Below are 53,225 nucleotides of genomic sequence, written 5' to 3' on the forward strand. Positions count from 1 at the left end.
CGCCACCGAAACGCTCCGCGCCGATCTTCGTCAGCGCCGCCGTCAGCGTCGTCTTGCCGTGGTCAACGTGACCAATCGTGCCCACGTTCACGTGGGGCTTGGTGCGTTCGAACTTACCCTTTGCCATGGCTGCTGGTTCTCGAGTGGATCAAATGGATGGAAGTGGTGCTCACGAAAGGAATCGAACCTTCGACCTCCTCCTTACCAAGGAGGTGCTCTACCGACTGAGCTACGTGAGCGTGAAACCGGTTGTGTTGCCTGGATTGCCGCTGGTCCTGCGCGGTGTTCAGTGGAGCGGGAGACGGGAATCGAACCCGCACTAGTAGCTTGGAAGGCTACAGTTCTACCATTGAACTACTCCCGCACCGGGAGACCACTACAACGCGAAACAACAACAAAAACTGGTGGAGGGAGGTGGATTCGAACCACCGAAGGCGTAAGCCAGCAGATTTACAGTCTGCCCCCGTTGGCCGCTTGGGTATCCCTCCGGGATCACCGGACTGACTGGGCCAAGGGCCAAATCAAACCAGGGTGAAACAGCCCGAGATTTTGGCGTGTGCCGGCACGTCTGTCAACGCGTCCGCGACACTTTTTTCTCAGACGTTGAACCGGAAATGCAGGACGTCGCCTTCCTGCACGCGATATTCCTTGCCTTCCAGCCGCAGGCGGCCCGCGTCGCGGGCACCGGCTTCGCCCTTGTACTTGAGGAAGTCGTCGAACGCGATGGTCTCGGCGCGGATGAAGCCCTTCTCGAAATCGGTATGGATCACGGCTGCGGCCTGGGGAGCGGTGGAGCCCGCCCGCACCGTCCAGGCGCGGACTTCCTTCACGCCGGCGGTGAAGTAGGTCTGCAGACCCAGCAGGGTGTAGGCGGCGCGGATCACCCGGTTCAGCCCCGGCTCGTCCAGACCCAGGTCGGTCAGGAAGGCGTCGCGATCGGCATCGTCGAGCTGGGACAGCTCTTCCTCGATGGCGGCCGACACCGGCACCACCTGCGCGCCCTCGGTGGCGGCACGGGCCCGCACGGCCTCCAGGTGCGGATTGTTCTCGAACCCGTCCTCCAGCACGTTGGCCACGTACATCACCGGCTTCAGCGTCAGCAGGAACAGGTCGCGGACCAGCGCCTTTTCCTCGTCGTCCAGGCCCAGCGCGCGGCCCGGCTTGCCGTCGTTGAGGCCGGCCTGCAGCTTCTGCAGTACGGGCTTGCGGGCGATGGCGTCCTTCTCGCCCGCCTTGGCCGAACGCTCGGCGCGGTTCAGCGCCTTCTCGACACTCTCCAGATCGGCCAGCGCCAGTTCGGTATCGATGGTGTCGATATCCGACAGCGGATCGATGCGGTTGTTGACGTGGATGACGTCGTCGTTCTCGAAGCAGCGCACCACGTGGGTGATCGCGTCCACCTCGCGGATATGCGCCAGGAACTTGTTGCCGAGGCCTTCGCCGCTGGCGGCGCCCGCCACCAGGCCGGCGATGTCGACGAATTCCACCGCCGTCGGGATCACCTTCTGCGGCTTGACGATCTCGGCCAGCTGGTTGAGGCGCAGGTCCGGCACCGGCACGACGCCCACGTTCGGCTCGATGGTGCAGAACGGGAAGTTGGCCGCGGCGATACCCGCCTTGGTCAGCGCATTGAACAGGGTGGACTTGCCAACGTTCGGCAGGCCCACGATGCCGCATTTGATGCCCATATCTGGTTCCGGGAATGGAGAATCGGGAATGGGGAATGGAAAAGCCGCGCTTTCCCGATTCCCCATTCCCCATTCCCTATTCCCGCTTCGTGTGCAACCGCGTCATCGCATCCATGAAGTTGCCGGCCACCGCCAGCGGCAGCACGTCCATCGCGTCGTCGATCGCCCGCGCGATCAGGATTTCGTCGTCCTTGCCCGGCTTGCCCAGCACCCACCCCGTCACCCGGTCCTTGTGGCCGGGATGGCCGATGCCGATGCGCAGGCGATGGAACTTGCCGTGCCCGAGGTGCTGAATGGTGTCGCGCAGGCCGTTCTGGCCGCCGTGCCCACCATCGAACTTCAATCGCGCGGCGCCCGGCGGGAGGTCGAGCTCATCGTGCGCCAGCAGCGCCTCTTCCGGCGCGATCTTCCAGAAGCGTAGCGCCGCCGCAACCGACTTGCCGCTGAGGTTCATGTACGTGGCCGGCTTCAACAGCCACACCGGCTGGCCGGCGACCACGACCTTCGCGGTCTCGCCGAACAGCTTGCTGTCCAGGCCGAACCGCTCACCCTGCCGTTCCGCCAGGGCGTCGACAAAATGGAACCCGGCGTTGTGCCGGGTTCGGGCATGTTCGGCACCGGGATTGCCCAGTCCGACGATGAGGCGCAAGCCTGCCATGGGGACGCATCGCACACCCTCGCCCGCCGGAGCGGGCGAGGGTTCACGCGATTACTTGTCGTCCTTCTTGGCGACCTTGGAGGCCGGCACTTCGGCCGTCTCGGCCGGCGCTTCCTCGACCTCTTCCTTGCCGTGCTTGGCGATCACGACGGCGACGTCGTGTTCCTTGCCCAGCTTCAGCTCGGGGATGACCACGCCGGCCGGCAGCTTGACGTCGGACAGGTGGACCACCGCGCCGATGGCCAGGTCGGCCAGGTCGATCTCGATGAATTCCGGCAGGTCCTTCGGCAGGCACTCGACGACGACTTCGTTCAGTTCGTGGGTGACCACGACCTCGGCGGACTTGCCGGCCGGCGACTTGTCTTCGTTGAGGAAGTGCAGCGGCACCGCGGTGCGCAGCGTCTCGTTCTCGTTCACGCGCTGGAAGTCCAGGTGCATGATCTGCTGCTTGAACGGGTGGCGCTGCATGTCGCGCAGCAGCACCTTCTGGATGTCGCCGTTGAGGCTCAGGTCCAGGATCGACGAGTAGAACCAGTCGTGCTGGGAGGCCAGCCAGACTTCGTTGTGGTTCAGCTGGATGCTGACCGGCTTCAGTTCGCCACCGTAAACGATGGCAGGCACGGTGCCCGCGTGACGGAGGCGGCGGCTCGCACCCTTACCCTCGTCTGCGCGGCGCTCGACCTTGATTTCATGCGTCTTAGCCATGTTGATTCACTACCTAGGTTGTTGGACCGCCTCATGGCGATCTGATGAAAGGTTCACCCGCGACCAGATGAACCCGGAAAGCCACGCCCCGGCGAACCGGCGCGCAGCGGAGACTCAATCCACGTACAGCGAACTGACCGACTCGCCGAAGGCGATGCGGCGGATCGTTTCCGCCAGCAGTTCCGCCACCGACAGCTGGCGGATCTTGCTGCAGCCCTGCGCCTGCGGCGAGAGCGGGATGGTGTCGGTGACGACGAGTTCGTCGAGCACCGAGTTGTTCAAGTTGTCCACCGCCGGGCCCGAGAGAACGGGGTGGGTGCAGTACGCCGCCACCTTGTTGGCGCCGTGCTGCTTCAGCGCGGCCGCGGCAGCGCAGAGCGTGCCGGCGGTATCGACGATATCGTCCACCAGCACGCAGTCCTTGCCTTCCACGTCGCCGATGATGTTCATCACCGTGGCCACGTTGGCGCGCGGACGGCGCTTGTCGATGATCGCCAGGTCGGCGTCGTCGAGGCGCTTGGCGACCGCACGGGCGCGCACCACACCACCCACGTCCGGCGACACCACCAGCAGGTTCTCCGTGCCGTAGGCGCGCCAGATGTCGGCCAGCAACAGCGGAGAGGCATACACGTTGTCGACCGGGATATCGAAGAAGCCCTGGATCTGGTCGGCGTGCAGGTCGACCGTCAACACGCGATCCGCATTGACGGCGCCGAACATCTTCGCCGCCACCTTGGCCGTGATCGGCACGCGCGAGGAGCGCATGCGGCGATCCTGGCGGGCGTAGCCGAAGTACGGCACCACCGCGGTGACGCTGCTGGCCGATGCGCGCTTCAGCGCGTCGATCAGGACCAGCAGCTCCACCAGGTTCTCGGCGCTCGGCGCGCAGGTCGGCTGCACGACGAACACTTCCTGACGGCGCACGTTCTCCTGGATCTCGACCTGGACTTCGCCGTCGGAGAAGCGGGAGACCAGCGCCTTGCCCGGCCGCACGCCCAGCTCGCGGCAGATGCTGTTCGCCAATGGCTTGTTGGCGTTGCCGGAGAACACGAGCAGGTTACGTTCGTCTTGCATGGTGTCGTCTCGGCGGATGCGGCTGGACTGGATTGGCAGGGGCGGAAGGATTCGAACCTACGAATGCCGGGATCAAAACCCGGTGCCTTAACCACTTGGCGACGCCCCTAGGCGTTTTTCTCCGTCCCGCGAGCCTGCGCCAGCGCATCCAGCAGCGGCGAGCGCGCCGCGCCCTCCACCGCCCAGGCACGAAGCCCGGCAGGCAGTGACGCCAGCGCATCCTCGGCAGAGGTCCGGTCGGCGAACTCCACGAAGCAGCCGCCGCCGGAACCGGTCAAACGTGGCGTACCGATGTGCGACAGGGCCTGGAAGACCGCCTCGATGGCAGGCTCCCGGCGACGCACCACCGGCTCGAACGCGTTGCCGAGCAGTGATCCCGAAACGAAGTCCGATATTTTCGCGGGTGCAGCATCACGCGTCAAATCCGGTGACGCGAAAAGGGCCGCCGTCGGCACATGGATGCCCGGATCGACCAGCAGATACCAAGCGGGCGGCAGGGTCAGCGGCGCCAGAATCTCGCCCACGCCTTCAGCCCACGCATTCTCGCCACGGACAAAGACCGGCACGTCCGCCCCTAGCTGCAACCCCAGCGACACTAGCCGGTCCGGCGTCAGACCGCAGCCCCACATCTGATCAAGGGCGACCAGCACGGTCGCGGCATCCGACGATCCGCCACCGAAGCCACCGCCGGCCGGAATGCGTTTTTCAACGCCAATGTCGACACCTTTGCCGATATTGGCTTCTTTTTTCAGCAGCTTGGCAGCACGGACAACCAGATCCTCGGCCTCCGGGACGCCCGGAACGGACTCTCCTACCCGCCGGATCTCGCCATCTGCCCGGACCCGCAGGTGGATCGTGTCCCCCCAGTCCAGCAGCCGGAAGACGGTCTGCAGCAGGTGATAGCCATCGGCACGACGTCCGACGATCTGCAGGGTCAGGTTGAGCTTGGCCGGCGCCGGCCAGGCCGACCAGCCGTCCGCCGCGGGGAACGCACTCACTGCGGCGCCAGTTGCCACTGGTCGACGGCGACCTTGACCGTCGCGCCCTGCCGGCGCGCCTCCATGCGGCGCGGCATGACCGGCTGGGCGCCCTCGGCCGGGAACCAGTCCAGATAGTCCACCCGCCAGCCCTGCTGGGTCAGGGTCCGCAGGCGGCCATCGGTGTCGTATTCCACACCGTCGACGGAAGCGGAAGGATCAGCCACGCCACGGGCCCAGTGCACCATCGACGCGACCGGGATGTCCCAGCCGGTCGCCTCGCGCAGCAGGCGATCCGCATCGGCGCCCTCGCGTGGCCCACCTTCCAGCCCGTCCAGCCGTGCGGCCCGGGTCTGCAGGTCGCCGCCCAGGCGCCAACTCTGGCGGGTGACCGGCGCGCTCAGCGCGACCTGGTAACCCGTGCCCGTCTGCTGCCAGTCGATCCGGCCACTGCCGCCCTTCCCGTTCGCATTGACCGCCACCCGGCCGGCGAACGACCAGTCCGGCCGCGACGCCAGCCAGGCCGCGCGGGTGGCCTGCGCCGCCTGTGCCGCCGCCAGCGCCTCCGGGTCGCTCAGCGCCGGCGAATCCACGGCCGGACCGCGCGTGGCGCAGCCCGCCATCGACAGGGCCGCCAGCCCCGCCAGCAGGAATCCTGGAACCTTCATGCGCCTGTCTTCTCCAGCGCCCGCAGCAGCGAGCGGTTGTCGGGGTCGAGCTTGCGCGCCTCGTCGAAGTAGCGGCGCGCCTCGTCCTTCTGTCCCATCACCCACAGCACCTCGGCCACGTGGGCGGCGATCTCGGGGTCCTTCTGCAGCGTGAACGCGCGCCGCAGCTCGACCAGCGCTTCCGCATTGCGGCCGAGCCGGTACAGCACCCAGCCATAGCTGTCGATGATGGCCGCGTCGTCCGGTACCGCGGTGCGCGCACGATCGATCAGTTCCAGCGCCTCCTGGTAGCGCGTGGTGCGATCGGCCAGCGTGTAACCGAGCGCATTGAGCGCGGCCACGTTGTCGGGCTCGATGACCAGGATGCGGCGGAAATCGGCCTCCGCATGGTCGATGCGGTCGCGCCGCTCCCACGCCAGCCCGCGCGAATACAGCAGCGCCAGATCGTCAGGGTAGGCGGCCAGTCCGCGCGCGAAGACTTCCAGTTCGCCCTCGTCCTGCTCATCCTGCTGACGCAGTTCGGCCTCCATCAGATAGGCGTCGCGTCGCGTGCCGTCCTCGACACTGGCGTCGCCCTGCAGCGCGCGCGCTTCGGCGAAGGCTTCGTCCCTGCGCCCCAGGTCGAACAGCGTCTTCAGCGCGCGCAGGCGCGCGTCGGCGCGCTGGTCGCCAGCGGGCACGCTGCGATACCAGGTGAGCGCCTCGTCGCGCTTTTCCAGGAACTCGGCCATCTGGCCCAGCAGCAGGCGGCGGTCCGGACTGTATTCGGTCGGCTGGTCCGTGCCGGCCGTTTTCAGTTCCTGGTACAGCGCGTCCAGCGCGGTCTTGTCATCGGCCCTGGCCAGCAACTGCGCACGCAATCCGTAGGTCAGCGTGTCCTGGGGACCCTGCCCCATGGCGCGCGCGGCCGCGGCGGGATCGCCCAGCCGGTCGTATTCCTCGGCCAGCTTGAGCCGCAGCGCCGGATCGGTGGCCGCCTTGGGCAACAGGCCATCCAGCACCGCGCGCGCTTCCTGCTTGCGGTCTGCCTGCAGCAACTGGCTGGCCTGCAGCAGCGCCACCGCCGGTTCGCCCGAGAAGCGCTTCATCACGTCGGCGACCATGCGTTCGGCCAGCGCCGGCTGGTCCAGCTGCTGCGCCAGGCCCGTGAACGCAAGCCAGGGCTGCAGCTTGTCGGGAATCGCCCGCTCGTCCACCAGTTCCTTCAGCAGCCGCGGCGCCAGCGCCGGGTCCTTGCTGCCGCTCCCCAGTGCCGTCAGCGCATAGCGCCAACCCAGGTCGTCGGCATCCTTCATCAGCGCGGCCAGTTCCCGTCGCGCAACCCGCGCCTGGCCCTGGCGCATCGCCAGCGTCGCTTCGGCGCCGCGGAGGGCCAGCGTCCGCGGCGACCGTGCCTTCCAAAGCTTCAGCGCTTCAGCGGCACGGGCATCGTCCTTGGCCAGCAGGGCGATGCGGGTGGCGCGCTCGGCCAACCCGGCATCGTCGCCCCGCTTCGCCGCGTCGAGGTACCAGCGCGCCGCATCCGGCAACTGGCCGGCCTGCAGGGCGAATTCACCCGCCATGACCGTGGTCAGTGCATCGTCCCGCGCGGTGCCCGGCGGTGCAGCGGGTGCCGCATTCGCGGACGGCATGGCGACCGCGAGGACCAGCGCGGCGATCCCAGTACGAATCATTTCGGGCATGAACGTCACGTCGGCCGTAAAATGGCGGCCCTGATATGAGCCAGCAGCTTACTGCAAGCGCCTGAACGATGACGTTGTGGGTCCTCGGATTGAACCACCAGACCGCGCCGGTCGACCTGCGCGAACGGGTGGCATTCGACGCCGGCACGGTGCCGCACGCGTTGTCGTCGCTGCGGGCGCTGCCCGACGTGGTCGAAGCCGCCCTGCTCTCCACCTGCAACCGCACCGAGCTGTACGCGGTGGCCGAAAACGGCGACGTGCTGGCGAGCTGGCTGGCGACCCACGCCGAAGGGCTTGAAGGCTATCTCTATCGGCACCGCGACGCCGACGCCGTCCGCCACCTGTTCCGCGTCGCGACCGGGCTGGATTCGATGGTGCTCGGCGAGCCGCAGATCCTCGGCCAGGTGAAGGACGCCTGGGCCACGGCGCGGGAACACGGCGCGCTCGGCAACCGCCTCGACCGCCTGTTCCAGCAGACCTTCGCCGTGGCCAAGCGCGCGCGCACCGACACCCGCGTCGGCGCCAACCCGGTCTCGGTCGCCTCCACCGCCGTGCGCCTGGCGCAGAACTCCTTCGCCCGCCTCAGCGAGTCCACGGTGCTGCTGGTCGGCGCCGGCGAAACCATCGAACTGGCGGCCAAGCACTTGAGCGAAGGCAAGGTGCGCCGGCTGCTGGTCGCCAACCGCACCTTGGCGCACGCGCAGGAACTGGCCACCCGCCACGGCGGCTACGCCCTGCCCTTGACCGAACTGGAACGCCACCTGGCCGAAGCCGACGTGGTGTTCTCCGCCACCGCCGCGCGCGAGCCGGTGGTGCTGCAGGCGCAAGTGGCCGCCGCACTGGCCAAGCGCAAGCACAAGCCGATGCTGCTGTTCGACCTGGCCGTGCCGCGCGACATCGAGGCCTCGGTCGCCGAACTGCGCGATGCCTACCTCTACACCGTCGACGACCTGGAACGTGCGGTCGAAGACAACCGGCGTGGTCGCCGCGAGGCGGCAGACGCTGCCGAAGCGATCATCGACGTGCAGGTCGGCCGTTTCATGGAGCACCTGCACGCCGGTTCGCGCCAGGAACCGCTCAAGCGCCTGCGCGCACTGGGCGAATCCACCCGCGAGGACGTGCTGGCGAAGGCCCGCCAGCAACTCGCCAACGGCCGCGAGCCTGCGCAGGTCCTCGAATTCCTCGCCCACACGCTGACCAACCGCCTGCTGCATCCGCCGACCGCGGCACTGCGCGAAGCCGCCATGAGCGGCGATGCCGAACTCGCGCGCGCCGCCGATCGCCTGTTTCCCGCGCAGCCGCCCTATTCCCACCTGAAGAAAGACGATGACGCCGACGCTGCGCCGTAAGCTCGAAGCGCTGGCCGAACGCCGGGAAGAACTGGAACGCCTGCTCGCCGACCCCGGCGTGATCGGCGACAGCGAGCGCTTCCGCAATTTCTCGCGCGAGTTTTCCCAGTTGGAGCCACTCGCCACCGCGATGGCGGAAGAAAAGCGCGCGCAGGCCGACCTGGCCGCCGCGCAGGCCATGCGCGACGATCCGGAACTGGCCGAGCTGGCGGACGAGGAGATCGCCGCCGCCCAGCAGCGACTGATGCAGCTCGACGACGAACTGATGCTGTTGCTGCTGCCCAAGGACACCCGCGACGACGGCAACCTGTTCCTCGAAGTCCGCGCGGGCACTGGCGGCGACGAAGCCGCGATCTTCGCCGGCGACCTGTTCCGCATGTATGCGCGCTATGCCGAACGCCAGGGCTGGAAGGTCGAGATCGAATCCGACAGCCCCGGCGAACATGGCGGCTACAAGGAAATCGTCGCGCGCGTCGTCGGCCGCGGCGCGTATTCCAAGCTCAAGTTCGAATCCGGCACCCACCGCGTGCAGCGCGTGCCGGAGACCGAATCGCAGGGCCGCATCCACACGTCGGCCGCAACCGTGGCGATCATCCCGGACGTGGACGAAGTCGACGACATCGTCATCAATCCGGCCGACCTGAAGGTCGACACCTTCCGCTCCTCCGGCGCCGGTGGCCAGCACGTCAACAAGACCGAGTCGGCGATCCGCATCACCCACGTGCCGAGCGGCGTGGTGGTGGAATGCCAGACCGAGCGCAGCCAGCACGCCAACCGCGACAAGGCGATGAAGCGGCTGAAGGCGCAGCTGCTCGACGCCGAACGCAGCAAGCAGCAGGCCGCGCAGGCGGAGACACGCAAGCTGCAGGTCGGCAGCGGCGACCGCAGCCAGCGCATCCGCACCTACAACTTCCCGCAGGGCCGCATCACCGACCACCGCGTCGAAGGCCTCACGCTGTACGACCTGCCCAACATCATCCAGGGCGACCTGGACGAGCTGATCGACCGCCTGGGCCGCGAGCACCTGGCCGACGAACTGGCGCGGCTGACGGAAGCGGCTTGAGTCGGAAACCGGGGCGACGCACCCCAAGGAACCCACGATGAGCCTCCTGATCACCCGCGCCACCGCCGATGATGTCGACACCATCGCGCCGCTGTTCGACCTGTACCGCGTCTTCTACGGCAAGCCGTCGGACCCGGCGCTGGCACGGGACTTCATCCGGGCCCGCATGACGCGTGGCGAGTCGGTGATCCTGCTGGCGTCCGTCGACGGCGCAGCCGTGGGCTTCACCCAGCTCTATCCTGCGTTCTCCTCGGTCAGTGCCGCGCACGTCTGGATCCTCAACGACCTGCTGGTGCTGCCGGACGCGCGCCGCAACGGCGTGGCCCGCGCCCTGCTGTCGGCGGCCGCGGACTTCGCCCGCGCCGATGGCGCGTTGCGGCTGGAACTGGAAACCGACCACGACAACGTCACCGCACAGGCGCTGTACCGCGCGATGGGCTGGACACCGTACGACGGTACCCTGCGCTTCCGCCTGTCGCTCCAGCCAACGGCTTGCGCCGGTTCTCCCGATGTGGGAGCGACGTCAGTCGCGATCTCGGCGCCTGTTCGCGACTGACGTCGCTCCCACACCTGTCGCTGCATCAGGCTTGTTTCGCACAGTCGCCAGTCGCTAGGCTGCCACCCATGATGGTCGACGCGCCTTCCACCGCCAAATGCATGCGTGAACCGCGCGATCGCGATGACCGCTGACGATCCGCGCAACGAGCGCACGCGACTGCGGCTGCACGTGCAGCAGCAGCCGCAGGACTTCATCGCCTGGGTGATGCTGTCGGACGCGGAACTCGATCACGGCGACGCCGACGCCGGACGCCGCGCCGCCGAGCGCGCACTGGATCTCCGCCCGCGCCATCCGGAAGCGCTCGCACGACTCGGCCGCAGCCACTGGCTGTCGGGCCGCCACGTGCAGGCCGCGCAGGCGTTGAGCGATGCCGCCGCACAGGCACCGCAGCATCCCGGCATCGCGCTGTGGCTGGGCCATGCACTGGAAGACGCCGGTGAAGCGGAAGCCGCCGCGCAGGCCTACGAGCATGCGTACAGGCTGGTGCCGGGCGAGCCGGTGTTCGCCGCCCATCTGTTGAACTGGCGCCGCAAGCTCTGCGACTGGCGCGACCTGGACCTGCTGTCGGCGCAGGTGCGCCGCGCGGTGCGCGACGGGAGCGGTGTCGTCGAGCCGTTCGCGTTCCTGAGCGAAGACGCCACCGCGGAGGAGCAGCTCGCCTGCGCCCGTCAGCGCGCGCACGCGCTGGCGTCGGTCATCCGCCCATTGCCGCCTGCACCGCGCTCGCCGGAAGACGCACCGCTGCGTCTCGGCTTCCTGTCCAACGGCTTCGGCGCGCATCCCACCGGCCTGCTGACCGTGGCGTTCTTCGAAGCGTTGCAGGCACAGGGCATGGTGGCGCACCTGTTCGCCCTCACGCCGGACGACGGCAGCCCGATCCGGCAACGGCTGGCGGCGGCGACGCAGGTGCATGACGTCGCCGGACAACCGCATGCGCGCATCGCGCAGGCGATCCGCGACCAGCGCATCGACGTGCTGTACGACCTGCGCGGCTGGGGCGGCGGCGGCACGCCGGAAGTACTGGCGATGCGACCTGCGCCAGTGCAGGTGAACTGGCTGGCCTATCCCGGCACCTCCGGCGCGCCCTGGATCGATTACGTGCTGGCCGATCGCTTCGCCCTGCCCGATGGACTCGTACCGTCGTACAGCGAAACCGTCGCCTGGCTGCCCGATGCTTTCCAGCCCTCGGACACGCGTCGCGCGGTCGACACGCCGCCCTCGCGTGCCGAATGCGGGCTCCCCGACGGCGGCGTGGTGTATGCCTGTTTCAACAACAGCTACAAGTTGAATCCGCGCAGCATGGCGCGGATGTTCGACGTCCTCGCCCAGGTCGACGGCAGCGTGCTGTGGCTGCTGTCCGGACCGGGTCGCGCCGACGACCGCCTGCGCACAGCGGCGCAGGCACGTGGCGTGGATCCGGTGCGCCTGGTGTTCATGCGCAAGCTGCCGCATGCGGAGTACCTGGCGCGCTACCGGCACGTCGACCTGTTCCTCGATACGCATCCCTACAACGCGCACACCACCGCGTCCGACGCGCTGTGGGCGGGCTGCCCCGTGCTCACCTGCCCGGGTACGACGTTCGCCGCGCGCGTCGCCGGCAGCCTCAACCACCATCTCGGCCTGCACGACATGAACGTGGCCGACGACACTGCCTTTGTCGCCACCGCCGTCCGGCTGGGCCACGATGCCGCTGCCCGTGGCGACCTGCGCACCCGCTTGCGGAACGCCATCGCGGACTCCCCGCTGTTCGACATGCCGCGGTTCGCGGACGGCTTCATCGACGTCGCCCGCCGCATGGCTGACCGGCACCGCAAGGGCCTGCCTCCCGCATCGCTCGACTGACCCGCGAGTGCGCTACCCTGCCGGCATGAGCCATGCCGATGCCTTGATCCCCCTGCACCTCTGCGTGCTGACCGTGTCCGACAGCCGCACGCTCGCCGAGGACCGCTCCGGCGACTACCTCGTCGAGGCGCTCACGCAGGAAGGCCACCAGCTGCATGACCGCGCCCTGCTGCCCGACGACCGCTACCGCCTGCGCGCACAGGTTTCGCAATGGATCGCCGATCCCGCCGTCGACGGCATCCTGGTGACCGGCGGCACCGGCTTCACCGGCCGCGACTCCACGCCCGAAGCGCTGCTGCCGCTGCTCGACAAGGAGATGCCGGGCTTCGGCGAACTGTTCCGCCATGTCAGCGTGGAGGAAGTCGGCACCTCATCGCTGCAGTCGCGCGCGTTCGCCGGCCTGGCCAACCAGACCTTCCTCTTCTGCCTGCCCGGCTCCACCTCGGCCTGCCGCACGGCGTGGGAGAAGATCATCCGCGCCCAGCTCGATGCCCGCACCCGCCCGTGCAACCTGGCGACGCTGCGTCCCCGTTTGAAGGAATGAGCAAGGAGCGCCCGCCATGTCCCTCGATGCCACCCTGCGCCTGCTCACCAAGGCCAGCGGCCTGACCGCCGCCGACCTCGCCGCCGCCATCCCGCGTGCCGGCGTGGCCACGGTGAAATCCTGGCTCGCCGGCGAGAAGATGCCCGGCGGCGACCAGCTCGCCGCACTGGCGCGCGCGTTCGGCGTCCCGGCCGGCGCGCTGCTGTCGGAACTGGCAACGACGCTGGACCCCGCCCGCACGCAGGGCGAACACGACCTGCTCGCCGCCTATCGCGCGCTCACCACGCGCCAGCAGGGCGCGCTGCTGGAAGTCGCCCGCGGCATGGCCGGACACAAGGCCCGTCGCAAACGCTGATCCCCCATCACCGCACAGGACACCGCGATGAAACCGCTGAAGCGCAAGGACTACGAAGCCCGGCTCAAGCCGCTGCAACTGGAACTGGCGGCGATGGCGCGCTGGGCGTCGCACTGCGGCGCCCGCATCGTGGTGGTGATGGAGGGCCGCGACACCGCCGGCAAGGGCGGCGCGATCGGCGCGATCACCGAACACCTCAATCCGCGCCAGTGCCGCGTGGTGGCGCTGCCCAAGCCCAGCGAGCGCGAAGCCACGCAATGGTATTTCCAGCGCTACATCTCGCATCTTCCCGCCGCCGGCGAGATCGTCCTGTTCGACCGCAGCTGGTACAACCGCGCCGGCGTCGAGAAGGTCATGGGCTACTGCAGCGACGAGCAGCACGCGCGCTTCCTGCAGCAGGCGCCGGTATTCGAACGCGGCATCACCGACGACGGCATCCTGCTGTTCAAGTACTGGCTGTGCGTGGACCAGGCACAGCAGGAAGAACGCTTCGCCGAGCGCGCCGAAGAACCGCTGAAAAGCTGGAAGCTGTCGCCGATCGACCTGAAGGCGCGCGAGCGCTACGCCGACTACACCGCCGCGCGCGAGACCATGCTCGAGGCCACGCACACGAAGCATGCGCCGTGGACCTTGGTCGACTTCAACGACCAGCGCACCGGGCGGCTGACCCTGATCCGCGACCTGCTCGACCGCCTGCCCGACACGCAGGTGCCGCTGGAGCCGCTCGGCCTGCCGCCGCTGAAGGGCAAGCTGCACAAGGAACGCTACGGCGTGCTGAAACCGATCAAGCCGCAGCGCGGCGGCTGACCGGTGCGGCGGTCATGGATGGCCACGCTGTGGCTGCTGGCTGCACCGGCGATGGCGCAGGACGCGGCCACGCCCGCTGAGGATCCGCAGGCCACGACGCTGGAGACGATGGTCGTCCGGCCGGAACCGGAGGAAGTGGTGGACCTCTACCGCTTCAGGAATCCCGTCGAGGTCGAATCCGGCGCGCTCGGCCGCAGCTGGAAGGAACCCACCAGCCTGGAGCAGCTGGGCAAGAACGGCGGCATCGTGCCGGTCCTCGTCGGGTTGGCGGCACGCCAGGTGCAGAAGGGCGCGCGCAAGATCCCGGGCTGGAAGGAACCGGAACAGCCCGCCGTCGCGCGCCCGCCACCGCTGGACGACGCACAGGCCGCCCGCGCACTGCGCCTCTACGAATCAAACGAGCCGTCACGGTGACAGCGGCATAGCCGGCAAACCGGCGCGCATCCCCCGCGCGTGTCGTGCGCCGTGCGCCACAGCGACACCCCGTCAGCCGGTGACGAAGCCTTCGTTCACCGGCCCGGACCATGCCTCGCGCACGACCGATTCGACGCGTGCGGCAGGCGGCCCCTGGTGCAGCCACGCCTCCAGCGCATCCAGCGCATCCAGTGCGCCAGCGTCTCCCTCGGCGATCACTTCCACACGGCCATCCGGCAGGTTGGTCGCACGACCGCTCAAACCGAGATCGAGCGCGCGCTCGCGCGTCGATGCACGGAAGAACACGCCCTGCACCTTGCCGCTGACGAGGAAGCGCGCCGCCGCCATCATGCGTTCGCGGCGGGACCGCCCGCGGCGGCGATGGCGGCTTCGATCTCCTTGCCGGTCACCGGACCGAGGAATTGCTTGGCGACCTTGCCGTCCGGCGCGATCAGGTAGGTCAGCGGCAGGCCGCGCGGCGTAGCGAAGTCGGCCGGCGGGTTGTACACGTCGAGGATGGCGACCGGATAGACGACCGGCCGTTCGGCGAGGAACGCCTTCAGTTCGTCCGCCTCGATCTCTTCGTACGCCAGCCCGATCACTTCGATGTGGTCGTTGTCCTTGTCCAGCGCGGACAGGTCGGGCATTTCCTTCAGGCAGGGCGCGCACCAGGTCGCCCAGAAGTTCACCACCACCCACTTGCCGCGGTGCGCCGCCAGCGTGTAATCGGCGCCGTCCAGCGTCGTCACCTGCAGCGTGGGCAGCTCGGCGGTGCGGTCGGCGGCCTTCTGCGTCGCGGGGTCCACCGCCTGCACGTGCGCCTCGATCGCGGGCGACGACGCTTCCGAAGGCGCCGAACCGGCATTGCAGGCCGCCAGCGTCAGCACGACGGCGAGCGACAGGGAAGACACGGACTTCATGCAGGCTCCTGGCAGGGTTCGGTGAACAGGTCGCTGACGCGCTTCTTCAGCAGTTCGCGCAAGGGCATGCGCAGGTCGTCCAGCGCGCGGCGCGCGGAGCAGCCCAGCGCATCGTCATGGAACGGCAGGTGGGCCTCGGCGACCGGGATGCGCAACTGGCAGGCTTCGTACAGGTCGCACAGCGTCAGGTCGTCCAGGTCGCGCGCCAGCAGCCATTCGCCTTCCTCGTCGCGGCGCAGCAGGTTGATCTCGGCCAACTGGCCCAGCATCTGCTGGATCAGCGAGTCGGTCAGCATCGGCTCCATCGCCAGGATCTGGTCGCTGTGCAGCCCCTTGCCCGTTTCACGCGCCTGCGCGAAGCGCCCCAGCATGCGCAGCAGGCCATAGATCTCGTAACCCAGCGGCAGCCGCAGCGCCACCGGCTGATAGCGGAAGGCCGCCATGCCGGAGGCCAGCGAGGCGCCCAGCAGCACCGCCACCCAGCACAGGAAGATCCACAGCAGCAGGATGGGTGCGGCGGCGACCGCGCCGTAGATCTTCTGGTAGGTGTTGAAGCTGCCCAGGTACACGCCCAGGCCCCACTTCGCCAGTTCCAGCAGCACGGTGGCCAGCAGCGCGCCGGCCACGGCGTAACGCCACTTGATGGTCCGGTGCGGCACCACGCGGTAGATCACCACGATCGCGGCCAGTTCGATCAGCACCGGCGCCACGCTCAGCGACAGCGTCTGCAGCCAGCGGCCGCCGTCGGTGGAGAACACCGGCAGTGCATAGAAGCGGGCCGACAGCGCCAGCGAGGCCGCAGCCATCAGCGCACCCAGCGTCAGCACGGTCCAGTACACCAGGAAGCGCGACAGCTTCGGGCGTGCGCTGTGCACGCGCCAGATGCGGTTGAACGTGGCCTCGATGCTGTTGAGGGTGATCAGCAGCGAGACCACCAGCGCGATCACGCCCACCGCCGTCAGCTTGCCGGTGTTGGCCAGGAAGCCGTCCAGCTTCGCCTTCAGCCCGGCCGCCGCGCCCGGCAGGAAGTTGGCGAAGATGTAGTCGCGCAACGACGCGCTCCATTCCTGGAACACGGGGAATGCGGACAGCACGCCGAACACCACCATCGCCAGCGGCACCAGCGCGAACAGGGTGGTGTAGGCCAGCGAGCCCGCGGCCTGGAACAGGCGGTCGTCGAGGAAACGCTTGGCCAGGAAGCGGAAGAACGTGCCCATGCGCGCGCGGTCGCGCACGCGGTCGGTCCAGCGGTTCAACGAATCCAGGGGCTCCATGGCGGAAGGGTAACCGATGCGTCATGGAGGCGACATCGCCGATACTGGGCGCCTTCCACGCAATGAAGATGGTCCGATGCCCGAGATCCTGGTGCTCTACTACAGCCGCGGCGGGTCCGTGGCGCGGCTGGCGCGGCAGATCGCACGCGGCGTGGGCGAAGTGGACGGCATGTCCGCGCGCCTGCGCACGGTGCCGCCGGTGGCGGCGGTGACGCAGCAGGCCGCGCCGCCGGTGCCCGAGGACGGCGCACCCTACGTGGACCGGCAGGACCTGGCCGACTGCAGCGGCCTGATCCTCGGCAGCCCCACCCGCTTCGGCAACATGGCCGCACCGGTCAAGCACTTCATCGACGGCCTGGGTGCGGAATGGGCCAGCGGCACGCTGGTCGGCAAGCCGGCGGCGGTATTCACCTCCACCGCCACCCAGCACGGCGGGCAGGAATCCACGTTGCTGTCGATGCAGGTACCGTTGCTGCACCACGGCTGCGTGATCGTCGGCATTCCCTTCACCGAGCCGCAGCTCAGCAGCACGCGCACCGGCGGCACGCCGTACGGCGCCAGCCATGTCGCCGGCGGCGAGGACGATCCGCAGCCCAGCGAGGAGGAAGCCGCCCTCGCACGCGCCCTCGGCCGTCGCGTGGCCGACATCGCCCGCCGGCTGGAGGCGCGCTGATGGAACGCTCGCGCCTGGTCCTCGCCGGCCTGCTGCAGTTGCTGGCCATCCTGTACGCGCTGTGGTTCTGGGGCGACCGCCAGTACACGCTCGCGCTGCTGGTCTTCAGCCTGCCGCCCATCGTGCTGATGATCGGCGTGATGACGCGCCGGCGCACGGCGGCGTTCTGGGCCGGGGTGCTGGCGCTGTTCTGGTTCTCGCACGCGGTGATGGTGGCCTGGGCCGATCCGGTGAAGGCGAAGTTCGCGTGGGTGGGCATCGTGCTGTCCATCGGCATCGTGCTGGCGACCAGCTGGCCCGCGTTCGCCAAGCGGTTCGGCAGGAAGGGATGACGCGCCTCGCACTTGCGCTGCTGCTGGGCCTGCTGGCGCCGTGCGCGTGGGCGCAGGACGAGGTCTGCGAACCTGCCGATGCCGGGCGCGCGGAGAACCGCGACGGAACCGTGCTGACCGCAATGACCGAGTGCGTCCCGCCCGGGCTGCGCCGCCATGTCGCCACGCTCACCTGCGAGGCGGGACGCGTCTGCGACCGGCTGGAGCTCACGCAGGAGGTGGCCTACAACCGCATGGGCCACGTCGACCTGGTGGACCTGGACCAGGACGGGATGTACGAGGTCGAGGTCCGTGGCATGTGCGGCGCCGGGCCGAACTGCGAAGGCGATGTCTACCGGATCGATCCGGCCACGCGGACGCTGCAGCACTTCTTCAGCGGCGGCTACTACGAGCTGCAGGTCATCGACGGCTGGCTGGTGGAAGCCGGGCGCAGCAGTTGCTGCAGCTGGGAATTCCATCTGTGGCAGCTGGATGCACCGCACGACCTGCCGCTCGAGTACGACACCATGGACCTGATGGTGCAGGTGGATGCCAGCGGGGACGACGACGGCACCGTCACCGGGGTGACCTGCACGTTCACCCGGCAAAGCGGCGATAATTCGCAGGTGGTGGCCCCGCCCTCGCGCGCGCTGGAACGGATCTGCGAGCACTACGGCGAGCCCTACGAACTGACTTCCCCGGATACAACGCCAGGCGCGCCGTGAGCGCCGGCAGGAGCCTTGAGATGGACGAGCTGCTGATCGTCACCACCGGTGGCACGATCGACAAGATCTACTTCGATGACAAGTCCGACTACCAGATCGGCGATCCGCAGATCGGCATGATCCTGCGCGAGCTGGGGGTGACGTTCCGCTTCACGGTCATCCCGATCCTGCGCAAGGATTCGCTGCACATCACCGACGAGGACCGCGAGCTGGTCCGCGCGACCATCGCGGCGCAGCCGACGAAGCACGTGCTGGTGACGCACGGCACCGACAGCATGGTGCAGACGGGCCATGTGCTGGCCACCATCCCGGACAAGACCATCGTGATGACCGGCGCCCTCAGCCCGGCCCGCTTCCGCGGCTCGGACGCGGAGTTCAACATCGGCTGCGCCATCGGCGCGGTGCAGTCGCTGCCGACGGGCGTGTACATCGCCATGAACGGGCGGATCTGGGATCCGGCGAAGGTCAGGAAGAACGTGGCGGCGAACCGGTTCGAGGCGGTCTGAGCCGCACGCATCCACGCTCCAGCAACGACAAGGCCCGCTGATGCGGGCCTTGTGCGTTACGGAAGAAGGAATGCTTCTCCGATCTCAACTCTAGAATCGTAAAGCCTGCTACGACACGGGGCTCCCGGGCCTACGGCGGCGAGATGACATAGGCGCAGAGGTCTGCCGAGGTCGGGACGGCCTTTGCCCCCATGGCCTCGTAGAGCGAGATTGCGCGGTGATTGCTTGCGCGCACATTGTTGACCACCAGCTCCCGGCACCCCTTGTCGCGTGCCTTCTTCCGCAAGCGCTCGATCACCATGCTGCCGTAGCCCCGCGAGCGCTGCCTGGAATCGATCTCGATCTTTTCCAGCACAAAGCTCGCCCCGGGCTCGAACCAGCCATGGGCACGCCCTACCCGGCGGCCGGCGAGCCACGGCTCGACGACATAGTGCCGCCGCTGCTCGCTCTCTTCGAAGCGCCAGTCTGTTTTCAATTGGAGTTGGTTTGCTTTCAATGATGGCCTATTGGGCTACGGTGGCCGCACGCCTGACTCAGGCCGGACCGCTTCGCGGGAACGGCCAAGGGAAACAGGGGTCGGAGAACGGGGGCGCAGAGTACCTTGTCCAAGCTGATCCGCGCGTGTATCGCGGGGCAGCCAAAGAGGTACGTGCTGGTGACGCATGGCTCGGACAGCACGCGGACCGGCCATGTGCTGGCGTCCATCGCGGCTCGGGCGCGGCGTTCAACATCGGCGCGGTGCAGTCGCTGCCCACGGACGTGTACATCGCCATGAACGGATGGATCCGGGATCCGTCGAAGACGAGGAAGAACGTGACGGCCAATCGGTTCGAGGCGCTTTGACGGCGCGGCGCTACTGGTCACAGCAACGACAAGGCCCGCGCATGCGGGCCTTGTGATTCATGAGGCGGGAAAATGGTCTATGGCCCTTATTTCCAAGTGCTTATCTGCGGGTAGAGCGTAGCGAGTGTGGTAGGCATCTAACGCCTTATGTCTTTGAACTTCCCTACTGTAGTGGCCGAGAACCCGGCGTGCGCGCCCGATAACGCCTCGGTGTAGCCGCACCGTAATTCAGCAGGGGCCGCACGCCGGATCTCGCGCCCTGCGCCCGGACAGTTGATCGAGGTTTTCCTCGAACTGATAAGCGTGGGCCTCGGGCGCGATGTTCTCGACAGGCCAACTCTAGCGGAGAAGCGGGCATGACGGCAGTGGGAATCGACGTAGGCAAGGCGTCACTGGATGTGGCCATCGATGGGGCGCCCGGGGTGGCGCGTTTCGCCAATACTGCCGCCGGGATCGGCAAGCTGATCACGCGGTTGAAAGCGGTCGTCGAGGCGCGGGTGGTGGTCGAGGCGACCGGTGGCTACGAGGACGCGGTGCTCGATGCCTGCTGCGATGCCGGCCTCTGGGTGGCCCGGATCAACCCGCGGCAGGCACGGGATTTCGCCCGAGCCACCGGTGAGTTGGCTAAGACCGATGAGATCGATGCGCGGCTTCTGTGCCTGCTGTCGCGGTTGTTCGCTGGGCGGCTGCGTCGCTACGAGGCGGCCGCCCTCTGGCAACGCGACCTGCGAGGCTGGTTGAGGCGTCGCGGCCAAGTCGTGACCACGCTGCAGGCGCAGAAGCAGCAAGCGGCCATGGCGCCGGCCACGATCGGCAAACTGATGGCGCGTACGGTCGCCGCGCTCCGGCACGAGTTGGCCGCCATCGATCGTGAGATGAAGGAACTGCTGGAGGAACACCTGACACCGGCGCTGCGATCCTCCAAAGGTATGGGGCCGATCTTCCAAGCCACGAGCCTGGCGCTGTTGCCCGAGTTCGGCACGTTGACGCGGCAGCAGATCGCCAAACTGGTCGGTGTGGCACCGATGAACCGCGACAGCGGCCAGACGCGAGGCAAGCGCAGGATCCGGGGAGGTCGTGCACCCGTACGTGTGGCGCTGTACATGGCCACCCTATCGGCCGTGCGCTGGGATCCGGCGATGAAAGCGCACTACCAGCAACTGCGCGAACGCGGGAAGGTGGCCAAGGTCGCCCTGGTGGCCTGCATGCGAAAGCTGCTGACGATCGTCAATGCACGGCGTCGCGATGAGCTGATGGCAGGAGCCTCGATGGCGGCCTGACCATTCATCGGAAGACAGTTGCTGAACTAAGCCGAACCGCGAAGCGGCTGGGAGTTCCTACGAAAAAGTGGACACCTATTCACTGCTGGCATTGCTCGAACTCAATCGGTGATCGATAGCCCAGTGCCGGGTGCAGGCGCCGGTGGTTGTAGAACTGGATGTAGTCGTTGACGGCCATGCGCAGCGAGCGATCACTGTTGAAGCGGTGGCGATGATACATGTCCGACTTCATCGGCTTGCTCCATGACTCCATGTGTGCGTTGTCGTTCATGCGACGCGGCCGGTTGAACGATGCCGCTAAGGCTGCGGTCTCGGCCTGGCCGCGCGGTACTGACCCCTGTCGCCCACACGCGACCCGCCCGGATCGCCATTCGTACAGATGACGCCCCCACAGATCACGGCATCCGAGGCGTAGAACGCTTGGACGACCGGCACAGCGTCTTCGTAACGCTGGAGCTCTTCCTTCGTGGCGGCGAGTTCGCGCCGGTAGTAACCCAATACCGTCCAGCCGACGACAAGTACCATCAGCAGGATGGCCCCGGCGGCGCCGAGCCACCCCCAAACCGTTCTGCCGGCGCTCCGCAGTTGTGCGGATGCCCCGGATACCGCGCGACCGTACTCCGCGGCCATCGGCGAAACGGCCTCTTTGGCATCCAGTGCGATGCGGTTGCCCGCCCCCTCCACGATGGCGGCAATGTCGCGACGGAACTGCGCGACCTCCTGTCGCAGCGACTGCACCCGATCGTTAATCGCCGCGCTCATGCGCGCCTCGCGCTGGACCATCTCGGCGCGCAGCATCATCAGGGTCTTGATGGCATCTACGGGCATGACCGCGGGTGCAGCGTTGACGTCATCCATGACACCTCCTTGTTTCCGACATCCGTCTTGACGGGCTCTTCAGGTGCTCGACTAACGCGCCATCTGCCGATCCTGAGCCTGGGCCTGTTCCGCCGCCTGATGCTGCGCGAGCAATCGTTCACCCTGGCCTTCTATGTGCCGACCTTCCGCGGAGCGCGCGAATTCGGTGGCCACACGATCGACCAAGGCACTGTCGCCCGACAGGATCGCCGCGAGGTAACGCTCGGCCACTAATTCGTTGAACGCTCCGGGTGGGTGGTGATGCATACCTTGTCGCTCATTCAAGCCCTGGTCTCGCCCTTGTCCCGGCGGTTGCTGCGGCTGCTGCTGCGCATCGCGAAGCTCCCTACGACGCAGCACCTCAGTCGCTTCCTGTAGCCCCTGCTCAACGGCACGGGAATTGACTGCGTCGCGGGTACGCTCATCGGCCAATCCATTGGCGGGTGCGATGTCCGCGCTATTCTGGAATTGGCGAACGGCATCCTGCGTAGAGTTGTCGTAACTACGACTGACGCCCAGCGGCCGACCATTGCTGCCTCGAAAACCTAGTCCCCTTAGCTGTTCCTGCAACTCGGCAACCGAATCGCCGCGCTCACCGGGGCGGAGAACTCCGTCGTTCAAAGGTCCGTACAAGTCCATTATGGTCTTGAGCTTGAAGTTTGGATTGGCCCGCAATGTATCGTCCCGAACCCGGTCGAGTAGTGCTTGATCTACCACTCCCGTCTGCGGCTCAATGCCTACCTCGCGCTGATAGGTTCTCACGGCCTGTTCGGTCGAGCGCCCGAAGTCGCCGTCGGGTGACAGAGGCCGGCCGGCAGCATCACCAATGTTCAAAGCGGCAAGGTACTGTTGCAGCTCGAAGGCGCGAGCGCTCGCGTCGCCGCGCTGGATTGGCATATCGGCCTGGCGCACTTCCTGCGCCAGCACCAGATCTACACCGTTGCGTCTGACCGATGTGACCAGGTCACCTATGGCCGGCTCCCAATCGCGTGCAAGCACTGCAATATCAGCCGCTCGATCAACGCCATTCACTATCCTGCGGGCGTTGAAGTAATCGGAACGATCGTCGGCGATGTAGTCATCCAGTCCGCGCCCCGTGAACAGGCCATCGCGCATGCCGACAACGAGAACCCGGGAAGCCACCTCCGGATCCGCTGCGAGGGAAGGATCGAGCGCAAGTTCGTCGCCTTGCCCGATTGCCCGACCGACATTCCGGTAGTTCGGCCAGTGCGTCACATGTGCGTAACCTCGCCCAAAGTATTCCTCACCCCCTTTGTAGCCACCCTGCTCATTACCCTCATAGCCTCTTCGTGCTGCTTGCTTGCGACCATGAACCTCTTCGGGGCTGGTGAAATCCTGGCTTTCATGTTCTGCGGTCGCCAATACGTATGCGATCTGTCGCTCGTTCGTGACTCCTTCTTCCAGACAGGTCTGTACGATAAGGCGAACTGCCTGGTCGCGGGTTATCGGGGATGGCGCGCTACGCCCGTATCCGTCGCTCATTGTGGATCTCCTTCCAGTTTCATCCATGAATCATCGAAGATTTCCTTACTCTCCAGCGCGTTCTCGCCGCAGGTTGTGTAGTCCCTGCTCGCCAACACCACCGCAGTATTTTCTCTAATTCCTATCACTTTCTCACCGCGATCGCATGGCCCGCTGCGATACCAAGCAAACAGACGGCCATCGACGATGCGGGAAAGCGAATGCCATTCCATCAGTTTCGCGAGCGATTTGTTCTCCACCAATCGCCTGGCGTTCGCGTCATAGAGAAAATAGGTGTACGAAGGATCGCCGTAGGTACCGTCGGAGCCACTCCAGACAACGACATCTTCATGTCCATCAACATTGATGTCCGACAGCATGACGCCGTGTCGACCTTTGGCAAACCCTTCAGCCAGCGACCCCCGATAGCCCGTCTCTTCTGGCCGATCCGGTGGGACCGCCTTCGGAATCCAGACTTCCGGGAGCAACAACGTCTGCTGGCGCAGCGTAGAGGTCGAGATCGTCAGCCGCGCATTGCTACAGATCAGCCTGTTTATCATTCGATCTGAACAGCCATCCGTTTGCAGGATGATCCTGGCATCACCAAGACTCATCTCCATGAACCCGCTGTCGTCAGGCAGGTCCTCGGCGTACATCGGCTCCAGCTCAGCCTCTTGGGCAGCACCAGGATGTACATTCGCGACGCTTTGGCAACCTGACAGCATCGCAACGGCCAACACACCGACAAGGTGCTCGTGCCAGTGCCACCACGGCCCAATCGCTCCCCTGCATCGCTTCATGAGCCCATGGCCGCAACGGGCTAGAACCACTCGCGTGCTTGCTCGCGCATAAAAAGCGGGAAGAAAATATTCGCAAGACACTGCACAACCTCCTGTCGGGTTCTGCCATCCCTAGCTTCAGGAGCGATCGTCATTCGATCGCCTCCGCTTCTGTCTACACCGCATTAGAGGGAAATGCATTTACGAACTTCACTGAAGCACGTTTTTCAGGAAAATCTGCTCCATAAGAATGTGAGTGTCACGCCCTGCTCAAGCCGGCCCCAAAGTAGAACCCCGGCCAAAGCCGGGGTTCTTTATTCGCATCCCTGCTCGCTCCCTCAGAAACTGATCTTTAGAACGTGATGCTCCAACTGTTGATGTAGCCGGTATCCGCCGCCGCACGGTCGCGCGCGCGCAGGCGCCAGTTGCCGTTGAGCGCTTCGCTGGACAGGTTGACCGTGTAGGTCTGGTTGATGTTGTCGGCGCTGCCGCCGGTGCGGTTGTGCAGCACGTACACCGACCCGTCCGGCGCCAGCAGGTCGACGATCAGGTCGCCCTTGTACGTGTGCACGATGTTCACCGCCACCTGCGCATTGCTCGGCGCATTGCCCGTGCGGCCCGACACCGCGATGGTGCTGGTCACCCCCGTCGCGTTGTTGTCGGGAATGCTGACATCGGTGCCGTTGGTATAGGTCTGCACACCGCCCACCGGCGGCGTGCCGCCCTGCGCCGCGACCACCGCCGCGTCCGCATCGACGATGCCCGCACCGCACCCACCCGAACACGTCCCCGGCAACGGCCGCGCCGTGTTCTTGATGATGGTTTCCACCTGCGCCGGGGTCAGCGGCGACGGTGCGGCGGCCTGCATCAACGCCACCACGCCCGCCACGTGCGGCGCCGCCATCGACGTGCCGTTGTACGACGCATAGCTGGCGCTGCCCGGCGTGGTGGTGCCGGTGTTGAGCGTGGACAGGATGCTCGCACCCGGCGCCGAGATGTCGATGCCCGTGCCGTAGTTGGAGAAGCTGGCGCGCGAACCCGCCGACGTCGTCGCCGCCACGGCGATCACGTTGGGGCAGTTCGCCGGCACCGCCGTGGACACGTTGGCGTTGCTGTTGCCCGCGGCCACCACGACGGTCGTGCCGCGACCCACGGCCCCGTTGATCGCGTTCTGGTACGTCGTCGAGCACGAGCCGCCACCGCCCAGCGACATGTTGATCACTTCGGCCGGATTGGCGTTGGCGGGAATGCCGCTGACCGTGCCGCCCGAGGCCCAGGTGATGGCATCGGCGATGTCCGAGGTCAGGCCACCGCAGCGGCCCAGCACGCGCACCGGCACCACCTTGGCGCCGAACGCGGTACCGGCCACGCCGGTGCTGTTGTTGGTGACCGCCGCCACCGTGCCGGCCACGTGCGTGCCGTGCCAGCTGGAGTTGCTGACCGGCGAACCGCTGTAGCACTCGTTCGCCACCGGGTTCCAGTCGCCTTCGTCGTTCGGATTGGAATCGCGGCCGTTGCCGTCGCGCGAGACGAACGTGTCGCTGATGAAGTCGTAGCCCGGCAGGATGTTCGCGTTGAGGTCGGCATGGTTGGTGATGCCGGTGTCGATCACCGCGACCACCACGCCCGCACCGGTGGACTTGTCCCAGGCCGACCGCACGTTGATGCCGGACGCCGTGGTGCCGAAGCCCCACTGTTCGGACAGGCGCGGATCGTTGGGCGTCAGCGTCGGATACATGCGCTGGTCGACTTCCACGTACTCCACGTTGGGATCGGCGGCGAGCTGGCGCATCAGCGACTCGGCTTCCACGCGGTCCAGCTTGCGGTCGGCGCGCACCACGTCCGCGCCACCGGCGGCCAGGCGACGCAGCTTCTCCAGCCCAAGCGCGCGACCGCCGCGCTTGGCGACACCGGTGCTGGCGGCGGCACTCAGCGAACGCTGCAGCTGCGTCGCATTGGTGCTCTCGCTGCTGCCGTCGCGGTACTTCACGATGAAGCGGTCGTAGCCGCCGGGCTCTTCCACCTGCAAGCCGCTCATGTCGACGCGACCGGCCATCGCCGGCAGCGCATACAGCGATGCGAGCACGGCGGACGACAGGCACAGCAGGCGCACACGCGAACCACGCTTTGCAAATCCGGACATCAGACTCTCCCTCAATGATGGAAACGAAAAGCCGCCAACGCGGCAATGGCCCGGTCGAGGGCGCATGGCAGATACGGGAGGGGGTGGACAGGCGGTTGCGTTCGACCGGATGCACGTCGTGCAAGGCACGACGCAGGAACGAAGCTAGCGGATTGCGCGAACGTGAATCAGCGATGAAAGACACACTTCATCGCGAAGTGTTGCAAACGTAATCATCGGAATACATGCATGAAGCGATGGTCACCGGTAGACATCGCCTTGTAGATTCATTTACGTCGTGTGTGCGTGACGAGTGCGAATTTTTTATTCGCATGCGCATGCGTCGACGACGCAACAAACAGAGCTCGGTGCCGGTGGAAGATGTCGCTACCGATTCGCTTAAGAGCCGATACCCGCAACTACCTATGTGACTCGCCATGGCGTGATCGAGGATGTATTGATGCTGCGCAAGACCACGACAACGATGGAGGAGACAGCAAGATGAAGGGATGCAAGCTGGTGTGTCTGCTGGCCATGGTCACCGCATGTGCGGGATGCCGCGCGTCGATGCCCTCCACGATGCCCGGGGATGACCAGGCGGAGACGCAGGTGGGGACCGCCGCTCTGACCCGATTGCCGGACGTTGTTACCGGTGTCTGGTATCCCGATGATGCGGAGGGCGCCTCGGGATGCGAAAGATATCGGGCGCTATCGCGTACCGTGCGCACGTAGCGCACGCATGAAGGAATCGATATTGTCCCGGTCGGTAGCTTGGTGATAGCGCCGGATCTGATTCACGCATTCGCTGAGTACGGCGAAGGCAACTTCCACGTCGTCGAACATGTCGAGCCCGAAGGCAGTGGCGCATGGCGTATCAGGGCGCGGCTCGGCCTGGATGTGATGCCGGATGAGCCGTCAGAGGAGAATCTTGTCGTATCCCGGCTGTCGCTGCACGGGGACAAACTCCTCTGGCGGCCGGAGGGGGAACTCGGGACGCCCTCGGTGATGTACTCCAGATGCGAGGCGGCACGCGAAGACGGCGAATAGGCCCCGTAACGTCCTGCAACACCATGCGAGCCGTCGCCGTTTACCGCCCAGGCGACCGCAAGGCCATGTCGATACGGGCCACAGCCGGCTCGTATCGACGACGGCGCATGGGCTCAGTCGCGCAGCTTCACCAGCCAGCCATGGCGGTCTGGCAGGCGGCCGTACTGGATGTCGGTGAGTTCCTTGCGGATGCCCATCGTCACCTCGCCGGCGGGTGCGGCGAGGTCGCCGACCTCGAAGCCCTTGCCCTTCAGCTGGCCGATCGGCGTGATCACCGCGGCGGTGCCGCAGGCGAACACTTCGACGATGTCGCCCGAGGCGACGCCCTGCTTCCATTCGTCGATGGAAATCCTGCGCTCCTCGACGGTGTGGCCGCGGTCGCGCGCGATCTGGATGATGCTGTCGCGGGTGATGCCTTCCAGGATGCTGCCCGACAGTTCCGGGGTGACGATGCGGCCGTCCTTGTAGACCAGGAACACGTTCATGCCGCCCAGCTCTTCCAGGTACTTGCCTTCCACCGGGTCGAGGAACAGCACCTGCGAGCAGCCCTGCGCCTGCGCTTCCTGCTGCGGCAGCAGCGAGGCGGCGTAGTTGCCGCCGCACTTGGCGGCACCGGTGCCGCCCTTGCCGGCGCGCGCATAGTCCTCGGACAACCAGATCGCCACCGGCGACACGCCCTTGGCGAAGTACGCGCCGGCCGGGCTGGCGATGACGTAGTAGCCGGCCTGCTGCGCGGCGCGCACGCCGAGGAAGGCCTCGGTGGCGATCATGAAGGGACGGAAGTACAGGCTGGTCTCCGGCGCCGACGGCACCCAGTCGCCATCGATGGCGACCAGCTGGCGCAGCGACTCGACGAATTCGTTGACCGGCAGCTGCGGCAGCGCGAGGCGCGCGGCCGAACGTTGCAGGCGCTTGCCGTTGGCATCGGGGCGGAACGTCCAGATGGAACCGTCGGCATGGCGGTAGGCCTTGATGCCTTCGAAGATCTCCTGGCCGTAGTGCAGCACGGAGGCGGCCGGATCGAGCGAGAGCGGACCGTAGGCGCGCACTTCGGCGTCGTGCCAGCCCTGCGCCTTGTCCCAGGTGATGGCGACCATGTGGTCGGTGAAGTGCAGGCCGAACCCGGGGCTGGCGAGGATGGCGTCGCGCTCGGCCGGTGTACGGGCCTTCTCGTTGCGGGTCACGCGGTAGGTCAACGGGGCGGCGTTCATCACGTTCATCTCTTCCTTCCTGACGGGTTCTGCGGTGGCGAGCGCGGCGGCTCAGAGCATGCCGGTTTCCAGCTTGGCGGCATCGGACATCATGTGGCGGCCCCACGGCGGGTCGAACACCAGGTCGACGTCGGCCTCGGCGATGGTGGGGATCATTTCCAGCTTGCTGCGCACGTCGTCGACCAGGATCTCGCCCATGCCGCAGCCGGGCGCGGTCAACGTCATCTTGACCTCGACGCCGCGCTGGCCGTCGTCGCGCGTGGTGAGGTTGGCCTCGTAGACCAGGCCGAGGTCGACGATGTTGAAGGGGATTTCCGGATCGAAGCAGGTGCGCAGCTGGTTCCAGACCGCGGCCTCGACGTCCTCGTCGCTGGCGTTGTCGGGCAGCGACAGCGGTTCGGTCGGCTCCTTGCCGATGGCGTCGCCGTCCTTGCCGGCGATGCGGAACAGGTTGCCCTCGACGAAGACGGTGTAACTGCCGCCCAGCGCCTGGGTGATGTAGCCGTAGCTGCCGGCCGGCAGGGTGACGAGTTCGCCCTGCGGCACCAGCACGGCAGCGCAGTCGCGGGAGAATTGGACGGGTTCGCTGCTGCGGGAGTACATGCCGGACCAGATGGGGGCGCGCGTGGGGCGCTGCAAGACGGCCTATTGTAGCGCCCGCGCTCCCGCGACCGCGTTCAGGCCGTATCCTTGGCGGCCCTGCCGGAGTCTCCATGTCCCCCGCCCCGCGTCGCATTCCCCGCTGGTTGCTTCCCGTGATGCTCGTCGTGGCCAGCGCCTGCGTGCTGGTGGTCTGGGTGTCGCTGGCGCTCTACCTGGAGCGGCAGACCGGCTGGATGGCCCTGCTGGTCGCGCTGGACGTGGTGCTGGTGCTGCGCCTCGGCGGGATGGCCGCCGGCACGCGCCGCGCGATGCTGGCCGCAGCGGTCACGGTCGCGGTCTCGGCGCTGGCGCTGTGGACCGTGTCGGCCACGCAGCTCGGATTCGCGTTCGGACTGGCGCCCTGGGAATCCGCCCTGCGCCTGGGTGCGCACCACGGCTGGACACTGATTTCCCTCAGCACGACGCCGCTCGATGTCCTGGCCATGGTCGCGGCCCCGCTGCTGGCGGCCTGGTGGACGCGCTGACGGCGCTCCATCCCTGCGACACCGCGGCATCTGTGCGAGGACAGTGCTGATACGGCGCTCCGTGTCCCGCAAAAAAGCCGGGCAGTGCCCGGCTTTTTCCCTGGCTTCACCTGCTGATACGTGGGCTCAGTGCCCGCCGTCCAGCGCCTTCAGTTCACTGACCAGCGCGTTCGCCATCTCGCTGCCGTCGCCGTACAGCATGCGGGTGTTGTCGGCGTAGAACAGCGCGTTCTCGATGCCGGCGAAACCGGTGCCCTTGCCGCGCTTGATGACGATGGTGTTCTTCGAGTTCACCACGTCGAGGATCGGCATGCCGTAGATGGGCGAGGCCGGATCGGTCTTCGCCACCGGGTTCACCACGTCGTTGGCACCGATCACCAGCGAGACGTCGGTATTGGCGAACTCGGGGTTGATGTCGTCCATGTCGGCGATCAGGTCGTAGGGCACGCCGGCTTCGGCCAGCAGCACGTTCATGTGGCCGGGCATGCGGCCGGCGACCGGGTGGATGGCGAACTTCACCTTGACCCCGCGATCCATCAGCTTCTGCGACAGCTCCCAGATCTTGTGCTGCGCCTGCGCCACGGCCAGACCGTAGCCCGGCACGATCACCACGCGTTCGGCGTAGGCCATCATCGCGGCGACGTCGGCGGCCTCGATGGGCTTCATCGATCCGCCGATCTCCTGCATCGCGGCGCTGCCGCCGCCGAAGTTGGAGAACAGGACGTTGCTGATCTTGCGGTTCATCGCCTTGGCCATCAGCCGCGTCAGCAGCATGCCGGCCGCACCGACCATGGTGCCGGCGATGATCAGCGCCTCGTTGCCCAGCACGTAGCCTTCGAACGCGACCGCCAGGCCGGTGAACGCGTTGTACAGCGAGATCACCACCGGCATGTCGGCGCCGCCGATGGGCAGCGTCATCAGCACGCCCAGCGCCAGCGACAGCACGAAGAACGCGATGATCCACGGCATCGCCAGCGTGGTCAGCGCCATCACGCCGCAGACGATGGCGGCGAGCGCGACCAGCGCGTTGAACCACTGCTGCCCCGGGAACGTGTAGCGCTTGTCCATGCGCCCGTCGAGCTTGGCCCAGGCGATGACCGAACCGGTCAGCGACACCGCGCCGATCAGCGCGCCGGTCACCGCCAGCGACAGCGTGAAGGTCGACGGCACCGCCGCTTCGCCGCCGGAATAGCGCACCAGTTCCACCGCGCCGATCGCCGCCGCGGAACCGCCGCCCATGCCGTTGAACAGCGCCACCATCTGCGGCATGTCGGTGATCGCCACCTTCTTGCCCCAGAGCCAGTTGAGGCCGACACCGATCACGATGGCCGCGATCATCAGGCCGATGTTGTGCAGCCCCGGCAGGAAGAACGTGGCGACGGTGGCGATCAGCATGCCGACGCCGGCCCACTGGATGCCGCTGCGCGCGGTCTTCGGACTGGCCATGCGCTGCAGGCCGAGCAGGAACAGCGTCGCCGCCACGAAGTAACTCAGCTTCACCAGCGTCAACGCACTCATGCCCGGCTCCCTTCCGACGACGACGCGGATTGCTTGTCCAACCGATGGTGTTCGCGCATTTCGATGGCGGTCTTCAGCAGGCCGACCATGCCCAGGCCGAAGGCCATCAGGCCCAACGAGAGCTGGTTCACCACCGTGGAATCGGCCAGGTAGGCGCCGGCCAGGCCGCCAGCCATCGCGCCCAGCGCATAGAGCGCGAGCAGCGCCAGCATCCAGCGCCCCTTGCGCGCGTCCTGCCAGACGCGCCGCGAGACCTCGTTCTGCGTGCGCGTCGGATCCTGCAGCGAGGACAGGCCGATGCCGACACCGGCATACAGCAGCACATAGTTGGCGTCGTCGAAGACCGGCGACCAGCCGTCGGCCCCAGCCGTGGCGATCGAGAGGGCCGCCTTCACCGCATACCCCACTGCGACCAGCAGTGCGGGGTATTGCAGGTAACTGACCCACTGGAAGACGTCGCGGACCGACAGCGGCTGGCGTGCAGGCATCACCGGCACGCTGCTCACTTGCCACCCGCGGGCTTGCTGCTCTTGAACATCTCCAGCATGCGCTCGGTGACCACGTAGCCGCCGGCGGCGTTGCCCGCGCCCAGCAGCACGGCGATGAAGCCGATGGCCTTTTCCAGCGTGGTGTCGGCGTGGCCCAGCACGACCATCGCGCCGATCAGCACGATGCCGTGGATGAAGTTGGAGCCGGACATCAGCGGCGTATGCAGGATCACCGGCACCCGCGAAATGATCACGTGCCCGGCGATGGCCGCCAGCATGAAGATGTACAGCGCCACGAACCCGTCGCTCATCCGCTCCCCCATCCTGTCTGCATGTAGTGGTTGCCGCGCGGCGCTGCCGCGGCGGCCCCGCATCATAACCATACCTGAACCCGCCAGGGACCCGATGCCATCGCGTCAACCGATGCCGATGCGGGGCGTTTCCATGCCTGCACCCCACCTCCAAGGACCCGATCATGAAGCGCCTGTCTCTGCTGGGTTTGTCCATCCTGCTGCTGTCCGCCACCGGTGGCGCCTTCGCCGGCGACCTGGGCGACCGCATCGACCACCGCCTCGACCGTCGCGGCGACCGCGTCGAACATCGCCTGGACGTGCGTGGCGACCGCATCGAGCGCCAGTTCGACCGCCGCGCGGACCGCGCCGCGCAGCAGGGTCATCCGCACAAGGCCAACCAGCTGGAACGCCGCGGCGACCGCATCGACGCGCGCCTGGATCGCAAGGGCGAGCGCGCCGAGGCGCGCTGGGACCGTCGCGGCGACCGCATCGATCGCCGCCTCGACCGTCGCGGCTGATTCACGGCACCGGCCGCTAAGCTATGTTGGTGAGCACCCCTTCCAGTCCGCTGCAGGAAACGTCGTCGCCCGCGCCGCTGGCGGCGACGATCGACCTGTTCCTGGCGGATATCGGACCGCGTGCGTTCCGCTTCGCCGAGGCCGGCCTGCGCCATCACGAGGACGCGCTGGACGCGGTGCAGGACGCGATGATGAAGATGCTGGCCTATCGCGAGAAGCCGGCCGAGGAGTGGTCGCCGCTGTTCTGGAGCATCCTGCGCCGGCGCATCGTCGACCTGCAGCGCCGCGCCGGCTTCCGCCTGCGCTGGCTGCTGCCGACCGGCGACCGCGGCGAAGAAGGTCCGGTGGACTGGGCGCCGGACCACGGTGCCGGCCCCGCGCAGGCGCACGACCAGCGCGAAGCCTACGCACGGCTGGTGCAGGCCCTGCGCGTCCTGCCCAACCGGCAACGCGAGGCCTTCACCCTGCGCGTACTGGAAGAACTGGATGTCGCCGACACTGCGCGCGCGATGGGTTGCTCGGAGGGATCGGTGAAGACTCACCTGTCCCGCGCGCGCGACGCACTGCAGAAACAACTGGAGGAATTCCGATGAACCCCGCCCACGACAACGGCCATGACGTGGACCGGCAGGCCCGTCGCCTGCACCAGGCCGCACTGGCGCAAGTGTCGCCGCAGACGCTGATGCGCCTGCGCGGCGCGCGCCATGAGGCTGGCCTGCAGGCGTCGCCCGGTCGTGGCCGCACATGGCGCTGGTTGACGGCGACCGCGTTCTCGGCGGTGCTGGCAGTGGGCATCGGCCTGCAATGGCTGCCCCGCACCCCGGCCGTTCCCGCGTCGACCCCGGTGGCCGCCGCCGTCCCGTCCGATGGCGATGCCATCGCGGACGAACTGGGCGTCGCCGGCACGTTCGACGAGGATCCCGATCTTTACCTGTGGCTGGCCTCTGCCGAGGCACAGCCCCTTGCCATGGAGTCGACCCGATGAAGGTCCTTGCCCTTCGTGTCCTTGCCCTCGGCCTGGCACTCGCAGCCGGCCAAGCGCTCGCCCAGACATCCCCTGCCCCGCTGCCGACGTGGGACAAGCTGACGCCGCAACAGCGCGAGGCGTTGATCGCGCCCGTGCGCGACCGCTGGAACCGGGAGCCGGAAGATCGGGCCCGCATGCTGGAACGTGCGCAGCGCTGGCAGGCGATGACGCCCGAGCAGCGCGCGCAGGCCCGCCATGGCATGAAGCGTTTCGAGGACATGAGCCCCGGCCAGCGCCGCGAGGCGCGCGCCCTCTACGGCCACATGAAGACGCTGACGCCAGAACAGCGCAACGCATTGCGCGAGCAGTGGAAGAAGATGACGCCCGAGCAGCGCGAGGCCTGGATGCGCGACAACGCACCGCCGCCGCGCGACCGCGACCGGCGGCCGGAGCACTGACGGATCAGGCGGCGGCGTTCGCCGCCGCTGGCCGCTCCGGCCACACCGTCTTCGCCAGCAGTTCGTCGTCCCAGTCGAACTGCAGCGCGCCGTCCTTGACGAACAGCGCGACGAAATTCAGTACGTTGCGGGCGTACATCTCGCTGGCGTGCACGGCACCGAGGCTGGCGAGATTCAGCGGGCCGGCGATCGTCACGCCGTGGTGCGCATAGGTTTCGCCGGGACGGGTCAGTTCGCAGTTGCCGCCGGTTTCGGCGGCGAGGTCGACGATGACGCTGCCGGGCTTCATGCCGTCGACCATCGCCGTGGTGATGATCTTCGGCGCGGGCCGACCCGGCACGGCGGCGGTGCAGACCACCACGTCGATGCCCTTGAGGTGATCGGCCAGGCGCTGCTGCTGCAGCGCGCGTTCTTCTTCGGTCAGCTGGCGGGCATAGCCGCCCTCGCCTGCCGCGCTGACGCCGAGATCGAGGAACTTGCCGCCCAGCGATTCGATCTGTTCGCGCGTCTCCGGGCGCACGTCGAAGCCCTCGACCTGCGCGCCGAGCCGCTTGGCGGTGGCCACGCCCTGCAGGCCGGCGACGCCGGCGCCGACGATCAGCACCTTGGACGGCCGGATCGTGCCGGCCGCCGTGGTCAGCATCGGGAAGAAGCGCGGTGCCAGCTGCGCGGCGATCAGCACCGCCTTGTAGCCGGCCATGCCCGCCTGGGAGCTCAACACATCCATCGCCTGTGCACGCGTCGTGCGCGGCAGCCGTTCGAGCGGGAACGCCTGGATGCCCTTCGCCTGCAGCGCCTCGGCACGCGCCGCGTCCGCCGTGGGCTGCAGCACGCCGACCAGCGTGGCGCCGGTCTTGAAGTCCGCGATGGCGTCGGGTGACGGCGGCTGCACGCACAGCAGCAGGTCGGCGCTGTCGCGGCCCTGCGCGTCGACGAGTCCGGCGCCGGCATCGGCGTAGGCCGCATCGACGAAACCTGCGCCATCGCCGGCGCCGCGCTCCACGAGCACGCGCGCACCGGCGGCGATCAGCTTCTTGACGGTTTCCGGTGTCGCGGCCACGCGGCGCTCGCCGGCCGCGGCTTCCTTCAGTACCCGAACTTCTACCGCCATTGCGCCCCTCGTCGTTAGGTCACCCGAGCGGCGATGCTAACAGAGCGCGGCAGCGCCGCGCGGAGGCGATCCGGTCAGGCGGGCGCGGCAGCCGAGGGAACCGGTTCGAGGCGTTCGATCACGCCCTGCATGGCACTGTCGAACGCATCCTCGCTCTGGTGCGTGCGCAGGCGGCCCAGCCGCACCATCGCCGCCAGTTCTTCCGGCGACGCCACGCAGAACCGCACGCCGCGACGGTTGACGAACAGCAGGCGCGAGGAGATCGGGCTGACCCACGACAGCTTGCCGGCCTGCACCTTGTTGTCCTTGTCGATGAAGTCCAGCCAGGTGCCGATCGGCAGGCCGCGGAAATGGTCCGCATCGCTGTGGTCGAAATCGAGCGTATCGGCCCCCGCCACCAGCTGGATCGGCGTGGTCTCCTCATCGACGACCGGCTTGGGCAACACCACCTGCGGCAGTTCCGGCAAGGCCTTCTCCAGGTCCGGGCGCGCGGCGGCCACGGCCTGCAGCGTGTCGTGCAGCGCGTCGACCGCACCGGCGGCGGCGTCCTGGTTCATGCCGACGCTGGCGAACACCTTGAGCATCTGCGGGCGCCAGGCCTGCAGCCACGGCTTGCCGACCACGTGGCGCTGCGCCTCGGTCAGTTCCTCGAGCACGCCATCGGCCAGCGCCAGCGATTCGCGCAGGCCGTCGCCTTCGTCGCCTTCGCGCAGCACCGTCATGGTGACGTGGTGCGCCCAGGGCTGGCGCAGGAAGTCCTCGATCGCCTGCGGCACGCGGCGGTCGGCCAGGCGCTCGTCCAGTTCGGACGTCATGCGCGCGCGCGCGGCTTCCAGGCGCTCTTGGCCACGCTGGATCTCGGCGGCGCGGCGTTCGGCGATCTCGATGCGCCGGCGGTGCTGTTCCAGGAACGCGCGGAACTCCTCTTCCAGCGTGAGGAAGATCGCCAGGTTCTCGTTGAATTCGGCGACCAGGCGGTCGACGACCTCCTCCACCTTGGTCAGCAGCGTGCGCTCGGCGGCGCTCTCGCCGTTGTTGCCCTCGCAGGCCTCGGCCAGCACGTTGAGCAGGCGGCGCGCCGGATGGGTCTTCTGCACGAACATGCGGCGGTCCAGCAGCGCCACCTTGACGAACGGCACCACCAGGCGGCCGATCAGTTCGCGCGGGCGGCCTTCCAGGTCGCGTTCGTCCAGCATCACATCGAACAGCATGCCGACCAGGTCGATGGCGTCCTCGTCGACCGGCGCGAGGCGCGCCTGCGACGGATCCACGCCCAACTGGGTGGCGCTGCTCAGCACTTCGTTCTTCAGCCGCTGCGACAGCGACTCGCCGGTGTCGCCGATGGCCGCCCGCAGCGTCGCGCTGGGCGAGGCCTGCAGCAGCGACAGCACCGACAGCATCTCGCGCTGCGACAGGTCGCGCTGGCGGGGATCGACGGCGCGCGCCTCCGGCGCATCGGCGGCATCGCGGCCGCGCCGGGACTCCTGCAGCAGGTGGTGCAGGGCTTCCAGCAGCACGCCCTGCGCACCGGGCGCGGATCCGTAGCCCGCTGGCGCGTCGCCGAAGCCCGCCGCGGCCGGCGCGGCCTGGGTGGCCTGCAAGCCACGGCTGACGCCTGCCATGCGGTTGAGGAATCGCGCCGCCCACGCGGGTGCGCCGGGCTCTTCGCCTTCGCCCGCGGCATCCAGGTCCTGCACCGCTTCGCCCACCGACGATGCGGCGGCGGCCGGCGGCCGGCGTGCCGGCAGTTCCGGCATCACGCCGACCTGCATCAGGCGCTGGTCGAGCGATGCGTAGATGCGGGCGATGGCGGGCACCAGGTCGCGCTCGCACAACTTGATCACCACCAGCCGGACGTCGGGCGCCAGGTCGCAGGCGACGAAGGCCTGGTGGACGGCGACACCGATGTGCTCCGGGCCGATGGGATTGAGGTCGCTGTCGAGCGTGATGTCGCCGGCGATCCAGCCGAGCCGGCGGTCCAGTCGCCCCAGCACGGGCTTGCACTCGCGCTGGATGACGCTGGCGAGATTGCGCACTGCCAAGCGCGACTCGAGTTCCTGTTCGGACACCAGACTCAACGTATCGTCCGCCGACTCCAGGAACACGCGCTCCGCGGGCGACGGCTGGCCCGCCTCGAGCGCCTTCCACGAACGCTGCAGCTGGCCGCGGAAACGCCCGATGATGTCCTCGCGACGACGGCGCAGTTCGCGCATCGCGTCGAGGAACGCCATCTGCGAAGGACCCGCGCGTTCGGCGCGGTCGAACAACGCATCGTCGAACCGGCCCAGCGCCACCGCGAAGGCATCGACCAGCGGCGGGACGGAGGCGTCGCGCGCCTGCTCCAGCAGGCGCGTGTCGCGCCCGGGGCGGTCGGCGATGTTCAGGACATTCGACATGCGCAGGGGTCCCGCCCGGGGGGGCGAAGGAAAGGTGGGGGAGGCGGACGGGGATCCGCAGCGACATCGTAGGAAATCCGGCTTGCGGACGACCGTGATGGCCTCGGCAGTTTGATGTCGCGCACCACGATACCCCACGCACAACCGCCGCGGCACGCGGCTTGCATGCGCGCCATCCGCCGCGTCAGGGCGCGGCCGGCGCCACAAGGCGGTCCACCACGCCCTGCATGGCGCTGTAGAAGGCGTCCTCGTCGCGATGCATTCGCACGCGGCCCAGTTGCGCCATGACCGCCAGTTCCTGCACCGACGCGACGCAGATGCGCGCACCCGCGCGGTTGACGAACATCATGCGGCGCGAGAACGGACTGATCCAGCTGAGCCGCCCGGCCTGGACGCGATGGTCCTTGTCGACGAAATCCAGCCAGCTGCCCTCGCGCAGGTGCTGGAAGTACTCGGTCATGACCGGGTCCAGATGCTGCAGCCCCTCCATCCACTCCTGCGCCTCCAGCAGGCCGGGCAGCACGGTGGTCGGCGCGGATGTCGCGGGCGCAGCCGGCGTCGGCGGTGCGGCGTGTTCCGCCGCCTGGTGGGGCGCGACCAGGCGCGAGAACAGCTGCTCCCGCAGGGCGGCGATGGCGGGACGCGCCTGGCCCGACGCCATCCACATGGGTTGCAGCCAGTCCAGCGCGGCGTGCCAGGCGCGCACGTCCTGGCGGACCTGGGCGTCGTCGACGGCGCGCAGCAGGCCGTCCAGCATCATCGGCGCGGCCTGCGGCTTGTTCAGCGCCTGCATGCGCGCCGCGTACGCAGGCCACCCGGCGAGCAACACGTCGCGCATCGGCGCCGGCACGTCCGTACCCTGCAGGCGCGCGTCCAGCGAGGCGGCGAAACCGGCCAGCACGTCGGCCTCGGCGTCGCGCGCCTGCTGTTCGGCCGCCAGCGCCTGCTCCACCTTCTCCGCTTCCGCGCGGTAATGGACATAGAAATCGTTGAAGTCGCTCCGTGCGGCGCGGAACACCGACTGGCTTTCGTCGAAGTCCGCGACGAGGCGCTGCACGGTGTCCTTCACCTTTTCCAGCAACAGGCGCTGTGCATCGTTCTCGCCCGGGTTGCCGTCGCACGCCTCCACCAGCAGGTTGAGCAACCGTCGCGCCGAATGGCTGGCCTGCAGGAACAGCTTGCGGTCCTGCAGCGCGACCTTCGTCATCGGCGCCATCAGGCGCCCGAGCACATGCACCTGCTCCTCGCCCAGGTGGCTTTCGCGGAAGATCACCTCGAACAGCATGCCCACCAGGTCGACGACGTTCTCGTCCGCTTCCGAAATCGCCACCGCTTCCGGCGCCACGCCCAGCTGCGCGGCCTGCAGGAAGATCTGCTGCTTGAACGCCGCCTGCAGCTGCCGCGGATTGGCCAGCACTTCGGCATGCACTTCCGGCGAGGCGATCTGCAGCAGCGTCAACGCCACGATCAGTTCCCGCTGCGACAGCGAGGTGCGTGCGCCCGCCGCACGCGCCATGCCCTGCTCCCGTGCCCGCTGGTGCCGCGACTCCTCCAGCAACTGGTGCAGGGCCGGCGGCAGGGTCGCGGCATCGGCGGAGGCGGCGGCCTCGTGATCCTCATGGTCCCATTCGACGAAGAAGCGCGTCATCCAGTCGGGCTCGCTGGAGGCTTCATCGCCGCTGCTGGGAATCGCCTGCGCGCGCCGCATCCTCGGCCCGGTACTGTCCTGCGGCCCCAGCCGGCGCACCAGCCGCGCATGCAGGTTTTCGTAGATCGGACCCAGCACCTCGACGAACTCGCGAGCGCAGCACTGCACCGCAAGGGCGCGAACGTTGCCCGGCAGCGACGCCGCCGCGAAGCCCCGGTACACCGCCATCGCGATGCGCGACGGCGAATACGGCGCGCTGTCCGGCGTGAGCCGCACGCCCATGTCCAGCCAGGTCAGATAACCGTTCAGGCGCAGCAGCTCGGACTGCCACTCGCGCGAGATCGCCTCGGCCAGGTGCTCGGTCGCCAGCCGCACGTCGAGTTCGTCCTCCTCGACCAGCCCCAGGCCGCGGACGCTGCCGGCCGGCTCCTCGCCGAACCGGACCGCCGCGGCTTCGCCGTCCGCCGCGATCCGCCACGCCGATGCCATGTCCTCACGGAATCCGCGCAGGATCGCCTCGCGGCGGTCCTTCAGCGCCAGCAATCCTTCCAGGTAGGGGCCGCGATCCAGTTCCATCCGCTCCAGCCGGTCCAGCATGGGCTGGCGCAGCCCGTCCACCACGTCGGCGAACGCCGCTTCCAACGGCGGCTGCATCGCGTCACGCAACAGCGCGACAAGCTGGTTGCCGGTAGTGGGGAGAGGCGGCGGCGTGGTGGGCATTGCGTCGTTCGATCGGCCAGATGGTCCACGGCGCTCCGTATCGACTCACGGTTCCGTGCGTAGCAGAGGACCGTAACGCATCCGCTGCGATTAAACTCGTGCATCGATACTGTGCACTGCATCCCACTATAAGGCGACTCCATGCCCACTGAAAGCCTGCTGCAGGCACTGGACGCGCGACGTTCCGTGCCGTCGAAGCAACTGGGGGAACCCGGCCCCGATCCCGCCACGCTCGCGCGCATGCTGGCCTCGGCCGTGCGCGTGCCCGACCACGGCAAGCTGGTGCCGTTCCGCTTCCTCCATATCCACGGCGATGCACGCCACGCACTGGGCGACCGGCTGGCGGCCCGCACGCGCGCGCTCGACCCCGACGCACCCGACGCGGCAGTGGAGAAGGACCGTGGCCGTTTTTCCAGCGCGCCGGACATCATCACGGTGGTCGCTCGCCTCACGCCCGGCCACAAGGTGCCCGAACAGGAACAGCTGCTCACCGCGGGCAGCGTCTGCTTCGCCCTGCTGCAGGCGGCGCAGGCGCTCGGCTTCGGCGCGCAGTGGCTGACCGGCTGGATGGCGTACGACGACCATGTCGCCGGGTTGCTGGGGCTCGCACCGAACGAGAAGGTGGTCGGCTTCATCCACATCGGCACGCCGCGATTGCAGGCGCCCGAGCGCGAGCGGCCGGATCCCACCGCGCTGCTGACCGAGTGGACGCCCGATGCCTGAAGCGCTCCACCCGCGCCCGCTCTACCTGGTCGATGCCAGCCTGTACGTGTTCCGCGCCTGGCATTCGATGCCGGACGAATTCCAGGACGCAGACGGCTGGCCGACCAATGCGGTGCACGGCTTCGCGCGCTTCCTGCTGGAACTGCTGGAAAAGGAACGTCCGGCGCACATCGCCATCGCGTTCGACGAGGCGCTGGACAGCTGTTTCCGCAATCGCCTGTATCCGGCGTACAAGGCCAACCGCGACCCCGCACCGGAAGAACTCCGCCGCCAGTTCACCCATTGCAAGGCGCTGTGCGCCGCGCTCGGCCTGAGCGTGCTGGCGCATGGGGAATACGAAGCGGACGACCTGATCGGCAGTGCGCTGCATGCGGCGCGTCCGCAGGGATTCCGTGGCGTCATCGTCTCGGCCGACAAGGACCTGTCGCAGTTGCTGCAGGAACACGACGAGCAGTGGGATTTCGCGCGCGGCCAGCGCTGGGGCATGGCCGGCGTGAAGGCCCGTCACGGCGTGGAGGCGCGACAGATCGCCGACTACCTGGCGCTGACCGGCGATGCGGTGGACAACATTCCCGGCGTGACCGGCATCGGCGCGAAATCCGCCGCGGTGCTGCTCGCGCATTTCGGCGACCTGGACACGCTGCTGAGCCGCATGGACGAAGTGGCCTTCCTGCGCCTGCGTGGCGCCGCCACGATGGCCGTCCGCCTGCGCGAGCAACGCGAACACGCGCTGCTGTGGCGGCAGCTGACGACCATCGCGCTGGATGCGCCGCTGGGCGACATCGCCACCGGCCACGAGCGCGGCCAGGCCGATGGCGACATGCTGTCCGCGCTGTCGGATGCCCTGCGCTTCGGGCCGATGACGCGACGGCGGTTGCGTGTGGCGGCCGGCCTCGAAGATCCCGCCTACTGATCGTCTGTCAAACGTCACCCGTACCCGCTAGCATCGCGGCATGGACGAACGCGACGACGACAAGCGCAAAGTGCCTGCCGAGGTGGTCTGGCAGGGCAAATACCAGCGGATGATGGTCCGCGGCACGTGGGAGTACGTCGAGCGCGCGCACGCGGGCGGCCTGGCGGCGATCATCATCGCGGTGACGCCGGACGACGACGTGCTGTTCGTCGAACAGTTCCGCGTGCCGCTGCAGGCGCGCACCATCGAGATGCCGGCGGGCCTGGTGGGCGACATCCATGCCGGCGAGTCGATCGAGGTGTCCGCGATCCGCGAGCTGGAAGAGGAAACCGGCTGGACCGCCGACCATGCGGAGGTGCTGATGATCGGCCCCACCTCGTCCGGCAGCAGCAGCGAGAAAATCGCCTTCGTCCGCGCCACCGGCCTGCGCAAGGTCGGCGAAGGCGGTGGTGATGGCGACGAGGACATCACCGTTCACGCGATTCCGCGCGCGAGCGCCGCCGCATGGCTCGCTCGGAAAATGGGCGAAGGCTACGAACTGGATGCCAAGCTGTGGGCCGGCCTGTGGATGATCGACCACACCCTCGACGGCACGCCGCGCAGCTGAGTCCTCAGGCGGCCTTGACGCCGTAGCCGGCCAGGCGCCACACGCCCTGCTCTTCGTGCCGCAGCGTCACCACTTCGCGATGCGGCGCTTCCGCTGCACCGAACGACACGGAAAACTCCAGCCGCGCGTAGGTTCCGGGCAACCATTGCACATGCCCCTCCGGCCGGTCGACCCTGATCGCCGTCCATCGCCGGCCCGTGCCGCAGCCCAGCACCCCGTGGCGGTGGGTCAGCGAATCGATGAAGGCATCGCGCGGCATGGATTGCCGGAAGGCTTTCGATGCCGCGTCCCACAGCACCTCGTGCTGGCCTTGCTCGATGGCCTTGATGAACCGCATCGCCGCCATGCCCAACCGCGTGATGTCGACATCCTCCAGCCCCACCCTGCCTGCGTCCGCCTGCATCGCTTCCATCGTCATCGCCGTACACGCCCCGTCGTCCGATCGTCGCCGCGCGGTGGCGCGGCATTCATCCGAGTCGTTCGTATGCATGTGCGGCGACCGGACAGCGGGCGCCGCGACGGCGGCCGGCCTTGTGACGGGGATCGCTAGTTTCCGGCCAGGTGCGCACGGAAGAACGCGAGCGTGCGCTGCCACGACAGTTCCGCGGCCACCTGGTCGTAGCGCGGGGTGGTGTCGTTGTGGAAACCGTGGTTCACGCCTGGATAGACGTGTGCGGCGTACACGACGCCAGCCGCCTTCAACTGCTGTTCGTAGGCCGGCCATCCCGCATTGACGCGCGTATCGAGTTCGGCGAACTGCAACAGCAGCGGCGCCTTGATGCGGGCCGCTTCCTCGGCGGAGGGCTGGCCGCCGTAGTACGGCACGCCGGCATCGACCAGGTCGGCCAGCCGCGAGGCGAGCAGATTGGTCACGAGGCCGCCGAAACAGAAGCCGACCACGCCGAGCTTCCCGTTGCCGCGCGGCAGTGCGTCGGCGAAGCGCGCGGCGGCCTCGAGATCCGCGAGGACCTTGGCGCGATCCAGCTTGGCCTGCATCTCGCGACCGCTGTCGTCGTTGCCTGGATATCCGCCGAGCGGATACAGCGCATCCGGCGCGAACGCAATGAACCCTGCGACCGCCAGCCGGCGCGCGACGTCTTCGATATACGGATTGAGCCCACGGTTCTCGTGCACCACCAGCACGACCGGGTAACGCCCTTCCGCGCGCGGCGCCGCCAGCAGGCCGCGGCCTTCGCCGTGGCCTTCCGGTGCGGGAAACGTGCGGTAGACCGTGGTGATGCGCGGATCATCGGCGGCGACCTGCGCGGCGAACGCGTACTGCGGCGTCAGCGCGGCCAGCAGTGCGGCGGCCGTGGTGCCGCCGACAGCGAACTGCGCCGCGCCAGCGAGGAAGCCGCGCCGGTCGACGCGGCCGTGCACGTAGTCGTCGTACAGGTCGAGCACGCGCTGGTCGAACGCGGCAGCTTCTTTGCGGTGTCCGTCCATCGTGCGCTCCCGGGAATGGTCTGATGACGTTGAATCAGGCGAATGCGTCGGTCGCACGCACCAGCGCGTCGACGTTCTCCGCTTCGAACGCGGAGTGGCCCGACGCCGGCGTGATCTCGAGTTTCGCCTTCGGCCAGGCCTTGTGCAGCTCCCACGCATTGGCGATCGGACAGACCACATCGTAGCGGCCATGCACGATGACACCCGGGATGTCGGCGATGCGCGAGGCATCGCGCATCAACTGGTCTTCGACCTCGAAGAAGCCGCCGTTGACGAAGTAGTGGTTCTCGATGCGCGCGAAGGCCAGTGCGAACTCCGGTTCCTCGTGGCCGCTGACGAAATCGGCGTCGACGTGGAGGAAGCTGGTCGCGCCTTCCCACACGCTCCACGCCTTCGCCGCGGCCAGGCGCGTGGCGTTGTCGTCCGAGGTCAGGCGGCGATGGAACGCGGAGATCAGGTCGTGGCGTTCGACCGACGGAATCGCGGTGATGTAGTGCTCCCACGCATCGGGGAACAGGCGGCTGGCGCCTTCCTGGTAGAACCACTCCAGTTCCCAGCGGCGCAGCATGAAGATGCCGCGCAGCACCAGTTCGGTGACGCGCTGCGGATGGGTTTCGGCATAGGCCAGTGCGAGCGTCGAGCCCCAGCTGCCGCCGAACACCTGCCAGCGCTCGATGTCCAGCTTGTCGCGCAGCTTCTCGATATCCGCCACGAGATCCCATGTGGTGTTGTCCACCAGGTCCGCGTGCGGCGTGGACCGCCCGGAACCGCGCTGGTCGAACAGCACGATGCGGTACTTGGCCGGATCGTGGAAGCGCCGCATCTTCGGGCTGCAGCCGGCGCCCGGCCCGCCATGCAACAGCACCACCGGCTTGCCCTGCGGATTGCCGCACTGTTCGTAGTACAGCGTGTGGCGGTCGTCGACCTTCAGCGTGCCGGTGTCGAAGGGCTCAAGCTCGGGATACAGCGTGCGCATGGGCGGCAGTCCTGGATGAAAGCGGACAGTCTAGCGGCTGCGATCGTGCCCTTCCGTTACGCGCCCAAGGGTCACCCTGTCGCGCTGCTCGATATCCGTCTCCGTCGCAACGTCGACGAAGCCCGCCGCGAGCAGCAACGCGCGGATCGCCTCGCCCTGGTCCCACCCGTGCTCCAGCAGCAGCCAGCCGCCGGGCAGCAGGTATGCAGGCGCCGTCGCCACGATCTCGCGGATGGCGTCCAGGCCATCGGCGCCGGATGACAGTGCAGCGGGGGGCTCATAGCGCAGGTCGCCCTGCATGAGATGCGGATCGCCATCGGCGATGTAGGGCGGGTTGCTGGCGATCAGGTCGAAGCGTTGGCCGGCCAGCGGTGCCAGCCAGCTGCCCTGGCGGAACGCGACGTTGGCGATGCGGTTCGTTTCCGCGTTCGCCTGCGCGACCCGCAGCGCATCCCCGCTGAGGTCGGTTGCCACCACCTGCGCCAATGACCGTTCGCTGGCCAGTGCGAGCGCAATGGCGCCGCTGCCGGTGCCGAGGTCGGCGACGCGCAGCGGCCGGTCGTCCGGCAGCCGCTCCAGCGCCAGTTCGACCAGCCGCTCGGTCTCCGGGCGCGGGATCAGCGTGGCGGGCGACACCTGCAGGTCCAGCGTCCAGAAGCCGCGCCGGCCCAGCAGGTAGGCCAGCGGCTCGCCCGACGCTCGCCGGGCCAGCCATGCGTCAAGGGTCGCTGCGCCGGAGGCCGGCAACGGATCGTCGCCATGCGCGAACAGCCAGGCCCGGTCGCGCCCCAGCACATGCAGCAGCAGCTGCTCGGCCTCATGGCGGGCATCCGGCCCTGGAAGGCGGGCGGCGGCGGCGCGCAGGGCCAGGTCGAGGCGGGCGGTGGGCAGGTCGGCAGGCATCGCCCGCATGGTACCGGGCCGCGCCGGCCCGGACGCAGCCGCTTCGCCGCGACGCACCATCATGGTGCCCTATGGCGTATGGACATCGCGCCCGCTGCCATGTGCTGCCCAAAGGCGGCGTGGAACCGCGTCGTTCACGGCAGTGGCACGGACTCCCAGAGCGGGCCAATCGTCAGCGTCCGCATCGAGAAATCCACAAGTCATTGAAAAATAATGATTTCACCACCAAGTAGCCGCTGATCCTCTTGTACGCGTTCAACGTGGGACGCCTTATCGATAGTCAACAGCTATCTATTCAATTCCATTAATCGATTTGAGATATCAATAGTCCCTGCCTACCATGGCGCCATCGCTTCACCACACCCACTCCACTCACGAGGATCTTCCATGTCCCTGATCAACACCGCGGTCCAGCCGTTCAAGACCACCGCCTTCCACAACGGCGAATTCGTCGAAGTCACCGACGGCACGCTGAAGGGCAAGTGGTCGGTCCTGATCTTCATGCCGGCCGCCTTCACCTTCAATTGCCCGACCGAAGTGGAAGACGCCGCCGCCAACTACGCCGAGTTCCAGAAGGCTGGCGCCGAGGTCTACATCGTCACGACCGACACGCACTTCTCGCACAAGGTGTGGCACGAAACCTCCCCGGCGGTGGGCAAGGCCCAGTTCCCGCTGGTCGGCGACCCGACCCACCAGCTGACCCGCGCCTTCGGTGTGCATATCGAGGAAGAAGGCCTGGCCCTGCGCGGCACCTTCGTCATCAACCCGGAAGGCGTCATCAAGACCGCCGAGATCCACAGCAACGAGATCGCCCGTGACGTGTCGGAGACCCTGCGCAAGCTGAAGGCCGCGCAGTTCACCGCCGCCAACCCCGGCCAGGTGTGCCCGGCCAAGTGGAAGGAAGGCGCGCAGACGATCGCCCCGTCGCTGGACCTGGTCGGCAAGATCTAAGGAATCTCACAACACCCTGCAGAGTGGGTGCAGCCCTTGAGTCTCGCTCGTGGTGAGCTTGTCGAACCACGCTTTTCAAGGAAAACCAAGGCTGCCGTGGCCTGTCGATCCACACCAAGAGCGTGGTTCGACAGGCTCACCACGAACGGGGTATTGCCGAGAGTTTCCTCGGGCGTTTCCGCCCATCGCATCACGTCACCTCCGGGCCGCTGGCCCGGAGCTGACCCGGACGTTTGCAGCAGCGGCATGCGCCGCTCGCCGGTTCCCTCCTCCCTGACCGGCCTCTCTCCCCCCCGGCGCATGCCGCTCCTGCAAACGCCTGACCTTCCTTTCCCCCGATTTCCTCTACGGAGACGTTCGCCATGCTGGACGCCAATCTGAAGACGCAGCTCACGGCCTACATGGAAAAGGCCGTGCGCCCGATCCACATCACTGCGCACCTGGACGACAGCGCCGGCTCCGCCGAACTGCAGGCGTTGTTGAAGGACTTGCAGGAGGTCTCCGACAAGATCACCGTCACCGAGCAGCGCGGCGGCGAACGCACGCCGTCGTTCGCGCTGACCTCGCCCGGCCACGACATTCACCTGACCTTCGCCGGCCTGCCGATGGGCCACGAGTTCACCTCGCTGGTGCTGGCGCTGCTGCAGGTTGGCGGACACCCATCGAAGCTGGCGCAGGACGTGATCGAACAGATCCGCTCGCTCGACGGCGACTACCGCTTTGAAACCTATTTCTCGCTGTCGTGCCAGAACTGCCCGGACGTGGTGCAGGCACTGAACCTGATGGCGGTGCTGAACCCGAAGATCCAGCACGTCGCCATCGACGGCGCCCTGTTCCAGCAGGAAGTCGAGCAGCGCGAAGTGATGTCGGTGCCGACGATCTTCCTCAACGGCGAGGTCTTCGGCGCTGGCCGCATGGGTGTGGAAGAGATCGTCGCCAAGCTGGACACCAACGCCGGCAAGCGCGACGCCGAGAAGATCAAGGCGAAGGCGCCGTATGACGTGCTCGTCGTCGGCGGTGGTCCGGCTGGCGCGTCCGCGGCGATCTATGCCGCGCGCAAGGGCATCCGCACCGGCGTGGCGGCCGAGCGCTTCGGCGGCCAGGTGCTGGACACGATGGCCATCGAGAATTTCATCTCCGTGCCGTACACCGAAGGCCCGAAACTGGCCGCGGCGCTGGAGCAGCACGTCAAGGACTACCAGGTCGACGTGATGAACCTGCAGCGCGCGGAGAAGCTGGTGCCGGCAGGCAAGGACGGACTGGTCGAAGTGCAGCTCGCCAACGGCGCGTCGCTGCGCTCGAAGACGGTGATCCTGTCCACCGGCGCACGCTGGCGGCAGATGAACGTGCCCGGCGAGAACGAGTACCGCAACAAGGGCGTGGCCTACTGCCCGCACTGCGACGGCCCGCTGTTCAAGGGCAAGCGCGTGGCGGTGATCGGCGGCGGCAACTCCGGTGTCGAGGCGGCGATCGACCTGGCCGGCATCGTGGCGCACGTGACCCTGATCGAATTCGACAGCCAGCTGCGCGCCGACGACGTGCTGCAGCGCAAGCTGCGCAGCCTGCCGAACGTGCGCATCGTCGCCAGCGCGCAGACCACCGAAGTCCTCGGCGACGGCAGCAAGGTCACCGGCCTGGTCTACAAGGACCGCACGGGCGGCGACACGTACCGCGTCGAACTCGAAGGCATCTTCGTGCAGATCGGCCTGCTGCCGAACACGGAATGGCTGAAGGGCGTGGTGGACCTCAGTCCGCGCGGCGAGATCATCGTCGACGACCGTGGCCAGACCAGCGTGCCGGGCGTGTTCGCCGCCGGCGACGCCACCACGGTGCCGTACAAGCAGATCGTCATCGCCATGGGCGAGGGCTCGAAGGCCGCGCTGAGCGCGTTCGACCACCTGATCCGCACGTCGGCGCCGGTGGAAACCCCGGACGCGGTCGCGGCATGATGCATGGGCGCGGACCGCACTGTCCGCGCCGCGTCGCACGCAAGGCGGTTCCCTGAGGGAGGAGTCCGATGAACCTGCGCGATCTCAAGTACCTGGTGGCCTTGGCCGACCACAAGCATTTCGGTCGCGCCGCCGCCGCGTGCTACGTCAGCCAGCCCACGCTGTCGACCCAGATCAGGAAGCTGGAAGACGAACTCGGCGTGCCGCTGGTCGAGCGCGCGCCGCGCAAGGTCATGCTGACGCCGGCCGGCCGCGATGCCGCCGACCGCGCGCGCCGCATCGTCGCCGAAGTCGAGCAGATGAAGGAGGCCGCGCGCCGCAGCCAGGACCCGGAGGCCGGCACGGTGCGCCTGGGCATCTTCCCCACGCTCGGTCCCTACCTGCTGCCGCACGTGGTGCCACGCCTGCGCGCGCGCTTCCCGCACCTGGAGTTGCTGCTGGTCGAGGAAAAGAGCGACGTGCTGCTCGCGCGCCTGCGCGAAGGCAAGCTGGATGCGGGCCTGCTGGCATTGCCGGTCACCGACGACCAGTTGCATACCGAATTCCTGTTCGAAGAGCCGTTCGTGCTGGCGGTACCGGAGTCGCATCCGTTGGCGACGCGCGATTCGCTGAGCCTTGCGGAACTGTCGCAGCAGCAGTTGCTGTTGCTGGAGGACGGACATTGCCTGCGCGAGCAGGCGCTGGACGTGTGCCGCCTGTCGGGCGCCAACGAAAAGTCCGAGTTCCGCGCCACCAGCCTGGAGACGCTGCGGCAGATGGTGGCGGCCGACGTCGGCATCACCCTGCTGCCGACGCTCGCGGTGAAGCCACCGGTCGCGCGCTCGGACAACATCCACCTGCTCGGCTTCAGCGATTCGCACCCGAGCCGGCAGATCGCCATGGTGTGGCGCAAGAGCTCGGCGATGAGCGAGTTCCTGCAGCAGCTCGCACAGGTGTTCCGCGAACTGCCGCAAGGCCTGTTCGAACCCGACGCGCCGGTGCCCCGCGCACCCGCGACGCCTGAACACACGGCGACCCACGCGGCTTGAAGCCGCCGCGCTTCCGGGCTACGGTAGAAGCGCAAATCAGGACTCCGATGGGCGACGCCGCAATGCGTCGCCCGTTTCCTTTGCGCGACCCTAAAAACCACAGAGAAACCCATGAACAACACCCGCACCAGCGGCCTGCCGCCCTCCCTGCCCCCGCTCGTCGTTTCCAGCCGCGACCTGTCCCGCCTGGAAGCCCTGCTCGACACGCCCGTCTTGCGCCGCCACCCCGCCGCGCTGGCATTGATGGACGAACTGAACCGCGCCGACGTGCGCACGCCGGACGACATGCCGGACAACGTGGTGACGATGCACTCGCGCGTGGAATGCGAGGACGAGCTCACCGGAGAACACCATCGCCTGACCCTGGTGTATCCCCACGAAGCGAATGTCGAGACCGGTCTGGTCTCCGTGCTCGCGCCGGTCGGCAGCGCCCTGCTCGGACTGGCCGTGGGTCAGACGATCGACTGGCAGGCGTCGGGCAACCGACCCTTGCGCCTGCGGGTCACCGCGATCGAATACCAGCCGGAAGCGAGTGGAGATCTGCATCGCTGATTGCTTGCTGGATCGACATGCGGAACGTTGTCGACGCTCGAACTCAGTTGGCTCGCGGCAATTTGTATGAGTGGTGGGAGATGGTGCCGCTCGCCGCGGAGGCGGCGAGCGGCGCCATGTGTCTGAGACAGAAAACTCCTCCCGCCAGGCCATCAACAGCAGAACCCATCGCGGATGTGGCAACCGCCGACGCGGTGCGACTACATGGACTCCGTTGCCCCTCACCCCAACCCCTCTCTCCCACAGGGACTTCCTTCGGTCGCCGCAGGGAGAGGGCCTTGAATCGCGCGACCATGGCCAACAAGGCTCTCCCTGCGACAAGCCACACCATGCCAAAACAAAGCCAATTTCCACCCCTCGCCACAAACCCTCGCACCGGGGGACAAGGCATACTTCCCCTCCCCATCCTGCGCCAACGCCGAGCCACCGCATGAATTCCGCCGCCCCCAGCAAACTCCAGCAACTCCGCGAACTCTCCGTCGTCGTCGCCGACACCGGCGACTACGACGCCATCAAGCGCCTCAAGCCGGTGGACTGCACCACCAACCCGACGCTGGTGAAGAAGGCGCTGGACCTGCCGGTGTACGCCGATCTGATCGAGGAACAACTCGCCTGGGCACGTGCGCAGGGCGGCGGCGCATCGTTGGTCGATGAGGTCGTGGACCGCCTGACCGTCGGCGTAGGCGCCAAGCTCGCCGGCCTGATTCCCGGCCGCGTCTCCACCGAAGTCGATGCCGACCAGGCCTACGACACCGCCGCCACCGTCGCCAAGGCGCGCAAGTTCGTGCAGATGTACGCCGACCATGGCATCGGCCGCGACCGCATCCTGATCAAGGTCGCCTCCACCTGGGAAGGCGTGGAAGCCGCGCGCGAGCTTCAGGCCGAAGGCATCGACTGCAACCTGACGCTGATCTTCAACCCGACCCAGGCCATCGCCTGCGCGGAAGCCGGTGCGTTCCTGATCTCGCCGTTCGTGGGCCGCATCCTCGACTGGTATGTCGCCAACGGGCAGACACCGGCGAGCATCGACGAGGACCCGGGCGTGGTGTTCGTGCGCGGCGTCTACGCCGAGTTCAAGCGCCGCGGCTCGCCGACGGTGGTGATGGGCGCCTCGTTCCGTTCCACCGCGCAGATCGAAGCGCTGGCCGGCTGCGACCGCCTGACCATTTCGCCCGACCTGCTGGAAAAGCTGGAACAGGAAACCGGCGACCTGCCGCGCAAGCTGTCGCCTGGTGCCGCTGAAGCGGTCACCGCCGCACCGGTGACGGCGGAGAGCTTCGCCGCCGCGATCGAGGCCGATCCGATGGCCAAGGAAAAGCTGGCGAGCGGCATCGACGCCTTCGCCAAGGACCTGCAGGCCCTACGCGCGACCATCCGCGGGAAGCTGTCGGCGTAACGTCCTCCCGCCCCGCCGTCCCGCGCGACGGCGGGGCTGGTGCCCAACCGGCGGAAGCGGGATGATCCGCGCATGCGCCCTCTTCTGCTGTCATGCCTGTTGCTGGCCGCTCCGCCGGCCCTCGCCGCACCGGACCAGGTCCGGCTGGTCTTCGTCGGCGACATCATGGTCGCCGAGACGCCGGGCGAACTGATCGCCCGAGGGGGCGATCCCTTCGCGCCGTTCGCGCCGCTGCTGGCCGCGCACGACGTGCGCATCGGCAACCTGGAGTGCGTGGTCGCGACCACCGGCACCGCGGAAGAAAAGCCGTACACGTTCCGCGCCGATCCACGCAGCCTGCCGGTGCTGAAGCGGCACTTCGACGCCGTGTCGCTCGCCAACAACCACTCCGGCGATTTCGGCAAGGCGGCCTTCGCCGAACAGCTCGACCTGCTGGAGAAGGCGGGCCTGCCCTACTTCGGCGGCGGGCGCGATGCCACCCGTGCGCATGCACCGTGGATCGTCGAACGCAACGGCCTGCGCATCGCGCTGCTGGGCTACGTGGAGTTCAAGCCACGCTCGTTCGAGGCCGACGCCACCCGCCCCGGCGTCGCCTGGAGCGGCGAGGACGACGATGTGATCGAGGACATCCTGGCCGCCCGGCGCGTGCACCATGCCGACATCGTGATTCCCTACCTGCACTGGGGCTGGGAGGATGAACCCGACCCCAGCCCACGCCTGCGCGCCTTCGCGCGTCGCATGATCGATGCCGGGGCCGACATGGTGGTCGGCGGCCATCCGCACGTCACCCAGGGCGCCGAGTACTACCGCGGCAAGCCGATCGTCTACAGCCTGGGCAACTTCCTGTTCAACGGCTTCGACACGCCGGCCACGACCACCGGCTGGGTGTTGTCGGCGACGGTCGGCCGCGACGGCGTGGTGGACTGGCGCACGCACGTGGCCAGGCTCGATGCCGACGGCGTGCCGCACCCGGACGCGGCCGCCGCCAGTCCCTGCGCCAGTCCGGACCGGCAGTCCGTCCGCCAGTGCACGGGGGAATGACATGAACGCATGGCACCCGCTCGCGGCGTTCGCCGCACTTGCGTTCGCCGGGCAGGCGCAGGCCGCCAGCGTGCGCTGCCACATCATCTACGGTGGCGAGGAATTCACGGTCGATGCGGCGCCGACGGCCGATCCGTACCGCGCAACCGGCACGAAGGTCGGGCGCTACTTCGAATTCAAGCCGGTCTACGTGGACCGCACGGCGACCGGCCAGGCGATCAAGGTGTACGTGTACGGCATGACCACGGGCCAGCCGGTGCTCATCCATGCGGCGACGCACGCGCCGCCCTTCTCCGATCGCCGCGGGCGACCGGGCTTCACCGGTTTCCACGCCGTGTACGAGCCCACCAAGAGCAGCGAACTGCAGTACTGGTGCGAACACCTGCCCTGAGGCAGGCGCGACCGCTCAGGCCTCCAGCCCGATCGGGCAGCTCACGCCCGTGCCGCCGAGGCCGCAGTAGCCGTTCGGATTCTTCGCCAGGTACTGCTGGTGGTAATCCTCGGCGTAGTAGAACGGCGGTGCCGGATACACGACTTCGGTCGTGATGCCGCCGTAGCCCGCCGCCTTCAATTGCTGCTGATAGGCCTGCAGGCTCGCTTCCGCAGCCGCCTGCTGTTCCGGCGTGTGGCAATGGATGCCGGAGCGGTACTGGGTACCGACGTCGTTGCCCTGGCGCATGCCCTGCGTGGGATCGTGGCTTTCCCAGAACACCTGCAACAGGCGTTCGAACGACACCTGCGCGGGGTCGTACACGACGCGCACGACTTCGTTGTGGCCGGTCTGGCCGGAACAGACCTCTTCGTAGATTGCGTTCGGCGTGCCGCCGCCGGCATAGCCGACCGACGTGCTGTACACGCCGGGCACGTTCCAGAACTTGCGCTCGGCGCCCCAGAAGCAACCCAAGCCGAATTCGACCTGCTGCAGACCTTCGAACGCACCCTGCAGCGGATGTCCGTTGACGAAATGCACGTTGTGCAGCGGCAGCGGCGTGCTGCGACCGGGCAGCATGTCTTCCGCGCGCGGCATGCGCTGCTTGTAGGCTCCGATACCCAGCATGGCGAACCTCGTGGTCGTGGGCG

At 67.8% G+C, this 53,225-nt stretch carries 59 protein-coding genes, 4 tRNA genes and 1 pseudogene; 30 read left to right on the forward strand and 34 right to left on the reverse strand.

The window, feature by feature from the left end:
- The 12 genes from CSC78_RS14070 to CSC78_RS14125 form a co-directional block, all read right to left on the reverse strand.
- On the reverse strand, positions 1-127 hold a 127-nt coding region (locus CSC78_RS14070; RefSeq protein ID WP_049472805.1), incomplete at its 3' end, for a GTP-binding protein.
- Positions 128-163: 36 nt separating this feature from the next.
- A tRNA-Thr gene (locus tag CSC78_RS14075) sits at positions 164-239 on the reverse strand.
- A 51-nt stretch (positions 240-290) separates the two neighbouring features.
- Positions 291-364: transfer RNA gene (locus CSC78_RS14080), tRNA-Gly, on the reverse strand.
- Between the two features lie 38 nt (positions 365-402).
- Positions 403-488 (reverse strand) — tRNA-Tyr (locus CSC78_RS14085).
- 108 nt (positions 489-596) lie between these two features.
- The gene (gene ychF / locus CSC78_RS14090; RefSeq protein WP_162338498.1) at positions 597-1,688 is read right to left on the reverse strand and encodes a redox-regulated ATPase YchF; all 1,092 of its coding nucleotides are present in this window, start codon (positions 1,686-1,688) and stop codon (positions 597-599) included.
- 76 nt (positions 1,689-1,764) lie between these two features.
- Complete coding sequence (gene pth, locus CSC78_RS14095; protein WP_162338499.1) at positions 1,765-2,346, reverse strand: aminoacyl-tRNA hydrolase; 582 nt, start codon at positions 2,344-2,346, stop codon at positions 1,765-1,767.
- A 51-nt stretch (positions 2,347-2,397) separates the two neighbouring features.
- Positions 2,398-3,051 carry a 50S ribosomal protein L25/general stress protein Ctc gene (locus CSC78_RS14100; RefSeq protein WP_162338500.1) on the reverse strand — a complete coding sequence of 218 codons (654 nt, stop codon included), beginning with the start codon at positions 3,049-3,051 and terminating at the stop codon, positions 2,398-2,400.
- 114 nt (positions 3,052-3,165) lie between these two features.
- Complete coding sequence (locus CSC78_RS14105; protein WP_162338501.1) at positions 3,166-4,125, reverse strand: ribose-phosphate diphosphokinase; 960 nt, start codon at positions 4,123-4,125, stop codon at positions 3,166-3,168.
- A gap of 33 nt (positions 4,126-4,158) precedes the next feature.
- Positions 4,159-4,234, reverse strand: a tRNA-Gln gene (locus CSC78_RS14110).
- Positions 4,233-5,123 carry a 4-(cytidine 5'-diphospho)-2-C-methyl-D-erythritol kinase gene (ispE, locus tag CSC78_RS14115; protein WP_162338502.1) on the reverse strand — a complete coding sequence of 297 codons (891 nt, stop codon included), beginning with the start codon at positions 5,121-5,123 and terminating at the stop codon, positions 4,233-4,235. Before ispE ends, CSC78_RS14110 begins: the two co-directional genes overlap by 2 nt.
- Positions 5,120-5,770 carry a lipoprotein insertase outer membrane protein LolB gene (gene lolB / locus CSC78_RS14120; protein ID WP_162338503.1) on the reverse strand — a complete coding sequence of 217 codons (651 nt, stop codon included), beginning with the start codon at positions 5,768-5,770 and terminating at the stop codon, positions 5,120-5,122. Before lolB ends, ispE begins: the two co-directional genes overlap by 4 nt.
- Positions 5,767-7,452, reverse strand: a complete 1,686-nt coding sequence (locus tag CSC78_RS14125) for a tetratricopeptide repeat protein (RefSeq protein WP_162338504.1) — start codon at positions 7,450-7,452, stop codon at positions 5,767-5,769. Before CSC78_RS14125 ends, lolB begins: the two co-directional genes overlap by 4 nt.
- A 68-nt stretch (positions 7,453-7,520) precedes the next feature.
- Here CSC78_RS14125 and hemA point away from each other — a divergent pair, with 68 nt between their 5' ends.
- The 8 genes from hemA (at position 7,521) to CSC78_RS14165 (ending at position 14,385) form a co-directional block, all read left to right on the forward strand.
- Positions 7,521-8,801, forward strand: a complete 1,281-nt coding sequence (hemA, locus tag CSC78_RS14130) for a glutamyl-tRNA reductase (protein WP_162338505.1) — start codon at positions 7,521-7,523, stop codon at positions 8,799-8,801.
- Positions 8,779-9,864 carry a peptide chain release factor 1 gene (gene prfA, locus CSC78_RS14135; protein ID WP_162338506.1) on the forward strand — a complete coding sequence of 362 codons (1,086 nt, stop codon included), beginning with the start codon at positions 8,779-8,781 and terminating at the stop codon, positions 9,862-9,864. Before hemA ends, prfA begins: the two co-directional genes overlap by 23 nt.
- A gap of 37 nt (positions 9,865-9,901) precedes the next feature.
- Positions 9,902-10,420 (forward strand): GNAT family N-acetyltransferase, encoded by a 519-nt coding sequence (locus CSC78_RS14140; RefSeq protein WP_162338507.1) that lies wholly within the window; start codon positions 9,902-9,904, stop codon positions 10,418-10,420.
- A 123-nt stretch (positions 10,421-10,543) separates the two neighbouring features.
- Positions 10,544-12,265, forward strand: a complete 1,722-nt coding sequence (locus tag CSC78_RS14145) for an O-linked N-acetylglucosamine transferase, SPINDLY family protein (RefSeq protein WP_162338574.1) — start codon at positions 10,544-10,546, stop codon at positions 12,263-12,265.
- A 25-nt stretch (positions 12,266-12,290) separates the two neighbouring features.
- Positions 12,291-12,809 carry a molybdenum cofactor biosynthesis protein B gene (moaB, locus tag CSC78_RS14150; RefSeq protein ID WP_162338508.1) on the forward strand — a complete coding sequence of 173 codons (519 nt, stop codon included), beginning with the start codon at positions 12,291-12,293 and terminating at the stop codon, positions 12,807-12,809.
- 16 nt (positions 12,810-12,825) lie between these two features.
- Positions 12,826-13,164 (forward strand): helix-turn-helix domain-containing protein, encoded by a 339-nt coding sequence (locus CSC78_RS14155; RefSeq protein WP_162338509.1) that lies wholly within the window; start codon positions 12,826-12,828, stop codon positions 13,162-13,164.
- Positions 13,165-13,191: 27 nt separating this feature from the next.
- On the forward strand, positions 13,192-13,971 hold the full coding sequence (ppk2, locus tag CSC78_RS14160; RefSeq protein WP_162338510.1) for a polyphosphate kinase 2: 780 nt from the start codon (positions 13,192-13,194) through the stop codon (positions 13,969-13,971).
- A gap of 18 nt (positions 13,972-13,989) precedes the next feature.
- Positions 13,990-14,385, forward strand: coding sequence for a hypothetical protein (locus CSC78_RS14165; RefSeq protein ID WP_162338511.1), 396 nt, complete (start codon positions 13,990-13,992; stop codon positions 14,383-14,385).
- 72 nt (positions 14,386-14,457) lie between these two features.
- Here CSC78_RS14165 and CSC78_RS14170 read toward each other — a convergent pair whose 3' ends face one another.
- Genes CSC78_RS14170 through CSC78_RS14180 form a run of 3 tightly spaced genes read right to left on the reverse strand, consistent with a single transcriptional unit; the run spans position 14,458 to position 16,579 of the window.
- Positions 14,458-14,733 carry an acylphosphatase gene (locus CSC78_RS14170; RefSeq protein WP_162338512.1) on the reverse strand — a complete coding sequence of 92 codons (276 nt, stop codon included), beginning with the start codon at positions 14,731-14,733 and terminating at the stop codon, positions 14,458-14,460.
- Positions 14,733-15,305, reverse strand: coding sequence for a TlpA family protein disulfide reductase (locus CSC78_RS14175; RefSeq protein WP_162338513.1), 573 nt, complete (start codon positions 15,303-15,305; stop codon positions 14,733-14,735). The genes CSC78_RS14170 and CSC78_RS14175 overlap by 1 nt, the downstream gene beginning before the upstream one ends.
- Positions 15,302-16,579 carry a YihY family inner membrane protein gene (locus CSC78_RS14180; protein WP_162338514.1) on the reverse strand — a complete coding sequence of 426 codons (1,278 nt, stop codon included), beginning with the start codon at positions 16,577-16,579 and terminating at the stop codon, positions 15,302-15,304. The genes CSC78_RS14175 and CSC78_RS14180 overlap by 4 nt, the downstream gene beginning before the upstream one ends.
- A 76-nt stretch (positions 16,580-16,655) precedes the next feature.
- On the opposite strand from CSC78_RS14180, the gene wrbA reads away from it, so the two are divergent.
- The 4 genes from wrbA to CSC78_RS14200 are packed head-to-tail and all read left to right on the forward strand — an operon-like array spanning position 16,656 to position 18,794.
- The gene (wrbA, locus tag CSC78_RS14185; protein WP_162338515.1) at positions 16,656-17,252 is read left to right on the forward strand and encodes an NAD(P)H:quinone oxidoreductase; all 597 of its coding nucleotides are present in this window, start codon (positions 16,656-16,658) and stop codon (positions 17,250-17,252) included.
- A complete protein-coding gene (locus CSC78_RS14190) occupies positions 17,252-17,584 on the forward strand; it encodes a DUF2069 domain-containing protein (RefSeq protein ID WP_162338516.1) in 333 nt (110 codons plus the stop codon). Before wrbA ends, CSC78_RS14190 begins: the two co-directional genes overlap by 1 nt.
- Positions 17,581-18,288, forward strand: coding sequence for a hypothetical protein (locus CSC78_RS14195; protein ID WP_162338517.1), 708 nt, complete (start codon positions 17,581-17,583; stop codon positions 18,286-18,288). The genes CSC78_RS14190 and CSC78_RS14195 overlap by 4 nt, the downstream gene beginning before the upstream one ends.
- A 20-nt stretch (positions 18,289-18,308) precedes the next feature.
- A complete protein-coding gene (locus CSC78_RS14200) occupies positions 18,309-18,794 on the forward strand; it encodes an asparaginase domain-containing protein (RefSeq protein ID WP_162338518.1) in 486 nt (161 codons plus the stop codon).
- A 130-nt stretch (positions 18,795-18,924) separates the two neighbouring features.
- Here CSC78_RS14200 and CSC78_RS14205 read toward each other — a convergent pair whose 3' ends face one another.
- Positions 18,925-19,269 (reverse strand): GNAT family N-acetyltransferase, encoded by a 345-nt coding sequence (locus tag CSC78_RS14205; RefSeq protein ID WP_162338519.1) that lies wholly within the window; start codon positions 19,267-19,269, stop codon positions 18,925-18,927.
- A gap of 132 nt (positions 19,270-19,401) precedes the next feature.
- Here CSC78_RS14205 and CSC78_RS14210 point away from each other — a divergent pair.
- Both CSC78_RS14210 and CSC78_RS14215 read left to right on the forward strand, forming a co-directional pair.
- Positions 19,402-19,637, forward strand: a pseudogene (locus tag CSC78_RS14210) (asparaginase domain-containing protein); the annotation flags it as partial.
- Between the two features lie 356 nt (positions 19,638-19,993).
- A complete protein-coding gene (locus CSC78_RS14215) occupies positions 19,994-20,917 on the forward strand; it encodes an IS110 family transposase (protein ID WP_162338520.1) in 924 nt (307 codons plus the stop codon).
- Positions 20,918-20,996: 79 nt separating this feature from the next.
- Here the strand turns inward: CSC78_RS14215 and CSC78_RS19220 are convergent, their stop codons facing one another.
- The 5 genes from CSC78_RS19220 to CSC78_RS14240 form a co-directional block, all read right to left on the reverse strand.
- The gene (locus CSC78_RS19220) at positions 20,997-21,311 is read right to left on the reverse strand and encodes an IS3 family transposase (RefSeq protein WP_274379367.1); all 315 of its coding nucleotides are present in this window, start codon (positions 21,309-21,311) and stop codon (positions 20,997-20,999) included.
- A complete protein-coding gene (locus CSC78_RS19085; protein ID WP_238391288.1) occupies positions 21,215-21,775 on the reverse strand; it encodes a hypothetical protein in 561 nt (186 codons plus the stop codon). Before CSC78_RS19085 ends, CSC78_RS19220 begins: the two co-directional genes overlap by 97 nt.
- 51 nt (positions 21,776-21,826) lie before the next feature.
- Positions 21,827-23,278, reverse strand: coding sequence for a peptidoglycan-binding protein (locus CSC78_RS14230; protein WP_162338522.1), 1,452 nt, complete (start codon positions 23,276-23,278; stop codon positions 21,827-21,829).
- A complete protein-coding gene (locus CSC78_RS14235) occupies positions 23,275-24,057 on the reverse strand; it encodes an XAC2610-related protein (RefSeq protein ID WP_162338523.1) in 783 nt (260 codons plus the stop codon). The genes CSC78_RS14230 and CSC78_RS14235 overlap by 4 nt, the downstream gene beginning before the upstream one ends.
- Positions 24,058-24,388: 331 nt before the next feature.
- Positions 24,389-26,179: a S8 family serine peptidase gene (locus tag CSC78_RS14240; protein WP_162338524.1), complete on the reverse strand. Its 1,791-nt coding sequence runs from the start codon at positions 26,177-26,179 to the stop codon at positions 24,389-24,391.
- A gap of 750 nt (positions 26,180-26,929) precedes the next feature.
- Here CSC78_RS14240 and CSC78_RS14245 point away from each other — a divergent pair.
- Entirely contained in the window at positions 26,930-27,205 is a 276-nt protein-coding gene (locus CSC78_RS14245; protein ID WP_162338525.1) for a hypothetical protein, read from the forward strand.
- Between the two features lie 113 nt (positions 27,206-27,318).
- Here CSC78_RS14245 and CSC78_RS14250 read toward each other — a convergent pair whose 3' ends face one another.
- Both CSC78_RS14250 and sufT read right to left on the reverse strand, forming a co-directional pair.
- The gene (locus CSC78_RS14250; protein WP_162338576.1) at positions 27,319-28,416 is read right to left on the reverse strand and encodes a branched-chain amino acid aminotransferase; all 1,098 of its coding nucleotides are present in this window, start codon (positions 28,414-28,416) and stop codon (positions 27,319-27,321) included.
- A 51-nt stretch (positions 28,417-28,467) separates the two neighbouring features.
- Positions 28,468-29,019, reverse strand: a complete 552-nt coding sequence (gene sufT, locus CSC78_RS14255) for a putative Fe-S cluster assembly protein SufT (protein WP_162338577.1) — start codon at positions 29,017-29,019, stop codon at positions 28,468-28,470.
- 110 nt (positions 29,020-29,129) lie between these two features.
- Here sufT and CSC78_RS14260 point away from each other — a divergent pair, with 110 nt between their 5' ends.
- Positions 29,130-29,543, forward strand: coding sequence for a hypothetical protein (locus CSC78_RS14260; protein WP_162338526.1), 414 nt, complete (start codon positions 29,130-29,132; stop codon positions 29,541-29,543).
- Between the two features lie 126 nt (positions 29,544-29,669).
- On the opposite strand, the gene CSC78_RS14265 is transcribed toward CSC78_RS14260, so the two are convergent.
- From CSC78_RS14265 to CSC78_RS14275, 3 genes are read right to left on the reverse strand one after another with little or no spacing between them, the layout of a single operon-like run.
- Positions 29,670-31,061 (reverse strand): NAD(P)(+) transhydrogenase (Re/Si-specific) subunit beta, encoded by a 1,392-nt coding sequence (locus CSC78_RS14265; RefSeq protein WP_162338527.1) that lies wholly within the window; start codon positions 31,059-31,061, stop codon positions 29,670-29,672.
- Positions 31,058-31,549 carry a hypothetical protein gene (locus CSC78_RS14270; RefSeq protein ID WP_213600594.1) on the reverse strand — a complete coding sequence of 164 codons (492 nt, stop codon included), beginning with the start codon at positions 31,547-31,549 and terminating at the stop codon, positions 31,058-31,060. Before CSC78_RS14270 ends, CSC78_RS14265 begins: the two co-directional genes overlap by 4 nt.
- A 14-nt stretch (positions 31,550-31,563) precedes the next feature.
- Positions 31,564-31,860 carry an NAD(P) transhydrogenase subunit alpha gene (locus CSC78_RS14275; protein WP_093296220.1) on the reverse strand — a complete coding sequence of 99 codons (297 nt, stop codon included), beginning with the start codon at positions 31,858-31,860 and terminating at the stop codon, positions 31,564-31,566.
- A 164-nt stretch (positions 31,861-32,024) separates the two neighbouring features.
- Here CSC78_RS14275 and CSC78_RS14280 point away from each other — a divergent pair, with 164 nt between their 5' ends.
- Genes CSC78_RS14280 through CSC78_RS14295 form a run of 4 tightly spaced genes read left to right on the forward strand, consistent with a single transcriptional unit; the run spans position 32,025 to position 33,785 of the window.
- The gene (locus CSC78_RS14280) at positions 32,025-32,360 is read left to right on the forward strand and encodes a hypothetical protein (protein ID WP_162338529.1); all 336 of its coding nucleotides are present in this window, start codon (positions 32,025-32,027) and stop codon (positions 32,358-32,360) included.
- Positions 32,361-32,383: 23 nt separating this feature from the next.
- Positions 32,384-32,953, forward strand: coding sequence for an RNA polymerase sigma factor (locus CSC78_RS14285; protein ID WP_162338530.1), 570 nt, complete (start codon positions 32,384-32,386; stop codon positions 32,951-32,953).
- Positions 32,950-33,345 carry a hypothetical protein gene (locus CSC78_RS14290; RefSeq protein ID WP_162338531.1) on the forward strand — a complete coding sequence of 132 codons (396 nt, stop codon included), beginning with the start codon at positions 32,950-32,952 and terminating at the stop codon, positions 33,343-33,345. Before CSC78_RS14285 ends, CSC78_RS14290 begins: the two co-directional genes overlap by 4 nt.
- Entirely contained in the window at positions 33,342-33,785 is a 444-nt protein-coding gene (locus CSC78_RS14295; RefSeq protein ID WP_162338532.1) for a DUF3106 domain-containing protein, read from the forward strand. Before CSC78_RS14290 ends, CSC78_RS14295 begins: the two co-directional genes overlap by 4 nt.
- A 4-nt stretch (positions 33,786-33,789) precedes the next feature.
- On the opposite strand, the gene CSC78_RS14300 is transcribed toward CSC78_RS14295, so the two are convergent.
- The 3 genes from CSC78_RS14300 to CSC78_RS14310 form a co-directional block, all read right to left on the reverse strand.
- The gene (locus CSC78_RS14300; protein ID WP_162338533.1) at positions 33,790-34,896 is read right to left on the reverse strand and encodes an NAD(P) transhydrogenase subunit alpha; all 1,107 of its coding nucleotides are present in this window, start codon (positions 34,894-34,896) and stop codon (positions 33,790-33,792) included.
- A 74-nt stretch (positions 34,897-34,970) separates the two neighbouring features.
- On the reverse strand, positions 34,971-37,292 hold the full coding sequence (locus CSC78_RS14305; protein ID WP_162338534.1) for a DUF1631 domain-containing protein: 2,322 nt from the start codon (positions 37,290-37,292) through the stop codon (positions 34,971-34,973).
- Between the two features lie 184 nt (positions 37,293-37,476).
- Positions 37,477-39,660: a DUF1631 family protein gene (locus tag CSC78_RS14310; protein WP_162338535.1), complete on the reverse strand. Its 2,184-nt coding sequence runs from the start codon at positions 39,658-39,660 to the stop codon at positions 37,477-37,479.
- Between the two features lie 141 nt (positions 39,661-39,801).
- On the opposite strand from CSC78_RS14310, the gene CSC78_RS14315 reads away from it, so the two are divergent.
- Genes CSC78_RS14315 through CSC78_RS14325 form a run of 3 tightly spaced genes read left to right on the forward strand, consistent with a single transcriptional unit; the run spans position 39,802 to position 41,903 of the window.
- Positions 39,802-40,383, forward strand: a complete 582-nt coding sequence (locus CSC78_RS14315; RefSeq protein WP_162338536.1) for a nitroreductase family protein — start codon at positions 39,802-39,804, stop codon at positions 40,381-40,383.
- Positions 40,376-41,296, forward strand: a complete 921-nt coding sequence (locus CSC78_RS14320) for a 5'-3' exonuclease (protein ID WP_162338537.1) — start codon at positions 40,376-40,378, stop codon at positions 41,294-41,296. Before CSC78_RS14315 ends, CSC78_RS14320 begins: the two co-directional genes overlap by 8 nt.
- Before the next feature lie 40 nt (positions 41,297-41,336).
- Positions 41,337-41,903 carry an NUDIX hydrolase gene (locus CSC78_RS14325; RefSeq protein WP_162338538.1) on the forward strand — a complete coding sequence of 189 codons (567 nt, stop codon included), beginning with the start codon at positions 41,337-41,339 and terminating at the stop codon, positions 41,901-41,903.
- Positions 41,904-41,907: 4 nt separating this feature from the next.
- Here the strand turns inward: CSC78_RS14325 and CSC78_RS14330 are convergent, their stop codons facing one another.
- The 4 genes from CSC78_RS14330 to prmC form a co-directional block, all read right to left on the reverse strand.
- The gene (locus tag CSC78_RS14330) at positions 41,908-42,315 is read right to left on the reverse strand and encodes a DUF4019 domain-containing protein (protein ID WP_162338539.1); all 408 of its coding nucleotides are present in this window, start codon (positions 42,313-42,315) and stop codon (positions 41,908-41,910) included.
- Positions 42,316-42,449: 134 nt separating this feature from the next.
- Positions 42,450-43,349 carry a dienelactone hydrolase family protein gene (locus CSC78_RS14335; RefSeq protein ID WP_162338540.1) on the reverse strand — a complete coding sequence of 300 codons (900 nt, stop codon included), beginning with the start codon at positions 43,347-43,349 and terminating at the stop codon, positions 42,450-42,452.
- Positions 43,350-43,383: 34 nt separating this feature from the next.
- On the reverse strand, positions 43,384-44,325 hold the full coding sequence (gene pip, locus CSC78_RS14340; protein WP_162338541.1) for a prolyl aminopeptidase: 942 nt from the start codon (positions 44,323-44,325) through the stop codon (positions 43,384-43,386).
- Between the two features lie 30 nt (positions 44,326-44,355).
- Positions 44,356-45,228, reverse strand: a complete 873-nt coding sequence (gene prmC / locus CSC78_RS14345) for a peptide chain release factor N(5)-glutamine methyltransferase (protein WP_162338542.1) — start codon at positions 45,226-45,228, stop codon at positions 44,356-44,358.
- A 387-nt stretch (positions 45,229-45,615) separates the two neighbouring features.
- Between prmC and ahpC the strand changes: the two genes are divergently transcribed.
- From ahpC to CSC78_RS14380, 7 genes are all read left to right on the forward strand, one after another.
- Complete coding sequence (ahpC, locus tag CSC78_RS14350; protein ID WP_142125842.1) at positions 45,616-46,179, forward strand: alkyl hydroperoxide reductase subunit C; 564 nt, start codon at positions 45,616-45,618, stop codon at positions 46,177-46,179.
- 362 nt (positions 46,180-46,541) lie between these two features.
- Positions 46,542-48,128: an alkyl hydroperoxide reductase subunit F gene (ahpF, locus tag CSC78_RS14355; protein ID WP_162338543.1), complete on the forward strand. Its 1,587-nt coding sequence runs from the start codon at positions 46,542-46,544 to the stop codon at positions 48,126-48,128.
- Positions 48,129-48,196: 68 nt separating this feature from the next.
- Positions 48,197-49,156 carry a DNA-binding transcriptional regulator OxyR gene (oxyR, locus tag CSC78_RS14360; protein WP_162338544.1) on the forward strand — a complete coding sequence of 320 codons (960 nt, stop codon included), beginning with the start codon at positions 48,197-48,199 and terminating at the stop codon, positions 49,154-49,156.
- Between the two features lie 111 nt (positions 49,157-49,267).
- Complete coding sequence (gene rnk / locus CSC78_RS14365) at positions 49,268-49,708, forward strand: nucleoside diphosphate kinase regulator (RefSeq protein WP_162338545.1); 441 nt, start codon at positions 49,268-49,270, stop codon at positions 49,706-49,708.
- A 430-nt stretch (positions 49,709-50,138) separates the two neighbouring features.
- A complete protein-coding gene (locus tag CSC78_RS14370) occupies positions 50,139-51,104 on the forward strand; it encodes a transaldolase (protein WP_162338546.1) in 966 nt (321 codons plus the stop codon).
- Positions 51,105-51,176: 72 nt separating this feature from the next.
- The gene (locus CSC78_RS14375) at positions 51,177-52,145 is read left to right on the forward strand and encodes a CapA family protein (RefSeq protein ID WP_162338547.1); all 969 of its coding nucleotides are present in this window, start codon (positions 51,177-51,179) and stop codon (positions 52,143-52,145) included.
- A 1-nt stretch (position 52,146) separates the two neighbouring features.
- A complete protein-coding gene (locus CSC78_RS14380; RefSeq protein WP_162338548.1) occupies positions 52,147-52,536 on the forward strand; it encodes a hypothetical protein in 390 nt (129 codons plus the stop codon).
- A 15-nt stretch (positions 52,537-52,551) separates the two neighbouring features.
- Here the strand turns inward: CSC78_RS14380 and msrA are convergent, their stop codons facing one another.
- On the reverse strand, positions 52,552-53,202 hold the full coding sequence (msrA, locus tag CSC78_RS14385) for a peptide-methionine (S)-S-oxide reductase MsrA (RefSeq protein WP_162338549.1): 651 nt from the start codon (positions 53,200-53,202) through the stop codon (positions 52,552-52,554).
- Positions 53,203-53,225: the final 23 nt, after the last annotated feature.

Source organism: Pseudoxanthomonas japonensis (genome assembly GCF_010093445.1).
Lineage (GTDB): Bacteria > Pseudomonadota > Gammaproteobacteria > Xanthomonadales > Xanthomonadaceae > Pseudoxanthomonas_A > Pseudoxanthomonas_A japonensis.

What these genes read in the sequence shown, in the direction of transcription:
- wrbA (WP_162338515.1), top strand. Translation starts at nt 16,656, where the DNA reads ATGCCCGAGATCCTGGTGCTCTACTACAGCCGCGGCGGGTCCGTGGCG.
- CSC78_RS14175 (WP_162338513.1), bottom strand. Translation starts at nt 15,305, where the DNA reads ATGAAGTCCGTGTCTTCCCTGTCGCTCGCCGTCGTGCTGACGCTGGCG.
- rnk (WP_162338545.1), top strand. Translation starts at nt 49,268, where the DNA reads ATGAACAACACCCGCACCAGCGGCCTGCCGCCCTCCCTGCCCCCGCTC.
- CSC78_RS14330 (WP_162338539.1), bottom strand. Translation starts at nt 42,315, where the DNA reads ATGGAAGCGATGCAGGCGGACGCAGGCAGGGTGGGGCTGGAGGATGTC.
- CSC78_RS14285 (WP_162338530.1), top strand. Translation starts at nt 32,384, where the DNA reads ATGTTGGTGAGCACCCCTTCCAGTCCGCTGCAGGAAACGTCGTCGCCC.
- CSC78_RS14380 (WP_162338548.1), top strand. Translation starts at nt 52,147, where the DNA reads ATGAACGCATGGCACCCGCTCGCGGCGTTCGCCGCACTTGCGTTCGCC.
- moaB (WP_162338508.1), top strand. Translation starts at nt 12,291, where the DNA reads ATGAGCCATGCCGATGCCTTGATCCCCCTGCACCTCTGCGTGCTGACC.
- msrA (WP_162338549.1), bottom strand. Translation starts at nt 53,202, where the DNA reads ATGCTGGGTATCGGAGCCTACAAGCAGCGCATGCCGCGCGCGGAAGAC.
- ppk2 (WP_162338510.1), top strand. Translation starts at nt 13,192, where the DNA reads ATGAAACCGCTGAAGCGCAAGGACTACGAAGCCCGGCTCAAGCCGCTG.
- sufT (WP_162338577.1), bottom strand. Translation starts at nt 29,019, where the DNA reads ATGTACTCCCGCAGCAGCGAACCCGTCCAATTCTCCCGCGACTGCGCT.
- ahpC (WP_142125842.1), top strand. Translation starts at nt 45,616, where the DNA reads ATGTCCCTGATCAACACCGCGGTCCAGCCGTTCAAGACCACCGCCTTC.
- CSC78_RS14215 (WP_162338520.1), top strand. Translation starts at nt 19,994, where the DNA reads ATGACGGCAGTGGGAATCGACGTAGGCAAGGCGTCACTGGATGTGGCC.
- CSC78_RS14290 (WP_162338531.1), top strand. Translation starts at nt 32,950, where the DNA reads ATGAACCCCGCCCACGACAACGGCCATGACGTGGACCGGCAGGCCCGT.
- CSC78_RS14265 (WP_162338527.1), bottom strand. Translation starts at nt 31,061, where the DNA reads ATGAGTGCGTTGACGCTGGTGAAGCTGAGTTACTTCGTGGCGGCGACG.
- hemA (WP_162338505.1), top strand. Translation starts at nt 7,521, where the DNA reads ATGACGTTGTGGGTCCTCGGATTGAACCACCAGACCGCGCCGGTCGAC.
- CSC78_RS14280 (WP_162338529.1), top strand. Translation starts at nt 32,025, where the DNA reads ATGAAGCGCCTGTCTCTGCTGGGTTTGTCCATCCTGCTGCTGTCCGCC.
- pth (WP_162338499.1), bottom strand. Translation starts at nt 2,346, where the DNA reads ATGGCAGGCTTGCGCCTCATCGTCGGACTGGGCAATCCCGGTGCCGAA.
- CSC78_RS14200 (WP_162338518.1), top strand. Translation starts at nt 18,309, where the DNA reads ATGGACGAGCTGCTGATCGTCACCACCGGTGGCACGATCGACAAGATC.
- CSC78_RS14180 (WP_162338514.1), bottom strand. Translation starts at nt 16,579, where the DNA reads ATGGAGCCCCTGGATTCGTTGAACCGCTGGACCGACCGCGTGCGCGAC.
- CSC78_RS14370 (WP_162338546.1), top strand. Translation starts at nt 50,139, where the DNA reads ATGAATTCCGCCGCCCCCAGCAAACTCCAGCAACTCCGCGAACTCTCC.
- CSC78_RS14155 (WP_162338509.1), top strand. Translation starts at nt 12,826, where the DNA reads ATGTCCCTCGATGCCACCCTGCGCCTGCTCACCAAGGCCAGCGGCCTG.
- ychF (WP_162338498.1), bottom strand. Translation starts at nt 1,688, where the DNA reads ATGGGCATCAAATGCGGCATCGTGGGCCTGCCGAACGTTGGCAAGTCC.
- CSC78_RS14320 (WP_162338537.1), top strand. Translation starts at nt 40,376, where the DNA reads ATGCCTGAAGCGCTCCACCCGCGCCCGCTCTACCTGGTCGATGCCAGC.
- CSC78_RS14230 (WP_162338522.1), bottom strand. Translation starts at nt 23,278, where the DNA reads ATGAGCGACGGATACGGGCGTAGCGCGCCATCCCCGATAACCCGCGAC.
- CSC78_RS14190 (WP_162338516.1), top strand. Translation starts at nt 17,252, where the DNA reads ATGGAACGCTCGCGCCTGGTCCTCGCCGGCCTGCTGCAGTTGCTGGCC.
- CSC78_RS14275 (WP_093296220.1), bottom strand. Translation starts at nt 31,860, where the DNA reads ATGAGCGACGGGTTCGTGGCGCTGTACATCTTCATGCTGGCGGCCATC.
- ahpF (WP_162338543.1), top strand. Translation starts at nt 46,542, where the DNA reads ATGCTGGACGCCAATCTGAAGACGCAGCTCACGGCCTACATGGAAAAG.
- CSC78_RS14310 (WP_162338535.1), bottom strand. Translation starts at nt 39,660, where the DNA reads ATGCCCACCACGCCGCCGCCTCTCCCCACTACCGGCAACCAGCTTGTC.
- CSC78_RS14170 (WP_162338512.1), bottom strand. Translation starts at nt 14,733, where the DNA reads ATGGCGGCGGCGCGCTTCCTCGTCAGCGGCAAGGTGCAGGGCGTGTTC.
- CSC78_RS14100 (WP_162338500.1), bottom strand. Translation starts at nt 3,051, where the DNA reads ATGGCTAAGACGCATGAAATCAAGGTCGAGCGCCGCGCAGACGAGGGT.
- CSC78_RS19085 (WP_238391288.1), bottom strand. Translation starts at nt 21,775, where the DNA reads ATGGATGACGTCAACGCTGCACCCGCGGTCATGCCCGTAGATGCCATC.
- prmC (WP_162338542.1), bottom strand. Translation starts at nt 45,228, where the DNA reads ATGCCTGCCGACCTGCCCACCGCCCGCCTCGACCTGGCCCTGCGCGCC.
- CSC78_RS14270 (WP_213600594.1), bottom strand. Translation starts at nt 31,549, where the DNA reads ATGCCTGCACGCCAGCCGCTGTCGGTCCGCGACGTCTTCCAGTGGGTC.
- CSC78_RS14125 (WP_162338504.1), bottom strand. Translation starts at nt 7,452, where the DNA reads ATGCCCGAAATGATTCGTACTGGGATCGCCGCGCTGGTCCTCGCGGTC.
- CSC78_RS14375 (WP_162338547.1), top strand. Translation starts at nt 51,177, where the DNA reads ATGCGCCCTCTTCTGCTGTCATGCCTGTTGCTGGCCGCTCCGCCGGCC.
- CSC78_RS14300 (WP_162338533.1), bottom strand. Translation starts at nt 34,896, where the DNA reads ATGGCGGTAGAAGTTCGGGTACTGAAGGAAGCCGCGGCCGGCGAGCGC.
- CSC78_RS14315 (WP_162338536.1), top strand. Translation starts at nt 39,802, where the DNA reads ATGCCCACTGAAAGCCTGCTGCAGGCACTGGACGCGCGACGTTCCGTG.
- lolB (WP_162338503.1), bottom strand. Translation starts at nt 5,770, where the DNA reads ATGAAGGTTCCAGGATTCCTGCTGGCGGGGCTGGCGGCCCTGTCGATG.
- CSC78_RS14235 (WP_162338523.1), bottom strand. Translation starts at nt 24,057, where the DNA reads ATGAAGCGATGCAGGGGAGCGATTGGGCCGTGGTGGCACTGGCACGAG.
- CSC78_RS14325 (WP_162338538.1), top strand. Translation starts at nt 41,337, where the DNA reads ATGGACGAACGCGACGACGACAAGCGCAAAGTGCCTGCCGAGGTGGTC.
- CSC78_RS14250 (WP_162338576.1), bottom strand. Translation starts at nt 28,416, where the DNA reads ATGAACGCCGCCCCGTTGACCTACCGCGTGACCCGCAACGAGAAGGCC.
- CSC78_RS14295 (WP_162338532.1), top strand. Translation starts at nt 33,342, where the DNA reads ATGAAGGTCCTTGCCCTTCGTGTCCTTGCCCTCGGCCTGGCACTCGCA.
- CSC78_RS14335 (WP_162338540.1), bottom strand. Translation starts at nt 43,349, where the DNA reads ATGGACGGACACCGCAAAGAAGCTGCCGCGTTCGACCAGCGCGTGCTC.
- pip (WP_162338541.1), bottom strand. Translation starts at nt 44,325, where the DNA reads ATGCGCACGCTGTATCCCGAGCTTGAGCCCTTCGACACCGGCACGCTG.
- prfA (WP_162338506.1), top strand. Translation starts at nt 8,779, where the DNA reads ATGACGCCGACGCTGCGCCGTAAGCTCGAAGCGCTGGCCGAACGCCGG.
- CSC78_RS14260 (WP_162338526.1), top strand. Translation starts at nt 29,130, where the DNA reads ATGTCCCCCGCCCCGCGTCGCATTCCCCGCTGGTTGCTTCCCGTGATG.
- CSC78_RS14240 (WP_162338524.1), bottom strand. Translation starts at nt 26,179, where the DNA reads ATGTCCGGATTTGCAAAGCGTGGTTCGCGTGTGCGCCTGCTGTGCCTG.
- CSC78_RS14195 (WP_162338517.1), top strand. Translation starts at nt 17,581, where the DNA reads ATGACGCGCCTCGCACTTGCGCTGCTGCTGGGCCTGCTGGCGCCGTGC.
- CSC78_RS14145 (WP_162338574.1), top strand. Translation starts at nt 10,544, where the DNA reads ATGACCGCTGACGATCCGCGCAACGAGCGCACGCGACTGCGGCTGCAC.
- CSC78_RS14305 (WP_162338534.1), bottom strand. Translation starts at nt 37,292, where the DNA reads ATGTCGAATGTCCTGAACATCGCCGACCGCCCCGGGCGCGACACGCGC.
- CSC78_RS14105 (WP_162338501.1), bottom strand. Translation starts at nt 4,125, where the DNA reads ATGCAAGACGAACGTAACCTGCTCGTGTTCTCCGGCAACGCCAACAAG.
- CSC78_RS14165 (WP_162338511.1), top strand. Translation starts at nt 13,990, where the DNA reads ATGGCCACGCTGTGGCTGCTGGCTGCACCGGCGATGGCGCAGGACGCG.
- oxyR (WP_162338544.1), top strand. Translation starts at nt 48,197, where the DNA reads ATGAACCTGCGCGATCTCAAGTACCTGGTGGCCTTGGCCGACCACAAG.
- CSC78_RS14140 (WP_162338507.1), top strand. Translation starts at nt 9,902, where the DNA reads ATGAGCCTCCTGATCACCCGCGCCACCGCCGATGATGTCGACACCATC.